Origin of the sequence: Microbacterium algeriense (assembly GCF_008868005.1) — a bacterium.
Classification (GTDB): Bacteria; Actinomycetota; Actinomycetes; order Actinomycetales; family Microbacteriaceae; genus Microbacterium; species Microbacterium algeriense.
On the sequence record NZ_WAAO01000002.1, the window covers coordinates 394,772 to 451,507 of the forward strand.

Consider the following 56,736-nt stretch of genomic DNA (forward strand, 5'->3'; position numbering starts at 1 on the left):
GTAGTGCTTGTCGATCGCGGCGCTCAGCCAGCCGAAGTCGCCGCTCACCGCCGCGCGGTAGGGCTGCCGTTCGGTCAGTTCCGGGGAACGCTGCGCTGCTGCGCGCCACTGCTCGACCACGTAGTGCAGCTGTGTGGGCATCGGCTTCTCGGTCCACAGTGTGCCGTCGTTGTCGAACACCGCGACGCGCTCCGCCACCGGCACCGCATCGGGTCCCTCGCTCACGGCGGCCACGAAGGCCTCGATGTCTCGGCGCGTGCGGGTGTCGCGCCATGAGGGCAGGGCCGTCTGATCCGTCATCTCGAAACCTCGACTCCCGTGGAGTGATGAGCGACTCCAGCGTGGCACGCCACGGCGGGGGGCGACGCGGCAGGTCGCCCGGGAAGGGTGAGGACGCCCCCGATATCCGGCGTCTTCGTGTTGCCGGGAATACCCGCCATGGGTATAGGGTTGGGAAAGACAAGTACCCCATTGGGGTATCCCGAATCGAGAAGAGGAGAGGTCATGCGCACGAGCGAGTACCAGGTCACCGGAATGAGCTGCGGTCACTGCGAGGTCGCGATCCGGGGCGAGGTCGGCCAGGTGCCCGGCGTCGATTCGATCGAGGTGAGTGCTCGGACGGGCCGCCTCGTCGTCACGAGCGCCGGGCCGATCGACGACGACGCGATCCTCGCCGCCGTCGACGAGGCCGGCTACCAGGCGACGCGTTCCCGATGAACACCGCAGGCCGTCTCGGCATCTACGGCGCAGGTCTCGTCGTCGTGTTCGGAGCGGCTTTCGCGACCGCCGGCGCGCTGGTGCCCGATGCCGCCGTCTCCGCATGGACGGATCAAGCGCGGCACGACCAGACCCCGACCGAGCAGGAACGACACACCGCGGGCCCCGCGGCCGCACAGGAGGAAGACATGAGCGGAGTGACGATCGCCGCATCCGGGTACGTCCTCGGACCGATCTCCGCGCCGGCCGACCCCGGCGCACCGGGGGAGCTGTCGTTCCGCATCACCGATGCGCTCGGCGATCCGGTCACCGGCTACGAGACCGCGCACGACAAGCAGCTCCACCTCATCGTGGTGCGCAGTGACGGCACCGCATACCGGCACGTCCACCCCGAGCTGGACACCGCCACCGGGACGTGGTCGCTGCCGTGGACGTGGGATGCCGCCGGCACGTACCGGGTGTACGCGGACTTCACCGGGCAAGGAGGCGTCAGCGCGACGCTGTCGCGGACGGTCGACGTCGCAGGCCCCCTCGCCCCGGCCGCGCCGGCCGACACGAGGACGACCGCGAGTGTCGACGGGTTCGACGTGCGAGTCCGGGGCGACGTGGTCGCCGGCACCGGAAGCGAGCTGACGGTGGAGGTCACCCGAGACGGCGAGGCGGTCACCACGCTCGAGCCGTATCTGGGCGCCTTCGGGCACCTCGTCGCCCTGCGCCAGGGGGACCTCGCGTATCTGCACGTCCACGCCCATGGGGAGGAGCCGCAGGCGGAGGAGCTCTCCGGTCCTGAGGTGCGCTTCACCGTGCAGGCCCCGACCGCTGGACGATATCTGCTCTACCTCGACTTCCAGGTCGACGGGACGGTGCACACCGCGCCGTTCGTGATCGAGGCCGCCGCTCCTATGGCTGAGACGCCAGCCGGGACCGGCGACGACCACGAGGGGCATTGAGACCCGTGCTGTACCGACGCCCGCCACGAGGAGCCGCGCTCCCGGGCGGGGAACGCGAAGGATCGAGGAGATCATCATGACCGACACGCAGCACGCAGCCGCAGCCAGCGTGGAGCTGGAGATCGGCGGAATGACCTGCGCCTCGTGCGCGATGCGGATCGAGAAGAAGCTCAACCGCATCGACGGCGTGACGGCGACCGTGAACTACGCCACAGAGAAGGCGAAGATCACGGCGCCGGCGGGAATCGACCCGTCTGTGCTCATCGCCGAGGTCGAGAAGACCGGGTACACCGCAGCGCTTCCCGCGCCTGTGGCGACGACTCCGGCGCCCGATGCCGAGTCTGCATCGGACAGGGAGCTGACGGATCTCCGGCACCGCCTGATCGCCTCGATCGTGCTGACCGTCCCCGTCGTCGCGATGGCGATGATCCCCGCCCTCCAGTTCACCTCCTGGCAGTGGCTCTCGCTCGCGCTCGCCGCCCCCGTCATCGTCTGGGCGGCCTGGCCCTTCCACAGGGCCGCCTGGACGAACCTCCGCCACGGCGCGGCCACCATGGACACCCTCATCTCCCTGGGTACCGTCGCCGCGCTGCTGTGGTCCCTCTACGCCCTGTTCCTCGGCACCGCCGGGGTGCCGGGGATGACCCACCCGTTCGAACTCACGGTGGCGCCGAGCGACGGCGCCGCCAACATCTACCTCGAGGTCGGCGCCGGGGTCACGACCTTCATCCTCGCCGGCCGCTATTTCGAGAAGCGCTCGAGGCGACAGGCCGGGGCGGCGCTGCGTGCGCTCCTGGAACTCGGGGCGAAGGACGTCGCCGTGCTGCGCGACGGCATCGAGATGCGGATCCCCACGACGGACCTGAAGCCCGACGACGAGTTCGTGGTGCGGCCGGGGGAGAAGATCGCCACCGACGGGGTGATCGTCTCGGGAACCTCCGCCGTCGACGCATCGATGCTGACGGGGGAGTCGGTGCCGGTCGAGGTGGGAGAGGGAGACGCCGTCACCGGCGCCACCGTGAACGCCGGAGGTCGACTGGTCGTCCGGGCCACGCGCGTCGGCTCCGACACGCAGCTGGCGCAGATGGCGAAGCTCGTCGAGGAGGCGCAGACCGGGAAGGCCGAGGTGCAGCGGCTGGCCGACCGCGTCTCGGGGATCTTCGTCCCGATCGTGATCGCCGTCGCCCTCGGCACGCTCGGCGCCTGGCTCGGAGCGGGCTTCCCCCCGTCCGCCGCCTTCACGGCCGCCGTGGCCGTCCTCATCATCGCCTGCCCGTGCGCGCTCGGTCTCGCCACCCCGACGGCGCTGCTGGTCGGCACCGGACGCGGCGCTCAGATGGGCATCCTGATCAAGGGGCCGGAAGTTCTCGAATCCACACGGACGGTCGACACGGTCGTCCTCGACAAGACCGGCACCGTCACCAGCGGGAGGATGACGCTCACCGGCGTCCACACCGCGGAGGGCGTGGGGCGGGACGAGCTGCTGCGCCTCGCCGGAGCCGTCGAGGACGCGTCCGAGCATCCGATCGCCCAGGCGATCGCGAAGGCGGCGACGCAGGAGACCGGAGCGCTCCCGGCGCCGGAGGACTTCGCCAACATCGAGGGCAAGGGGGTGCAGGGGATGGTCGACGGGCACGCGGTGCTGGTCGGCCGGGAGTCGCTGCTCGCCGAATGGTCGCAGCACCTGCCCGCCGCGCTCGCCGCAGCCAAGGCCGAGGCCGAGAGCCAGGGCAAGACGGCCGTCGCCGTGGGGTGGGACGGAGAGGCGCGCGGCGTCCTCGTCGTGGCGGACGCGGTGAAGCCCACCAGTGCGCAGGCGATCGTGCAGCTGAAGCGTCTGGGACTGACGCCCATCCTCCTCACAGGTGACAACCGGACCGTCGCAGAGCGGATCGCGGCCGAGGTCGGCATCACCGAGGTCATCGCCGAGGTGCTGCCGCAGGACAAAGTCGACGTCGTCACGCGCCTCCAGCGCGAGGGCAGGGTGGTGGCGATGGTGGGGGACGGCGTGAACGACGCGGCCGCCCTCGCTCAGGCCGACCTCGGGCTGGCGATGGGCACCGGCACCGACGTCGCCATCGAGGCCAGCGACATCACCCTGGTGCGCGGAGATCTGCGCAGTGCGGCGGACGCCATCCGGCTCTCCCGGAAGACGCTCGGCACGATCAAGGGGAACCTGTTCTGGGCCTTCGCGTACAACGTCGCCGCGATCCCGCTCGCGGCGCTCGGGCTGCTCAACCCCATGCTCGCCGGTGCGGCGATGGCGTTCTCCAGCGTCTTCGTCGTCGGCAACAGCCTCCGCCTCCGCTCCTTCCGGAGCCAGGCGGTGGACCCCTCCCCGTCGGAGACCCCGGCACGGCGCGAGCGCTCGGTGCCGGCAGCCTCCGCGGACACCCACTGAGATCGAAAGAGGAGCATCACATGTCCGATTCCCCCGCAGCGTCCTGCTGCAGCATCGACGGCGGCAGTCGCGTGTCCGCCGAAGGACGCAGAGACCTGCTCGCCACGCCCGCCGACGGCACGGCGGAGTGCCCGGTGATGGTCGGCAGCCCCGTCGTGATCGCCGACGCGGAAGCCGCAGGGCTCTTCCGCGATCATGACGGCACGCGCTACTACTTCTGCTGCGCAGGGTGCGGCCCGGCCTTCGACGCCGACCCCGCGAAGTACGCCGTCGCAGCAGCCTGATCACACTCCGTCCCGTTCGGGGCCGGCGACACTCCGGCCCCGAACGGGTACCGTCTTCCGCAGAGGAGAGGTCCATGAGCACCCCGAACCACGAGCACAGCGACAGCACCGGAACCCATCCAGGCGCCGGACACGCCGGCGGATCCCACTCCGCCGCGCCCGAAGCAGAGCACGACGCGCACGCCGGTCACGCGGGTCCGGCCGGTCACGCCGGTCACGCGGGTCACGACGCGCACGCCGGTCACGACGCGCACGCCGGTCACGAGGGTCACGGCGACCACGCGGGTCATGGCGGGCACGGCGACCACGTCGCCCAGTTCCGGCGACTCTTCTGGATCATGCTCCTGCTGGCCGTGCCGACCGTCGCGCTGTCCGGCATGTTCGCGATGATCCTCGGCTACACGCTCCCCGACGTGCCCGGTCTCTCCTGGGTCTCGCCGGTCCTCGGCACGGTGATGTACGTCTGGGGAGGCAGGCCCTTCCTCGTCGGCGCGGTGAGCGAGCTCCGGGCGCGCAAGCCCGGGATGATGCTGCTCATCGGCCTCGCCATCACGGTGGCCTTCTTGGCGTCGTGGGGTGCGAGCCTCGGCATCCTCCATCACGAGCTCGACTTCTGGTGGGAGCTCGCGCTCCTGATCGTGATCATGCTGCTCGGCCACTGGATCGAGATGCGTTCCCTCGCTCAGACCACGTCGGCGCTCGACTCGCTCGCCGCCCTCCTCCCCGATGAGGCGGAGCGCGTCGAGGGCGGACAGGTCGTCGTGGTCTCGCCCACCGAGCTCGCCGTCGGCGACATCGTGATCGTCCGGCCGGGAGGAAGCGTCCCCGCCGACGGCCGGATCATCGACGGTCGGGCCTCGATGGACGAGTCGATGGTCACGGGGGAGTCCCGCACGGTCGCCCGCGACATCGGCGACCTCGTCACGGCGGGTACCGTCGCGACGGACTCCGGGCTCCGCGTCGAGATCACCGCGACCGGCGACGACACGACCCTGGCCGGGATCCAGCGCCTCGTCACGGAGGCGCAGAACTCGTCGTCGCGAGCGCAGCGTCTCGCCGACACGGCAGCCGGATGGCTGTTCTGGTTCGCCCTCGGAGCGGCGGCCATCACCGCGGTCGTCTGGACTCTCGTCGGATTCCCCGACGCGGCCGTGATCCGCACCATCACCGTGCTCGTGATCGCCTGCCCGCATGCGCTGGGTCTGGCGATCCCGCTCGTCGTCTCCATCGCGACGGAGCGGGCGGCGCGAGGCGGCGTGCTGGTCAAGGACCGTCTGGCACTGGAGAGCATGCGCACCGTCGACACGGTGCTGTTCGACAAGACCGGCACGCTGACCAAGGGAGAGCCGATCGTGTCGGCGGTGGCGGCCGTCGAGGGGCAGGAGGAGACGGAGGTGCTCGCGCTCGCCGCTGCGGCGGAGGCCGACAGCGAGCATCCGCTCGCGAGGGCGATCGTGCGCGCCGCTGCGGACCGCGGACTCTCCGTGCCCGAGAGCCGCGACTTCCGCTCGTCGCCCGCGGTGGGCGTCACGGCCACTGTCGGCGGGGCGACGGTGCGCGTCGGCGGTCCTCATCTGCTCTCCGAGGAGAGCGCGGACGAACTCCCGGTGACCGATGGCTGGCGCGCGGACGGCGCCATCATCCTGCACGTGCTCCGCGACGGTCGGGTCATCGGTGCGCTGAAGCTCGCCGACGAGGTGCGCCCGGAGTCGCGGGAGGCGGTCGACGCGCTGCACGCGCTCGGTGTGCAGGTGGTGATGATCACGGGTGACGCGGAGGCGGTCGCCCACACCGTGGCCGCCGACCTCGGGATCGACCGGGTCTTCGCCGGGGTGCGTCCGGAGGACAAGGCCGCGAAGGTGCAGGAGCTGCAGCGTGAAGGGCGCAAGGTCGCGATGGTCGGAGACGGCGTGAACGACGCCCCTGCCCTGGCGCAGGCCGACGTGGGACTGGCGATCGGCGCCGGAACCGATGTGGCGATCGCATCCGCCGGGGTGATCCTCGCCGGCGACGACCCGCGCGCCGTGCTGTCCGTGATCGAGCTCTCGAGGGCCGCCTACCGGAAGATGAAGCAGAACCTGTGGTGGGCGGCCGGCTACAACCTGATCTCGGTTCCGCTCGCGGCGGGCGTGCTCGCTCCGATCGGGTTCGTCCTGCCGATGTCGGTCGGAGCGATCCTCATGTCGCTGTCGACCATCGTCGTGGCGCTGAACGCCCAGCTGCTGCGTCGCCTCGACCTTCGACCGGAGGTGACGACGCGCGCGATCCTCGATCGATGATCGGCGCGTCGTCACCCCGGAGTCAGCGCGGGGTGATGTCCCCGAGCTTCCAGCTGCGGTCGAAGTACGGCTCCAGCGGTCCGTAGAAGCGGAAGTAGGAGAACCAGTGCTTACCCGGGATGGTCTGCACCCAGTTCCGTTCGCCCTCCGCGGGCTCGGCGGGTCCGAAGTGCAGGTCGACCGATCCATCGGCGTTGCGGACGAGCTCGTCGCGGGATCCGCGATCGCCGCGCTGCTGAGGGTTGTCGATCAGGCAGCGCGTGGTCGCGTCGTACACGGTCGCAGACCAGAACAGCCTCGCCGGCACGTCGGCGGGCACATGCAGCGTGTAGTCCCGCCCTCCGTCGAGCCACTCGCCGGCTCCGTCCGTATACGACCCCAGGTATGCCTGGCCGACGCCCGGCGTCGTGCTCTTCATCGCCTCCGAGAACGACACGGCCTCGTAGAACCACGACGCCCGCTCCAGCAGCTCGTCGTAGCCGTCTCCCCGCTGGGCGGAGTTGTCGAGCACGATCGCGAGCTCCCACGCCCGGTCGGGCCAGTACGTCCCCTGCGGGAAGCGCTTGGCGAACGTGTTCGCCTGCGCCATGAGTTCTCCGGCCGCGGCGCCCTGCTCGAGGATCCGCGTGAGACGCTCGTCCGGAGCGAACGGCTTGCCCTTCTCGATGCCCAGCTGCCGGAGCATGGCGAGGTGGAAGCGATCCCGTTCGTCGACGACCTCCGACTGGTAGATGTCGTGCAGGCGACGCCAGTACTCGATTCCCCGGGGCTGGTCCCCGCTCCACGGTCTGCCCTCCGGCGACACGATCCGCGTCGGCGCGGGGTGGGCGCGATCCGCGTACGGATAGATCCGCACGGCACGCACGAGCGCGTCCGAGCGCTCGGGGTCGGGATCGAGGGTCCGGAACCCGAACATGATGTTCACGCCCGAGGAGCGCAGCGCCCGATAGTCCTCACCCAGCCCGTCCGGAGCATCGACCCCCGGGGCCAGCACGAGGTACTTGCCGCCCTCCCCGCGGTCCGGTCCCATCTCGCCCATCGCGCCGATCTCCCGCTGCCAGAAGTCCGAGACTCCGCCGGCGGTCGGACCAGGCGGCAGCTCGATGACGAGCGGACCGGTCTGCGACAGATCGAAGAAGTTCAGGATGTACGGGGTCGTCGCGTTGGCCGTGATGAGGCCGAGCCGATCGCGATAGCTGAGGTAGCGCACGAGGTCGCTGCTGGTGGCGCCGAACACGTCGTAGTGCTGTGTCTTCCACTGGGCATAGGAGACCAGCGGCAGCGCCCACAGGTACGCCTGGCACGCGAACTGGTGGTCGAGCTCGTCGAAGATCAGCGGGATGTCGGTGCGCGCGGGGAGTTCGCCGTCCATGCGTACGTCGGCGAGACGGCCAGGAAGATCTGCCGCCATCAGATCACTTCGCTCCACCGAGGTCGTGGATGAGCTCCGCCTCTTCCTCGGCGGAGAGCGAGGTCTGCACGACGGTGCCCTGATACGGCGCGAGGGCGGCGGCGAACTTGTCCTCGGTGATCTTCGTCGCGTACACGACGACGGCGGACTTGCCGGCGGACACCGTGCTCTTCACCCGGTCGCGGAACTCCGCGTCGATCCCCGTCTTGTCCAGGCCGGCGAACAGCGCACCGAAGAGCCCGCCGAAGAGGAGCCCCGCCACCGGGACGAAGAACAGCAGGCCGATGAGCATGCCGAACAGCGCGCCTCCGACCGCTCCGACACCGACGTTGCCCGCGGCCCCCGGATACTCGACCTTGGTCTTGCCGTTCTGATCGACCTTCACGAGCGCGAGGCCCGCAAGCTCGACGACCAGGTCGTTCTGCAGCGCCTGGATCTGTTCGTAGGCGCCTTCGGCCTGCGTCTCGGAATCGTAGGAGATGACGATCAGTTCAGCCATGAGCTCTTCCCTTCTCTGAGCCGGGGCGCGATGCCCCGACCGCCGGATGCGGGAGCCGTCAGCCCCCTCGAGCCAGGCTAGGCACGGGCGTGCCCGGAAGTGGCGGGAAGAGCGGGAAATCACCCGGGGGAGCTTGGCGCTCCCGCGAGGGGGAAGCACGGTGACGGCGCAAAGGCGCGTACGCAGAAAGGCCGCTCCGAAGAGCGGCCTTTCTGCGTCATGTGTGTGCCCCCGACAGGAGTCGAACCTGCGACCTACGGTACCGGAAACCGGCGCTCTATCCACTGAGCTACGGAGGCGTACCGATCGACAATATCACTCGTCGGGGGTGGTCTCCGACCCGCCTGCCTCTGTGACCGGGGCGGCGCGCAGTTCGTCGAGCGCTGCCGCGACCTTCTCGGCGAGGTAACGGTGGCCTTCGGTCGAGGGATGGCGGCGTCCCGGGTCGACGTCGATCACATCCAGGTAGTTCTCCGGCGTGATCCAGTTCTGGGCGATGGGAGAGATGTACCACCATCCGCGTGCGGCGGCGAGCTCCGAGAGGTCGACGTCGATGCGGGCCGTGCCTGCTCCGACCGGCAGGACGTGTGGAGCGGGGCCCAGGACGACGATCGCGCTCTCTGGGTATTTCGCGGCGAGAGCATCCCACGCGGCCGTCACGGCTTCGCGGTAGCCGGCAGCACCCTGCTCGCGGTCGTTGATCGATCCCTGGATGAGCACGAGGTCGGGAGCCAGGGCGGGGTCGAGCGCCGCGATGCGCTCTCCGAAGGTCGGACCGTCGATTCCCGGTTTCAGATACCCGCTGCCGCGGACGCCGTCCACGATCGTCTCGCCGTCGAGCAGATCGGCCAGCACGTAGGCGTAGCCGAGCGTGGGTTCGTCGGCCGCGGACCCGTACGTCCAGGAGTCGCCGAACACGAGCACTCTGGGGTGTTCGGGAAGCACCAGCGGGGCCGGGGCGATCACGGATGCGACGCCGTTCCCGCCCTCGACACCGACGCCGACCGGGGCCGACGACGGCGGGGATGCCCACGGCCGCCACACCCCGAGAACGCCCGCGGCGGCGGCGAGCACGAGCGCGATGCCGACGCCTGCGGTGCGCAGTCGGCGGCGGGAGACGGAGGCGGGCATGGCATGAGAGTAGATCACCGCGGGCCGAATGCGAATTCTGTCGCTCATCGCGCCGTCGGGAAGCGCCCCGGCGCCCCGTAAACTGGGGAGGCTATGAACCCCGAAACCCTCGCCGCCGCCCTTCTCGCCGTCCTCGCTCCGATCGCCGAGGAACGACGCCCCGGCGAGCCGCTGGAGCTCAGCGCAGCCGACATCGTGCTCGAGCGCCCGCGCAACCGCGACCACGGGGACTGGGCGTCGAACATCGCGATGCGCCTTGCCAAGCCCTTCGGGACGAACCCGCGCGAGCTCGCGCAGCAGATCGCCGCAGGTCTCGCGGATGTCGACGGCATCGCGAGCGCCGAGGTCGCCGGCCCCGGGTTCATCAACATCCGCCTCGACGCGGCGGCCGCCGGTGCGCTCGCGCAGGTGATCGTCGATGCCGGCTCCGCCTACGGCACGAACTCGTCGCAGGCGGGCGTCAGCGTCAACGTCGAATTCGTCTCGGCGAATCCGACCGGTCCTCTCCACATCGCGCACACGCGGTGGGCCGCGCTCGGCGACTCCATCGTGCGTCTGCTCCTCGCCAGCGGCGCCCACGCCGTGCGTGAGTACTACATCAACGACGCGGGTGCGCAGATGGAGCGGTTCGCGCTGTCCGTGCTCGCCGCAGCGAAGGGGGAGCCGACCCCCGAGGGCGGCTATCCGGGGGAGTACATCGCCACCCTCGCCGGCCGCGTGCGTGAAGCGCGCCCCGACCTGCTCGACCTCGCAGCGGATGAGCAGCTGGTCGTGGCACGCGAACTCGCCTACCAGTTCCAGCTCGCCGAGATCCGCGCCTCGCTGGACCGCTTCAACGTGCCGTTCGACGTGTGGTTCTCGGAGCGCACGCTGCACGCGAAGGACGCATCGGGCTCGAGTCTGATCGATCAGGCCGTCGACCGTCTGCGCGAGCAGGGCCACGTGTTCGACCAGGACGGTGCCGTCTGGGTGCGCACCACCGACTTCGGGGACGACAAGGACCGCGTCATCCGCCGCTCGAACGGCGAGTACACCTACTTCGCCGCCGATGCCGCGTACTACCTGAACAAGGGCGACCGCGGTTTCCAGAACAAGATCTACCTGCTCGGCGCCGACCACCACGGTTACGTCCACCGTCTGAAGGCCATCGCCGGTGCCGCGGGAGAGGACCCGGAGAAGAACGTCCAGGTGCTGATCGGCCAGATGGTGTCGATCAACGGCGCGCGCCTCAGCAAGCGCGCAGGCAACATCATCGAGATGGACGACCTGCTCGACTGGCTCGGTACGGACGCGCTCCGCTACTCGCTGGAGCGCTCGCCCGCCGACTCCCCGCTCGACCTCGACCCCGAGCTGCTGCAGAAGCGCACCAACGACAACCCGGTGTTCTACGTGCAGTACGCGCACGCGCGCACCCACAACGTGGCTCGGAACGCGGCCGACTCGGGCGTGGACCGCTCGGAGTTCGCCCCCGAGACGCTCACGCACGAGACCGAGGCGGCCCTGCTCGGTGCCCTGCAGGAGTTCCCGCGGATCGTGGCCTTCGCTGCAGAGGTCCGCGAACCGCACCGGGTCGCGCGCTATCTGGAGGAGCTGGCGGGTCTGTATCACCGCTGGTACGACAACTGCCGCGTGATCCCGCTGAGCGACGACCCGATCGAGAGCGTGCACCGCACCCGCCTGTGGCTCAACGACGCCGCGGGGCAGGTCTTCCGCAACGGCCTCGATCTGCTCGGAGTCTCCGCACCGGAGCGCATGTAGTGCAGGCGTGCGGGTTCGCCCGTGAGGCAGGATGGCAGGCATGAGCGACGACAACCACACCCTGCCGTACCCGGACGCCGCGGCGGAGCATCCGACGCTCGTCATCCCCGGTTCCTCCGCCGCAGGCGAGCAGCCGACGCGGCGGCGCCGTCGCCGCTGGCCCTGGGTCGTGCTGATCGTCGTCGTCGTGCTCGCCCTGCTCGTGGTCGCAGCGGAGCTCGTCGCGCGTGCGGTGCTTCCGGGCGTCGTCCGCTCCGTCGTGATCGAGAAGCTCGATCTGCCCGCAGACCAGCAGCTCGACGTCGAGACCGAGGGCATCCTGCTTCCCCAGCTCCTCTCCGGCACGCTAGACACGCTGCACCTGTCGACGGACTCCGTCACGCTGGAGGGGATCACGGGGGCGGCAGACGTCACGGCCACGAGCGTGCCGCTGCGCGGTGGTGACCTCGGCGGGGCATCCGGAACGGTCACCGTCGATCAGACGCAGTTCACCTCCCTGCTCGCCGGGAGCGACCTCCCCGTCGAGACGGTGGAGTTCGCCGCACCGAACGCGACCGTCGGCGGTTCGATCAGCCTGCTCGGGGCGGCCGTCCCGCTCTCCCTGACCGTCACGCCGAGCGCGGTGGACGGCGACATCGAGCTCACGCCCGTCTCCGCCAGCATCGGGGGGCTGGACATCGACCTGGACCAGCTCGGCTCGAACCTCGGGTCGCTCGGGGAGGGGCTCACACAGCCGCAGCGGGTGTGCATCGCGGACCGGCTGCCGGCCGGACTCACTCTCTCCGGGCTCGAGATCGTGGACGACACGGCCGTGATCGACCTGGACGTGGACGGGGCGATCGTCTCCGACGAGTCACTGCAGGCGAAGGGCGTCTGCCCGAACTGACCGGTGCGGCTAGCGCACCGACGGACGCGGATCGACCGAGCCGTCGATGTGACCGGCGAGCCAGTCCGGCCGCTGGAGCGGGATGCCGTGCCCGCAGCCGTCGACGACGATGATCGTGCTGGCGGGGCGTTCGGCGCGCAGGGCCGCGGCCGAGCGGTGCAGCAGGCCCCGCTCGGCGGCGCCGACGACGAGCGTGACGGGGCCGGGGAAGTGCGCCCACCCGTCGGGAGGCGTGAAACGCAGGTTCGCCGACACCGCGGCGATCAGGGTCTGCCGGGAGATCGCGGCCGATGTGCGCAGGTACTCGTCGAGAAGCGGCTCGGGGATGAACAGCTGTCGTGCCTGCGCGCGCGCGAAGCGCTCGTTGCGCGCCAGGCCGGCGGTGGCGGACAGCAGTGCGAGGGTCAGGCGGGTGCCCCGCATCCGGACGGCCTGGGCGCTGACGGCCGTCACCCGCGCCACCAGGTCGGGGCGCTCCGCCGCGAGCAGCACGGCCAGCTGCGCACCGAGGGAGAAGCCGACGACCGTTGCGGGCTCTCGCTCCCGTTCGAGGATGCGGATGAGCTCCCGCACCGTCTCCGCGTGCGACACGTAGGGCTCGTCGGCGCTGCGACCGTGCCCGGGGAGATCGGGGACGAGGATGCGGTGGTCGCCGCGCAGGTGTGCGCGCACCGGATCCCACATCCAGCCGGCGACGCCGCCGCCGTGCAGGAGCAGCAGCGGGCGCAGACCGCTCGGTGCGGGGCTGTCGAGATGCATCGGCTCACTCCTTCTCGAGGGACGCGGCCATCCGGCCGATCGCATCGATCGCGGACTCCAGCTGAGCCGCATCCAGCGGCCCGAGCAGCCGTGCTGCGGACAGGAGGCCGATCGTCGCGCTGGACAGCGCGAGGGCGAGTGCGTCCGCGGTCACGTCCTCGACGATCCGGCCCTGCGCCTGCAGATGCCGCACCCAGGCGATGACGGCCGTGTGACGCTCACGGTATCTGTCGTCCGTCGTCTCCAGGGCGTGCACGCCGAGCACGCCCCGGTCGTCGAGGAAGGCCGCGGACATCAGCGGGTCGTCCAGCAGCGCGCGCGCCGAAGACCGGTAGGCCGCGCTGAGGGAGGGATGATCACCCAACTCTCTGCGGACGCGGTCCGCCATGCGCGCGTTGCCGCGCTGCAGGAGCGCATCGAGGATCGCGTGCTTGCTCGCGAACTCCAGGTACACGGCGCCCTTGCCCACCCCGGCCTCCGCGGCGATCGCCGCCACGTTCACCGCATCGAACCCTCGGGCGAGCACCAGCCCCTCCGCCGCATCGAGGAGGCGTTCGCGGCGGTCGGGGATCCGCGGCCTAGGCACGGCCGGCTCGCCCGAGGTGATCGAGCATGGCGGCGAGGACCACGTCTTCGCGATCGCGTTGCACCCAGTGCCCCGCACCGGCGGCGATGACCAGCTGTGCGCCGGGGAGCAGCCGGGCGGCAATCTCGATCCGCGCGAGCGGCACGCCGGTGTCTCTGTCGCCGTGCAGGAAGAGCGTGGGAGTGCGGATCGACGGCAGTCGCTCGGTGTACACGGTCCGCAGCCGGTTCCAGCGCACCTGCTCTCGCTGCCACTCGCCGAACACCTCGAGGCCGGTGCCCTCCGACGCTTCGGCGAGCACCGCGGCCACGAGCTCGGGAGTGCGCGCGTCCGGATCGCGCACGACGTCGCGCAGCCCGCGCTCCATCAGGCGGGGGTCGCGGGCGTATCGGCGGGTCATCGCGGAGAGGGCGCCGGTGCGCAGCAGGACGTAGGTCGCGAAGTGGACGGCAGCGCCTCGGATCCCCTCGGCGAGGCGGGGCATCAGCCCGTAGCAGCCCAGGAGCATGGCGGCACGGGCCCTGCCGGGGCGGTCGAGCAGATGCCCGAGCGTCATGCCGCCGCCGAGGGAGAGGCCGCCGACGGCGTAGGTCTCGAGGTCGAGCGCGTCGACGAGCTCGCCGACATAGCGGACGAGGCCTTCCTGTGTGAGAGGCCGGGCGGCACGCGGACTGCGACCGAAGCCCGGGTGGTCGGGGGCGATGACGCGGTGGCCGGCGTCCGCGAGCCGAGGGCCGATGCCGCCCCAGGAGAGTTCGGCGCTGTCGGCTCCGCCTCCATGCAACAGCACGACCGGAACGCCCGTCTCCTGTCGGGGGACCCATTCCACGACCGAGACGGTGGCGCAGGGGAGCACCTGTTCCGAGCGACGTGCGGTCATGGACTCCTCCTCGTTGTGACCAACCTAGCAGCATGGGTCACAACGAGGGAGCCGGGGCGTCAGTCGGCGTCGTCGCCGGACGCAGCGCGCTGCGCCGCACGCAGCTCGGCCGTCGCGATGCGGACGTCCACCTCCGCGCGCTGGAGGCGGCGCTGGACGAAGGTCGAAGCGCCGAACCGCTCGTGCAGCCGGTCCTTGCGCTCCTCCTCGGCGGTCACGATGTACGCGCACGCGACGAGGATCACCTGCGATGACAGGTTGAGCCAGATCAGCAGGGCCAGCAGCGAGGCGAAAGAGGCAAGCAGAGGGTTGCTCGTCGCGCCGCCGACGAAGAGTCCGGAGAGCTCCTGCAGCACGATCAGACCGAATGCGCCGAGCAGAGCTCCGGCCCACAGCGATCGTGCCGCGGGCCGCACACCGGACAGCAGCAGGAAGATCGCGATGATGAGACCGGCGTCGAGCGCGAACACCACGAGCAGGGAGAGCAGCCGGACCGTCCAGGCGACAGCCGCGGAGTCGGCGGGGAGTCCCAGCAGGTCGGCGATCCAGGAGACGCCGAGCTGGCCGGCGAACGTCACCGCGGCCGCCAGCACGAAGGAGACGCCGATGCCGATGCCGAGGGCGAGGTTGCGGAGGATCACCCAGATCCAGAGGATGTCGTCCTGCACGGTCCCGGCCACCACGCGCACGGCGGTGCGGAGCGACCCGATGGCTCCGAGCGCCGCGCCGATGAGGGCGACCAGCGACACGATCCCGGCGATCGAGAACGAGGCGGGCGTGCGCAGGTCGGAGGCGTCGATCACGCCGTCCTTGCCGATCAGCCCTGGCACCGCAGCCTGCACCGCGTCGATGATCGCGCGCCAGGCGTCGGGGTTCCCCGCGAGCCAGAGTGCCGCGATCGAGAAGCCGAGCAGCACGCCGGCGAACACGCTGAACAGCGCCCGGTAGGTGACGCTGTCGGCGAGCATCGGTCCGCGTCGCTCGCTGTAGAGCAGCGCCGCCCGCACCGGCCGCCTGGCCAGCGCCCAGGCGATGACGGGCGCGCTGACGCGTTCGATGAGTCCGGGCTTCTTCGCCGTGTCCGTGCGCGACCCGCTGTCTCGTGTATCCGTGTCCACCACGCCTCCACCCTACGAGGGCGTCGGCGGCCCTCCGCAAGGGGCTGACGCGGGCCGTCACCGTGAGCAGGAGCTTCCGGCCGTTGCCCTAGAATCGGGGGCAACCTCGATGCGCGCGCTCCGCCCGAGATCCGTCCCACGATTGGTGCTCAGTGCTTCTCCCTGCCGATTCGCTTGCTCCGGAATGGCTCGTCGTCCCCGACGACGCGAACGACCTCGCGACCGGCGTGTGGCCGGCGTCCGCGGTCCGCGACGGTGACGGCGCTCTCGCGATCGCCGGGGTGAGCGCTCCGGAACTCGTGCGCACGTACGGCACGCCGCTGCTGGTCCTGGACGAGGACGAGGTGCGCGGTCGGGCCCGGCGGTTCCGTGTCGCCTTCGATCGGGCGGCCGCCGACAACGGCACGACGGCTCAGGTCTACTACGCGGGCAAGGCTTTCCTGTGCACGACGGTCGCGCGCTGGGTGATCGACGAGGGGCTGCGCATCGACGTCTGCACCGGGGGAGAGCTGGCCGTCGCCCTCGCGGCCGGGGTCGCCCCGCGCTCGCTCGGATTCCACGGCAACAACAAGTCGGTGGCGGAGCTCGAACGCGCCGTCGAGGTCGGCGTCGGCACGATCGTCGTCGACAGCGCGATCGAGATCGAACGGCTCGCGGCGATCACCGCGCGCACCGGCGCGACCCAGCGGGTGATGGTCCGCGTGATCAGCGGCGTCCACGCCGAGACGCACGACTTCCTCGCCACGGCCCACGAAGACCAGAAGTTCGGGTTCCCTCTTCCGGAGGCCGAGGCTGCCGTGGCCCGCATCCGCGAGATCGAGGGTCTCGACTTCGCCGGGCTGCATTGCCACATCGGCTCGCAGATCTTCGGTGTCGCCGGCTTCCGCGAATCCGCGTCGCGCGTGCTCGACCTGCACGCGGCGCTGCTCGAGGACGGTCCGGTTCCCCAGCTCAACCTGGGCGGCGGATTCGGCATCGCCTACACGCGCGTCGACGACCCGACCCCGATCGAGGAACTCGCCGGAGCCATCGTCTCCGCCGTCGCCGACGACTGCGCGGCGCGCGGCATCCCCGTTCCGGCGCTGTCGTTCGAGCCCGGCCGGGCCATCGTCGGCACCGCCGGGGTCACGCTCTATGAAGTCGGCACCACCAAGGACGTCACGGTCGCGTCCGGAGCCGTGCGCCGGTACGTGAGCGTCGACGGCGGCATGAGCGACAACGCCAGGCCGGCGCTGTACGGCGCGCAGTACTCGGCCCGCCTCGCCTCGCGCGTCGGCACGGGGGAGCCCCGCCTGAGCCGCGTGGTGGGCAAGCACTGCGAGTCGGGCGACATCGTGGTCGACCACGAGTACCTGCCGGACGACCTCGTTCCCGGCGACCTGCTGGCGGTCCCGGCGACCGGCGCGTACTGCGCCCCGCTGTCGAGCAACTACAACCACGTGCCGCGCCCGCCCATCGTCGCCGTGCGCGACGGGCGCGCGACGGTGATCGTCCGCGGCGAGACCATGGACGACGTGCTGGCCCGCGATGCGGGCATCGAAGGGGCGGACGCCCCCGAGGGAGAACAATGACCCACCTCCGAAGGAGCAACCATGACTGACTACCGACGACTTCGCGTGGCGCTGCTGGGCGCAGGAGCGGTCGGCTCGCAGGTCGCGGCGCTCCTGCTGCGCCACGGCGACGAGCTCGCAGACCGTGCGGGCGCCGAACTCGAACTCGCCGGGATCGCCGTGCGCGACGTGGACGCCCCGCGCGACGTCGATCTGCCCAGGGAGCTGTTCACCACGGACGCCGAGTCGCTCCTGCTGGGAGCGGACATCGTGATCGAGCTGATCGGCGGCATCGAGCCGGCGCGGTCGAACATCCTGCAGGCGATCGGCGCGGGCGCCGACGTCGTCACGGCGAACAAGGCGCTGCTCGCGACCCACGGTCCTGAGCTGTTCGAAGCCGCCGACCGCGTCGGCGCCTCCGTCTACTACGAGGCCGCCGCCGCGGGAGCGATCCCCATCATCCGCCCGCTGCGCGATTCGCTCGCCGGCGACCGTGTCGTGCGCATCATGGGCATCGTCAACGGCACCACCAACTACATCCTCGACCGCATGGAGACGGAGGGCGCCGACTTCGCCGACGTGCTGGCCGACGCGCAGCGCCTCGGCTACGCGGAAGCCGACCCCACCGCCGACATCGAGGGCTACGACGCGGCGCAGAAGGCGGCCATCCTCGCCAGCCTCGCCTTCCACACCGCCGTGCCGCTGGACGCCGTGTACCGGGAAGGCATCACGTCGATCACCGCCGCCATGATCGAGGAGGCCCGCGCCGCCGGGTTCGTGATCAAGCTGCTCGCCGTGTGCGAGCGCATCGAGGCGAACGGCGCGGAGTCGATCTCCGTGCGCGTGTACCCGGCGCTCGTGCCGACCTCGCACCCGCTCGCGTCCGTGCACGGCGCCAACAACGCGGTGTTCGTCGAGGCGGAGGCGGCCGGATCCCTGATGTTCTACGGCGCGGGTGCCGGAGGCGTGCAGACCGCGTCCGCTGTCCTCGGCGACGTGGTCTCCGCAGCTCGCCGGCACATCGCCGGAGGAGTCGGCGTGGGCGAGTCGACCCGTGCGAACCTTCCGGTCGTCCCGATCGGCCACGTCACGACCCGGTACCAGATCACCCTCGAGGTCTCCGATGCGCCCGGTGTCCTGGCCACGGTCGCCGGGATCCTCAGCGACGGCGGAGTGTCGGTGGCGACCGTGGTGCAGACCGTCGAGGGCGAGGACGAGCCCACCGCTCGTCTCATCATCGGCACGCACCGCGCGACCGAGCAGGCGCTCAGCGCCACCGTCGAAGCCCTCGCCGACAGCGCCGTCGTCGCGCGCGTGGTCTCGGTGCTGCGGGTGGAAGGCGAGTGACGATGACCGCACCCCTCGCCCCTGTCGAGGGTGCCGCAGAAGGCCGCACCGTCGAGGTGCGGGTGCCCGCGACGAGCGCGAACCTCGGCCCGGGGTTCGACACGCTGGGACTCGCGCTGAGCGTCTACGACACGCTCCAGGTCACGGCGCTGCCGGAAGGCGAGCTCGAGATCGAGGTCAGCGGTTCCGGCGCGGACGACATCCCGCGCGACGAGTCGAACCTGATCGTCCGGACGATCGCGCACGTCTTCGCGGACGCCGGGCGACCCGTCCCCGGGCTGCGCATCGTCGCCGAGAACGCCGTCCCGCACGGGCGCGGACTCGGGTCTTCCGGAGCCGCCGTCGCCGCCGGGGTGCTCGCGGCGAAGGGGCTGCTCGAGGGCGACGTGGAGATCGGAGACGCGGACCTGCTCCGCCTCGCCACCGAACTCGAAGGCCACCCCGACAACGTCGCCCCGGCGCTGTTCGGGGGACTCACGATCGCCTGGATGTCGGAGCGCGGACCGCAGCACAAGAAGCTCCTGGTGCATCGCGGCGTCTCGCCTCTTGTGCTCGTGCCCGCGTACACGATGTCCACCTCGCAGGCCCGCTCGCTGCAGCCACCGCAGGTGTCGACCGCGGACGCCGTGTTCAACGTCTCGCGCTCCGCCCTCCTGATCGCCGCCCTGATGCAGAGTCCCGAGCTGCTGCTGGACGCGACGGCCGACCGCCTCCACCAGGACTACCGCGCAGGGGCGATGCCCGAGACGCAGCGCCTGGTGCAGGCGCTGCGCGCCGCGGGCTTCGCCGCCGTCGTCTCCGGCGCCGGCCCCAGCGTCCTCGTGCTTGCGGACGGGCCCGGGAGCCGTCTGGAGGCCGTGGAACTGGCTGCCGAGGTCACCGACACCCCGTGGGAGGCGCTCCTGCTCGCCGTCGACGTCCGTGGTGGTACAGTGGGGACTCGAGCGGAGGGCTCCACGTAACGTCGTGAATCTGGCCCCATTGCAACTCTTGCAAGACCCGCACGCAAACCCTTGAGGCACAAGTGCCGAGGCTGGCTGGCGCCGAGCGTCAGCCCGTGCGATCGTGCGCAGCACCCGTTGTGCGCGTTCAACGCTCATTCCCCATGACATATAAGGGAGTACTCGTGGAGAACCTCTCCGAGACCCAGAACGACCAGTCGGCTCCTGCCGCCGAAGCCCCGGCGGCAGCGGAGACCGCCCCGCCGCGCAAGCGGGCACCCCGCCGCGCGAGCACCGCGACCGCGGCCGCGAAGGCGGAGAAGGCGGAGGCCGCCAAGGCGGAGAAGGCCGACAGCGCCAAGGCGGAGACGGCCGAGAAGCCCGAGAAGCCGGCGCCGAAGAACGACAGCGCGGCCGCCGAGGCCGCTTCCGGCAGCGGCGAAGCGGCAGAGGCCGCACCGAAGGCGAAGGCCCCGCGTCGCAGCCGTGCGAAGAAGGCGGATGCCGACGCTCCCGCCGAGCCGGCAGCGGAGGCCCCCGCCGAGGCAGCGGCCGAGTCGGCTCCCAAGACCAGCGGCCGCGGCCGTCGTGGTGCGCAGAAGAGCGCGCCGGAGGCGGAGAGCTCGGCTTCTGAGCCCGCCGCAGAGCAGGCCGCTCCCGCCGCCTCGGCCGAGGCGTCGAACAACGGCGACAGCGCAGCAGACTCCGGCGACGGCGGCGAAGAGCAGGGTGGCCGTGGCCGCAACCGCAGCCGCAGCCGCAACCGTGGGCGCGGCCAGAACGGCGCCGCCCAGGAGCCGCAGGCCCAGGCGTCGTCCGACGACGACCAGGCGGGCGGCAACGGCCGCAACCGCCAGCGCAACAAGCGCCGCAACGGTGCTCCGGCCGATGAGTTCGACACCGAGATCGGCGAGGACGACGTCCTGATCCCGATCGCCGGCATCCTCGACGTGCTCGACAACTACGCCTTCGTGCGGACGACCGGCTACCTCGCCGGCCCGAGCGACGTGTACGTCTCCCTCGGCCAGGTCAAGAAGTACAACCTCCGCAAGGGCGATGCGGTGGTCGGCTCCATCAAGCAGCCGCGCGAGGGCGAGCAGCAGGGACGCCAGAAGTACAACGCGCTGGTCAAGGTCGACTCGATCAACGGTCTGTCCGTCGACGACGCCGCCACCCGCGTGGAGTTCGGCAAGCTCACCCCGCTCTACCCGCAGGAGCGTCTGCGCCTGGAGACCGCGCCGGAGAAGCTGACCCAGCGCATCATCGACCTCGTCGCCCCGATCGGCAAGGGCCAGCGCGGCCTCATCGTCGCGCCCCCGAAGGCGGGCAAGACGATCGTCCTGCAGCAGATCGCCAACGCGATCGCGCAGAACAACCCCGAGGTCCACCTCATGGTCGTGCTCGTCGACGAGCGCCCCGAAGAGGTCACCGACATGGAGCGTACGGTCAAGGGCGAGGTCATCGCCTCGACCTTCGACCGCCCTGCGGAGGACCACACCACGGTCGCGGAGCTCGCGATCGAGCGCGCCAAGCGTCTCGTGGAGCTCGGTCGCGACGTGGTCGTGCTGCTCGACTCGATCACCCGCCTCGGCCGCGCGTACAACCTGGCCGCCCCGGCATCCGGTCGCGTGCTCACCGGCGGCGTCGACGCGTCGGCGCTGTACCCGCCGAAGCGCTTCTTCGGTGCCGCCCGCAACATCGAGAACGGCGGATCGCTCACGATCCTCGCCACGGCTCTCGTCGAGACCGGCTCCAAGATGGACGAGGTCATCTTCGAGGAGTTCAAGGGCACCGGCAACAGCGAACTGCGTCTGTCGCGTCAGCTGGCCGACAAGCGCATCTTCCCTGCCGTCGACGTGAACGCGTCCAGCACCCGCCGCGAGGAGATGCTGCTCTCCGCCGACGAGGTCAAGATCACCTGGAAGCTGCGTCGCGCCCTCGCGGGCCTGGACCAGCAGCAGGCGCTGGAGGTGGTTCTCGGCAAGCTCAAGGAGACCCACTCGAACGTCGAGTTCCTCGTGCAGATGCAGAAGTCGATCCCGACGCTTCCCTCGGGCGCGCACGGGCACGACAACAACATCCGCTGATCGGCTGAGCCGTGTTCGAGTCCGTGCAGACTCTGATCGACGAGCATCGCCGGGTGCAGGAGGAACTCTCCGACCCGGCGGTGCACGCCGATGCGGCGCGCGCCAAGCGCGTCAACCGTCGCTACGCCGAGCTGTCCCGGATCGTCGCCGCGCACGAGGCGTGGATCGCCGCCGCCGATGACCTGGAGGCCGCGCGCGAGCTCGCCCGTGAGGACGAGGCGTTCGCGGCAGAGGTCCCCGTGCTGGAAGAGGGTCTGCAGGCGGCGCAGGAGCGACTGCGGCGGCTGCTGATCCCGCGCGACCCGGACGACGCCCGCGACGTGATCATGGAGATCAAGGCGGGGGAGGGCGGCGCGGAGTCTGCTCTGTTCGCCGCCGACCTGCTGCGCATGTACATCCAGTACGCCGCGTCGAAGGGATGGAAGACGGAGCTCCTCGAGCGCAACGAGTCCGACCTCGGCGGTTACAAGGATGTGCAGGTCGCCATCAAGGGGTCGTCGTCGGACCCCGCTCAGGGCGTCTGGGCGCACCTGAAGTACGAGGGCGGAGTGCACCGTGTCCAGCGTGTTCCGGCGACGGAGTCCCAGGGACGCATCCACACCTCGACCACCGGCGTGCTGGTGTTCCCCGAGGTCGACGAACCCGAAGAGATCCAGATCGACCAGAACGACCTGAAGATCGACGTCTTCCGCTCCTCCGGCCCCGGCGGTCAGTCCGTGAACACGACGGACTCGGCCGTGCGCATCACGCACGTCCCGACCGGCATCGTCGTGTCGATGCAGAACGAGAAGTCCCAGTTGCAGAACCGCGAGGCGGCGATGCGCGTCCTCCGTGCGCGCCTGCTCGCGCGGCAGCAGGAGGAGCTCGACGCGGCGGCATCCGACGCTCGGAAGTCGCAGATCCGGGGCATGGACAGATCCGAGCGCATCCGCACCTACAACTTCCCGGAGAACCGGATCGCGGACCACCGCACCGGGTACAAGGCCTACAACCTCGACCAGGTCATGGATGGAGCCCTCGATCCGCTGATCGAGAGCGCGATCACCGCCGACGAGGAAGCGCGGCTCGCCGCGGTCGGATCCGAGTCCTGAGCCGCGGCGCGGGCGCGCATCAGGTGCGCGCCGCGTACCGGTGCTCCGGACGGCCCGTGGTGCCGTAGCGCAGGCGCACCTCGACGACGGCCCTGCCCGCCAGTGCGGCGAGATGTCGCTGGGCGGTGGCGCGCGAGATGCCGATGCGTTCGCCGATCTCGGCGGCGGAGGCCTCGCCGTCACCGAGGGCGGCGAGCACGAGCTGCTCCGTCGCGGAACGCGACAGGGACACGGGCTCGCCGGCGCCGTGCAGGATGGCGAGAGCCCTGTCGATGTCCTCCTGGCCCAGGACCCGGTCCCCGGCGAGCAGATTGCGGGAGCGCACATAACGGTCGAGGAGGCCGGTGAGGGCACGCGTCTCGAACGGCTTGATCAGGTACCCGACGGCTCCCGACCTCAGCGCACGCCGTACGGTCTGCGCGTCGTCGGCCGCGGAGATGAGGATCGTGTCCACACCGGAATCGCGGGCGAAGGCGATCCCGTCGCCGTCGGGGAGGAAGACGTCGGCGACGAGCAGGTCCGGGCGCGAGGAGCGCAGGCTGTCGCGCGCCTCGACGCAGGAGCGCACCGTGTCCACCACCGTGAACCCGGAGTGGTCGTCCACGATCGCCCTGTGCAGCTGGCCGACCCGGAAGTCGTCGTCGAGGATGAGCACGCGCAGCGGCTCGGTCATGGGTTCTCCTTCTGCTCGTGTGGTGCAGCGTCGACGACTCCGCCGAGGCGAGCCGCGAACACGGCGCCGTGCTCGTCGCCGCCCGGATCGATGACCCAGAGGTCGCCGCCGCTCCGGCGCGCGATCTCGGTGCACAGCGGCAGACCGATCCCGTGGCCGTGCAGACGATCGTCCGCGTCGTCGGCGTGGCGTGCCGTCGACGCATCGGGGGCCCCGAGCCCCGGTCCCGAATCGGCGACGGTGCACACGAGGGCGTCGCCGTCGCTGAGGACGGACACCTCGACCCACCGCGGGTCCCGCGGGCCGGAGACCGCGGCCGTGACGGCGTTGTCGATGAGGTTGCCGAGGACGGTCGCGACGTCCTCCGCCGCGCGCACGTTCCCGATCAGCTGGGTCTCCTCCGCGACCCGCAGCTCGACGCCGCGTTCGGCGGCCTCGACGCCCTTGGCGCCGAGGAACGAGTGGAGGAAGGGATCGCCGAGCAGGGCGAGGCCGGCGACGGGGAAGGCCACGGAGCCCCGGGCGACGAGTTCTCCGAGGAAGGTGCGCGCCTCGTCCACCCGCCCCGCATCGATCAGGCCGGCGGCGACATGCAGACGGTTCGCGAACTCGTGCCGCTGCACCCGGAGCGCCGATGTCATGGTCCGCACGGTCTCCAGTCGCTCCGTGAGAGCGATCAGGTCGGTCCGGTCGCGCACGATCAGCACGTCGCCGAGCGAGCGGCCCTCTCGGCGGACAGGGCGCGCGTCGAGGTACAGCAGCCGATCGCCGACCACGGCGCTCGTGCTGTCGACCCCGCCGGTGAACGCGTCGCGCACCGCGGCAGGGACCTCCAGCTCGTCCAGCGTGCGGCCGACAGGGGCGTCGAGGCCGAGCAGGCGGTCGGCTGCCGCGTTGCTCACCTGCACCGTGCCGTGCGGATCCACGGCGATCACTCCGTCGTCCACGCCGTCGAGCACAGCGGTCTGATTCTGCACGAGCGCCACGAGCTCCTCGGGTTGCACGCCGAGGGTCAGCCGCTCCCATCGGCGGCGGAGGAGCAGGAATGCGAGGAAGGCGAGACCCAGCGCTCCCGCTGCGGTGAGACCGATCACCAGGAGCAGCGGGGGAAGGTCGTCGAACACGCCGTTGCGCTCGAAGCCCACGCTGATCTCGCCGACGGGGGTGCCGGCGTCGTCGCGGACGGGCACCTTCGCCCGCGCGGATTCACCCAGCGTTCCGGTCTGCCAGTCGACGACCTCCCGTCCGGCGAGCACTTCCTCGAACGGCGTGCTCACCACCTCGCCGATGCGCGACGGGATCGGATGCGCCAGACGGATCCCCTCGTCGTCGGTGATGACGACGAACAGGGCGCCGGTGCGCGCCATGACCTCCGAGGAGATCCGCTGTAGCTCTCCGTGGCGCAGGGCGACGGCGTCGGGCTCCTCGGGAGAGGCGGAGACGGCGGCCACTTCGGCGCGGACCTGCGGATCCTCCGCGAGCGTCCGCGCGATGCCGAGGGCGGTGGATTCGGCCTCGGCACGCAGCTGCTGGACCGCGAGGGCGAGATACACACCGGTGCAGAGCGCGACCACGAGGGCCACGGCGGCGAGATGCATCAGCAGCGCGCGCGTCGCGAAACGAGGCCTGGTCCTCGGCATCCTCGACATCGGACTCCTTTCGCGCAATATGCGCAGAACTCACGCTACGCGCACAATGCGCGGGAATGCGGCATACCGCGCCTCGGGCCGGCCGATTGCCTAGTCTCATCGAGATCCGTCGGAGAGGACGGAGCGACGACGAAGGAGTCACCGCATGCCTGACGCACTGACCGTACTGATCGCTGCCGCCGAAGAGGAGGCGCCGACGTACGACGTGGCGTTCGTGCCGCCGGAGTGGATCCTGGTGCTCCTCGGGTTCACGATGGTGCTCACGTTCATGACGCTCATCATGACGAAGCGCCTCACCCCGATGGTGGCACTGATCCTCGTGCCGACCGCTTTCGGTCTCTTCGCCGGAGCAGGGCTGGGACTCGGAGACATGATCCTCGATTCCATCGGCACGATGGCGCCGACGGCGGCCCTGCTGATGTTCGCGATCATGTTCTTCGGCATCATGATCGACGTCGGGCTCTTCGATCCCCTCATCCGGATGATCACGCGCCTGCTCGGAGACGACCCGGCGAAGGTCGTGCTGGGCACGGCGATCCTCGCGGGTGCGGTCTCCCTGGACGGAGACGGCTCGACGACATTCATCATCACGACGTCCGCGATGCTGCCCATCTACCTGCGGCTCGGGATGAGTCCTGTCGTGCTCACGTGCGTCGCGGGGCTCATGAACGGCACCTTGAACATCGTGCCGTGGGGCGGCCCCACCGTGCGGGCGGCGACCGCGCTCGGGCTCCAGCCGACCGACATCTTCGTGCCGATGCTGCCCGCGCTCGGTGCCGGCCTCCTCGTGGCACTCGGGTTCGCCTGGCTCCTCGGGCTGGGGGAGCGCCGCCGACTCGGGGCCCTCGACCCGGATGCGCGGCTCACGGGTGCGGACGGAGGCGCGCTGACGAACGTCCCGCGGATCTTCCGTGGCGCCGAGCTGAAGCCGGGCGCGCGCGCCTCGCTGCGCACGGGCAACCTCGTCGTCGTCGCGGGCGGCCGCGCCCCCGTCGCCGCGGGAAGCGTCGACCCTGCGGACACGGCGATGGCCGACACGATGCTGGATCCGGCTCGGCCGACGCTCCGCCCACGACTGATCTGGTTCAACCTCCTGCTCACCGTCGCGGTGATGGTCCTGCTGGTGATCGACATCCTGCCGCTGCCGTACGTGTTCATGGTAGGGGCCGGGATCGCTCTGCTCGTGAACTTCCGCGGAGTCAAGGAGCAGGCGTCGGAGATCGTCGCCCATGCACCGAGCATCGTCGGCGTCGTCTCGATGGTGATCGCCGCCGGCGTGCTCGTCGGAGTGCTCTCCGGCACCGGGATGGTGGATGCCATGGCGACGTGGATCACCACCGTGCTGCCGCCGGCGCTCGGGCCGTTCCTGGCCCCGATCACCGGGCTCCTCTCCATCCCGTTCACGTTCTTCATGTCCAACGACGCCTTCTACTTCGGCATCCTCCCGGTGCTCGCCCAGAGCGCGGCGAACTTCGGCATCGACCCGGTCGAGATGGCGCGAGCCTCGATCACCGGGCAGCCGGTGCATCTGCAGAGCCCGCTCGTCCCGGCGATCCTGCTGCTCGTCTCGCTCGCGGGCGTGAACCTCGGAGACCACCACCGCAAGGTGCTGTGGCGCGCGGCGATCGTCTCGCTGGTCATGCTCGGCATCGGCATCGTGAGCGGGGCCGTCCCGTTCTTCGTGGCGCAGTGACCGTCGGGCACGCGGGGCGATAGGCTCTGCGCGTGATCACCTTTCTCTTCCGCGGTCTGATGTACGTCGTGTCCGCCGGGCTCGGTCTGATCGCAGCCGATCTGCTGCTCGACGGGTTCCAGATCCAGTGGGACAAGTGGTGGGGCTTCGTCGTCTGCGTGCTGATCTTCGCGATCCTGCAGACCGTGCTCTCGCCGTGGGTCAGCAAGGTCGCCGACAGATACGCCCCCGTGCTGATGGGCGGGATCGGGATCGTGTCGACGCTGATCTCGCTCGTCGTCGTGGTGCTGCTGCCGATCGGCGGTCTGCGCATCACCGATCTCACCGGCTGGCTGCTGGGCGCCGTGATCGTCTGGCTGATCACCGCGCTCGGCAGCGTCCTGCTGCCGCTCCTCTTCCTCCGGAAGAAGGTCGACGCCGCCAAGGGACGCCGCGGCTCCGAACGCTGAGGTCTCAGATGGCGTAGTCGGGCGCGGTGAGCAGCGCCCTCGTGTCCTCGCCGACCGTGCGCTGACGAGGCTTCGCCGGCACGCCGACGAGGATGCTGTCCGCCGGGGCATCGCGCGTCACGACGGCGTTCGCCCCGACGACCGAGTGTGCGCCGATCGTGATGGGGCCGAGGATCTTCGCGCCGGCGCCGACGGCGACCCCGTCCTGAAGGGTGGGATGCCGCTTGCCGGCGGTGCGGGTGCGACCGCCGAGGGTGACGCCGTGATACATCAGCACGTCGTCACCCACCTCGGCGGTCTCGCCGATGACGACGCCCATGCCGTGATCGATGAAGAAGCGTCGACCGATCCGCGCTCCCGGATGGATCTCGATGCCCGTCAGCCAGCGCGAGATCTGCGAGCAGGCGCGGGCGAGCAGCCGGAGGCGGCGACGCCACAGCGCATGCGAGACGCGGTGCGCCCACACCGCGTGCAGTCCCGGGTAGAGCAGCGCGACCTCGAGAGAGCTGCGTGCCGCGGGGTCGCGCAGACGGGCCGCGGCGATGTCCTCGCGCATCCGCGCGATCATTCCCATGTGCGGCTCAGACTTCGCGCAGATCCTCGAACAGCGCGGTGGAGAGGTAGCGCTCACCGGTGTCCGGGATCACGACGACGATGGTCTTGCCGGCGTTCTCGGGGCGCGCGGCGACCTTCAGCGCGGCGGCGACGGCCGCCCCGGACGACATGCCGACCAGTAGCCCCTCCTTCGCCGCGAGGTCCCGCGCGACGCGCAGCGACTCGTCGAACTCGGCCGTGATGATCTCGTCCAGCACCTCGCGGTCGAGCACCTCCGGGACGAAGTTCGGGCCGATGCCCTGGATCTTGTGCGGGCCGGGGTGGCCCTCGGTCAGCACGGGGGAGTCCTTGGGCTCGACCGCGATCACCTGGACGCCGGGCTTGGCCGCCTTGAGAGCCTGCCCGGTGCCGGTGACCGTTCCGCCGGTGCCCACGCCGGCGATGAAGACGTCCACCGCGCCGTCGGTGTCGCGGAGGATCTCCTGCGCCGTGGTCTCCCGGTGGATCTGCGGGTTCGCCGGATTCTCGAACTGGCGGATCCAGATGGCACCGGGGGTCTCGGCGACGATGCGCTCGACCTCCGCGATGGCCCCCTTCATCCCCAGGGTGGGATCGGTGAGCACGATCTCCGCACCGAACGCCTTGAGCAGCACGCGGCGCTCCTTCGACATCGACGCCGGCATCGTCAGGATGACGCGGTAGCCCCGCGCCGCACCCACCATCGCGAGCGCGATGCCGGTGTTGCCGCTTGTGGACTCCACGATGGTGCCGCCCGGCTTCAGCTCGCCGGATGCCTCTGCGGCGTTGATCATGGCGATGCCGATGCGATCCTTCACGCTCGACGCCGGGTTGTAGTACTCGAGCTTGGCGAGGACGGTCGCTCCGAGTCCCTCGGTCACGCGGTTCAGACGGACGAGCGGGGTGTTGCCGAAAGCGGTGGTGATGTCGGCGTGGATACCGGGCATGAGGAGCCTTCCTGTGCGGGGTCGCTGCCGCACCAGCCTAGGCGAGCGCCCTGTGAGCGAGGGCATTGTGACGACCGTCGGCACTCTACGCTGGAACGCATGCCCGACTCCTCCCTCTCCGCCGTCGTCCGCGCCGCCGCACAGCGCCTGGCCGATGTCGGCGTGCCTGATCCTCTGGTGGACGCCGAGCTGCTCGCCGGTCACGTCACCGGCCGGCGCAGGGGAGAGGTGCAGGCGGCGATCGTCCGGGGCGATCGGATCGACGAGGAGGATGCGGCGGCGCTGGAGGCGCTCGTGGTGCGCCGTTGCGCACGCGAGCCGCTGCAGCACATCACCGGCACGGCCCCGTTCCGCCATCTCGAGCTGGCGGTCGGCCCCGGAGTGTTCGTCCCGCGGCCGGAGACCGAGACGGTCGTGCAGTACGCGATCGACGCACTGCTGAATGCCGCGGAGCCGGCGCCGATCGGTGTCGATCTCGGCACGGGAAGCGGCGCGATCGCCCTCGCCATGGCCACCGAGGTGCCCCACGCCCGGATCTTCGCCGCGGAGCTGTCCGCCGACGCGCACGCCTGGGCCAGCCGCAACGTCGCCGGCGTCGAGAACCTGACGCTCGTGCTGGCGGACCTCGACGAGGCCTTCCCGGAACTCGACGGTGAGGCGACCGTCGTCATCTCCAATCCGCCCTACGTCCCGGACGCCGCCATCCCGCGCGACCCGGAGGTGCGGCTCTTCGATCCCGCGATGGCCCTCTACGGAGGCGAGGACGGTCTGGACGTCGTCCGAAGGCTCAGCACGCGCGCGCTGCGGCTGCTGCACCCGGGTGGGCTGCTGGTCATCGAGCACGGCGAGCTGCAGGGAGAGGCGATCAGGGCGATCCTCACGGCGGACGGCTGGAGGGCGGCGGCGACGCACCGTGATCTCACGTTGCGAGACCGCACCACCACGGCGCTGCGACCCTGATCAGGCGGCTCCGAGCATGCGCGACACCCCGGACGCATAGAATCGAACCGTCATGTCCCCCATCTTCGACTGCCGCGACGAGTCGCAGCTGCTCGCCGGCATGCGCCATGCGCGCCAGGCGATCGGCCGCGGCGACCTCATCGTCATGCCCACAGACACGGTGTACGGCGTCGCCGCCGACGCCTTCTCCCCGGCCGCCGTGCAGCGGCTCCTCGATGCGAAGGGGCGGGGCCGCGACCAGCCGCCGCCCGTCCTGATCGGCACCAAGGAGACGCTGAGCGCGCTGGCGGAGTCCGTCCCCGAGCCGGTGGAGCGCCTCGTCGAGGCCTTCTGGCCGGGCGGACTCACGATCGTGCTCCCTGCGCAGCCGTCGCTGGTGTGGGACCTGGGCGAGACGCTCGGGACCGTCGCCGTGCGGATGCCCGAAGGACGCGTCGCCCTCGAGCTGCTGGCGGAGACGGGGCCGCTCGCGGTCTCCAGCGCGAATCTCACGGGCCGTGCAGCGGCCATCTCCGCCCTGGACGCCGAGAAGATGCTCGGCGAGAGCGTCGCGGTGTACCTCGACGACGGCCTCAGTCGCGACGGCATCGCCTCGACCATCGTCGATGCGACCTCCCTCGTGCGCCGCGATGCGGAGGACGCCACCGCAGTCGTGCGGATCCTGCGCGACGGCGCCGTCAGCCGCGAGCAGCTGAGAGAGGTGCTCGGCGACCTGCTCGAGCCGGAGGAGCAGGACGGGGATTCGTGAAGCAGTATCTCTTCACGATCATCCTCACCGCCGCGATCACGTTCGCACTGACCTGGGCGGTGTGGCGGCTGAGCCTCCGTTACAAGCTCTACCCCGGCATCCGGGAGCGCGACGTCCATACGACGCCGACGCCGCGGCTCGGCGGCGTCGCGATCTTCCTCGGCATCGCTGCGGCATTCGGGTTCTCCGCGGTGAACCCCTTCTTCCAGAGCATCTGGATCCCGCCGCAGACGATGTGGTCGATCCTCGGCGCCTCGCTGCTCATCGCGGTCATCGGCGTCGTCGACGACCTGTGGGACATCGACTGGATGATCAAGCTCGGCGCGCAGTTCCTCGCGGCGGGACTCATCACGGTGGGCGGGGGACTGCAGATCCTGTCGTTGCCGTTCGGGGACCTGATCGTCGTATCGAGCTGGCTGAGCATCACGATCACGATGTTCGCGATCGTGATCGTGATGAACGCCGTCAACTTCATCGACGGTCTCGACGGACTCGTCGCCGGGGTGTGCCTCATCTCGAACGGCGTCTTCTTCGCCTACTCCTACATCTTCACCCGCGACTCCGGCGCCTCCAGCTACTTCAACCTGTCGACGTTCCTCGCTGCTGTGCTGATCGGCGCCTGCCTCGGCTTCCTGCCGTTGAACTGGAGTCCGGCGAAGCTGTTCATGGGCGACTCGGGCGCGCTCGTGATCGGGCTGCTCATGGCGACGTCGGCGATCGCGATCACGGGCCAGATGGATCCCTCGGCCCTCGACCCCGAGCGACTCGGGCGGTCTCAGCTGGTCGGCGCCTTCCTGCCCGTCCTGCTTCCGCTGCTGGTCGTCCTGCTCCCGCTGCTCGATTTCGGCCTCGCGGTGCTGCGCCGGATGAGCGCGGGGCGCTCACCGTTCTCGCCCGACCGCAAGCACCTGCATCACCGCATGCTCGACCTCGGCCACCGCGATCGCGACGCCGTGCTGATCTTCTACGCCTGGACCGCCGTGATCTCGCTCGCCGTGCTGCTGATGTACGTCGGCGCGCGGGAGGACTGGCCCGGCCAGTACCTGCCCGGCGTCGGCTTCGGCGTCCTCGGCATCGCCGCCTGCCTCTTCATCACCCTGAGCCCCAGCCGCAGCGGTCGCCGCGCAGCGGACGCCGAACCCGACCCGACACCCGTGGAGCCCTCATGAGCCCGAGTCCTGTTTCCAGCACGCCGATCCTGCGCCGCACCCTGATCTGGTCGGCGGTGGCGACCGGCGTCCTGGCCGTCGTCGCCGGCGGCGTGGGATTCCTCGTGGCACAGGGGGAGGGGCTCGTCAGCGGGCTGCTCGGCGTCCTGCTCGCCGCGCTCTTCCTCGCGATCACCGGCATCAGCATCCTGATCGCCAACCGCTGGTACGGCGACCCGCTCTACGTGCAGCTCTTCTTCGCGATCGTCCTCGGTGGCTGGCTGCTGAAGCTGGGCGTGTTCGTCCTGGTGATGATCCTGCTCGCGGGGCAGCCGTGGCTCGACCCGATGGTGTTCTTCCTGTCGATCGTGGCCGGAGTGCTGATGTCTCTCGCGATCGATGTCGTCGTCCTCACGCAGATGCGGCTGCCGAGCGTCAGCGACACCACGCTGCCGACGGAGGTTCCGGAGGATCGCGCTCCCGGCACGGCGAATCACATCGATGAGGGACCCGTCGAAGAGGGCCCGCGGTCTTAGGGCACCCTCAGATTCTGATACTGTTGAAACGTGCCCGCCGCTCGCCCGCGAGCGCTTGCGCTGATTGCACACCGACCATCGTCGCCCCGGTTTAGACCGGTGCCCCGAAGCTGGAGCCCGCGCTGTTTAATCTTGCTGCGACCCTGACCCCCCGACTTGCCTCCGACGGCGAGTTCCACGGCCCTTCGATCGACGAGTTCTTCCCGCCGATCCTCTTCCACGTCGGGCCGCTCCCGGTGACCCGGATCCAGCTGATCCAGTTCCTCTCGGTGATCGCTGTCGTCCTTCTTCTGTGGCTCGGCACGCGGCGCATGAAGGTCGTCCCCGGCCGGTTCCAGAGCGTCGTGGAGATGGGCCTGGGCTTCGTCCGCGGCGGCATCGCGCACGACCTGCTCGGCCGCAAGGACGGCGACCGCTTCCTGCCGATCCTCACCACGATCTTCTTCATGGTGCTGTTCATGAACGTGACGGGCATCATCCCCGGCCTGAACATGCCGGGAACGGCCATCATCGCGGTGCCGCTCACGCTCGCCGTGGTCAGCTACGTCACCTTCATCTACGCCGGTATCAAGAAGAGCCCGAAGAACTTCTTCAAGAACGCCCTGTTCCCCTCGGGCGTCCCGTGGCCGGTCTACTTCATCGTCACGCCGATCGAGCTCATCTCGACGTTCATCATCCGCCCGGTGACCCTCACCCTGCGACTGCTGATGAACCTCGTCGTCGGTCACATGATCCTGGTGCTGTGCTTCGCAGCGACCCAGTTCTTCTTCTTCACCGCAGGCGGCGGCTGGGCCGTTCTCGGTGTCGGAACCCTCGCCTTCGGCGGTGCCTTCACTCTCTTCGAGATTCTGGTGACCGTCCTGCAGGCCTACGTCTTCACCGTCCTCACCGCGGTCTACATCCAGCTCGCGGTCGCAGAAGAGCACTGAGCGGGCGGGCAACAGCCCTCCCACCCAACGAAAGGAAAAACCCGTGGACGCAACTACGGTTCTCGCTGAAATCAACGGCCACCTCGCTTCGGTCGGCTACGGCCTCGCCGCGATCGGTCCGGCCATCGGTGTGGGCATCGTCGTCGGCAAGACGATCGAGGGTGTCGCCCGTCAGCCCGAGCTGGCCGGTCGCCTGCAGGTCCTCATGTGGATCGGTATCGCCTTCACCGAGGCGCTTGCATTCGTCGGCATCGCCGTCGGATTCATCCCCTTCCCGTAATCCCCACCGACTTCTGAAGGAGACAGGATGCTGAACGCTCTTGTCACGAACCTCGCGGCAGCGGAGGGGGAATCCCCCAACCCGTTGCTCCCCGCGGGGTACGACATCATCTGGTCGGGCCTGTGGTTCCTCATCATTCTCGTCGTGGTGTGGAAGGTCGCCCTTCCTCGCCTGACGAAGATGCTCGACGAGCGCTCAGCCGCGATCGAGGGGAACATCGCCAAGGCCGACGAGGCGCAGAAGCAGGCGGAGGCGGCACTCGAGGAGTACACGCGTCAGCTCGCTGAGGCGCGTACCGAGGCCGGCGAGATCCGCGAGGCCGCCCGCGAGGACGGCAAGAAGATCGTCGCCGAGGCGAAGGAGACCGCCGCTGCCGAGGCAGCGCGTCTGACCGCCACCGCGCACACGCAGATCGAGGCCGAGCGCCAGACGGCTCTCGTCTCCCTGCGCAGCGAGGTCGGCTCGCTCGCTCTCGACCTCGCCGGTGGCGTGGTCGGCGAGACGCTCTCCGACGACGCTCGCGCGGCCGCCGTGGTCGACCGCTTCCTCGCCGATCTCGAAGCATCCGACCTTCGACAGGCTCAGGTACCGGGCGGGCAGTCGTAATGGGCAGCGCGACCGCTCAGGCACTCGCGGCATCCACTCAGACGCTTGCCGCAGCGAAGGACGTCACCCTCGAGACCGCGCGCGAGCTGTTCGCGGCCGCGCGGGCCGTGGGCGAATCGTCTCAGCTGAGCGGCGCGCTGGCTGACCCCTCGGCTCCGGCCTCGGCCCGGCAGAACGTCGTGTCCGCGGTGTTCGGGCAGTACGGCTCCGCGGCGCAGGACGTCCTGCGCACCGCGGTCGCCGAACGCTGGTCGAACGCGTCCGAGCTGATCGACGGTCTCGAGGAGCTCGCGATCCGGGCGGCGACCATCGCCGAGTCCGGCGCGGACATCGAGGGAGAGCTCTTCGGCTTCTCGCGGGTGATCGCGGCGAACCCGGAGCTCGAGCTCGCTCTCGGCAGCCGGCTCGGGGGAGAGGACGCGAAGGCCGCCCTGGTCGAGCGCCTCCTCGTCGATGCCTCTGCCACCGCTCCGACGGCCCTCATCGTCACGTCCCTCGTGCGTCAGCCGCGCGAGCGCCGGGTGCGGCAGCTGCTGAGCCGGGCGATGCGTATCGTCTCGAGCCAGCGCGGCCGCCTCGTGGCCACGGTGCACACGGCGACCGAGCTCAGCGACGCGCAGCGCACGCGACTCGGCCAGACGCTCTCGCAGCGGTACGGCGGCCAGGTGTCCCTCAACGTCGTCATCGACCCCAGCGTCGTCGGAGGCCTGCGCGTGCAGATCGCCGATGACGTCATCGACGGCAGCATCTCCGCACGACTCGCCGACCTTCGCCAGAAGCTCGCGGGCTAACACGACTTCGCGCGGGGAACCGCGCACCCAGATACAAAGGGAAGACAATGGCAGAACTATCGATCAGCCCCGACGTCATCCGTGACGCGCTGAAGGATTTCGCCGCCGCGTACGAGCCCACCGGGGCCGCGGCGACCGAGGTCGGCACCGTCATCGACGCCGCCGACGGCATCGCTCACGTCGAGGGACTTCCCGGCGTCATGGCGAACGAGCTCGTGACCTTCGCCGACGGCACCAAGGGCCTCGCGCTGAACCTCGACGAGCACGAGATCGGCGTCGTCGTCCTCGGCGACTTCACCGGCATCGAGGCCGGTCAGGAGGTCACCCGCACGGGTGAGGTCCTCTCCGTCCCGGTCGGCGACGGCTACCTGGGTCGCGTCGTCGACCCGCTCGGCAACCCGATCGACGGCCTCGGCTCGATCGCCACCGAGGGCGTCCGCGAGCTCGAACTGCAGGCGCCCGGCGTCATGCAGCGCAAGTCCGTGCACGAGCCGATGCAGACCGGCATCAAGGCCATCGACGCGATGATCCCGGTCGGCCGCGGCCAGCGTCAGCTGATCATCGGCGACCGCCAGACCGGCAAGACGGCCATCGCGATCGACACGATCATCAACCAGAAGGCCAACTGGGAGTCGGGCGACGTCAACAAGCAGGTGCGCTGCATCTACGTCGCCATCGGCCAGAAGGGCTCGACCATCGCCTCGGTGAAGGGCGCGCTCGAAGAGGCCGGTGCCCTGGAGTACACCACGATCGTGGCCGCTCCGGCATCCGACCCCGCCGGCTTCAAGTACCTCGCCCCCTACACGGGTTCGGCTATCGGCCAGCACTGGATGTACGGCGGCAAGCACGTCCTCATCATCTTCGACGACCTGTCGAAGCAGGCCGAGGCCTACCGTGCCGTCTCCCTCCTCCTGCGCCGCCCGCCGGGCCGCGAAGCCTACCCGGGTGACGTCTTCTACCTGCACTCGCGTCTGCTGGAGCGTTGCGCGAAGCTGTCCGACGAGCTCGGCGCCGGCTCCATGACGGGTCTCCCGATCATCGAGACCAAGGCGAACGACGTCTCGGCGTACATCCCGACCAACGTGATCTCGATCACCGACGGCCAGATCTTCCTGCAGTCCGACCTCTTCAACGCCAACCAGCGTCCGGCGGTCGACGTGGGTATCTCGGTCTCGCGTGTCGGTGGTGACGCTCAGGTCAAGTCCATCAAGAAGGTCTCCGGAACGTTGAAGCTGGAGCTGGCGCAGTACCGCTCGCTCGAGGCGTTCGCGATGTTCGCGTCGGACCTCGACGCCGCCTCGCGCCGCCAGCTGTCGCGCGGTGCCCGTCTGACCGAGCTGCTCAAGCAGCCGCAGTACTCGCCGTACCCCGTCGAGGAGCAGGTCGTGTCGATCTGGGCCGGAACGAACGGCAAGCTCGACTCGATCGAGGTCGAGGACGTGCTGCGCTTCGAGCGCGAGCTGCTCGACTACCTGCGTCGCAACACCAAGGTGCTCGACACGCTGCGCGAGACCAACGTGCTGGATGACGACACGGTCGCAGAGCTCGACAAGCAGACGGACAACTTCCTCCTGGAGTTCCAGGGCGGCAAGGGTCACGCCATCGGCGCCCCCGGCCACGAGGAGCACGCTGCAGCTGAGGCTGAGGACGTCAACCAGGAGAAGATCGTCAAGGGTCGTCGCGCGTAACTGCGCGGGGTACTGACATATGGGCGCTCAACTCAGGGTCTACAAGCAGAAGATCTCTTCTGCTCAGACGACCAAGAAGATCACGAAGGCGATGGAACTCATCGCGGCTTCGCGCATCCAGAAGGCGATGGCACGCGTCAAGGCGTCCACTCCCTTCGCGCGGGCCGTGACGAGGGCCGTGTCGGCCGTCGCGACGCACTCGAACGTCGATCACCCGCTCACCCGTGAGCCCGAGACGATCCACCGCTCCGCGGTCGTGATCTTCTCCTCGGACCGCGGTCTGGCCGGAGCCTTCAACTCGCAGATCCTCCGTGAGGGTCTCGAGGTGGCCGAGCTCCTGCGCGAGCAGGGCAAGGAGCCGGTGTTCTACCTCGTCGGTCGCAAGGCCGTCGGCTACTTCCAGTTCCGCCGCATCGCGGCGGCTGCGGAGTGGACGGGCGACACCGACACCCCGTCGTTCCACACGGCGGAGGAGATCTCGGCGACACTGCTCGAGGCCTTCTCCCGCGGTGGGCAGGACGGCGGGGTCGACGAGATCCACCTCGTTTACAACCGTTTCGTCAGCATGATGACGCAGTCGCCGGAGTCCGTGCGCCTGCTTCCGCTGGAGATCACGGAAGCCGATGAGTCGGAGGCCGGTAACACCGTTTACCCGCTGTACGAGTTCGAGCCGGACGCCGAGACCGTTCTCGACGCGATCCTGCCGGTGTACATCCAGAGCCGCGTCTTCAACGCACTCCTGCAGTCCTCTGCCGCGAAGCAGGCGGCGACGCAGAAGGCGATGAAGTCGGCCAGCGACAACGCCGACAAGCTCATCACCGACTACACCCGTCTGCGCAACAACGCGCGCCAGGCGGAGATCACGCAGCAGATCGCGGAGATCGTCGGCGGCGCCGACGCCCTCTCGTCGAGCAAATAGACCATCAGGAAAGAGACGAAAATGACCACCACCGCCACGGCTGACCAGCCGGCGACCGCGGTCGTCGGGCGCGTCGCACGCGTCAACGGTCCGGTTGTCGACATCGAGTTCCCCCATGACTCGATCCCCGACATCTACAACGCACTGAAGACCACGATCGTCATCGGCGAGGAGTCCACCGAGATCACCCTCGAGGTCGCTCAGCACCTCGGCGACGACCTCGTCCGCGCGATCGCCCTGAAGCCGACGGACGGCATCGTCCGCGGCCAGGAGGTCCGCGACACGGGCGAGGCCATCTCGGTCCCGGTCGGCGACATCACCAAGGGCAAGGTCTTCAACGTCATCGGCGAGGTCCTCAACGGCGAGCCCGGTGAGACCATCGAGGTGACCGAGCGCTGGCCCATCCACCGCAAGGCTCCGAACTTCGACCAGCTCGAGTCGAAGACCACCATGTTCGAGACCGGTATCAAGTCGATCGACCTCCTGACCCCCTACGTGCAGGGTGGAAAGATCGGTCTGTTCGGTGGCGCCGGCGTCGGCAAGACCGTCCTCATCCAGGAGATGATCCAGCGCGTCGCACAGGACCACGGTGGTGTCTCCGTGTTCGCCGGTGTCGGTGAGCGCACCCGTGAGGGCAACGACCTGATCCACGAGATGGAGGAGGCGGGCGTCTTCGACAAGACCGCCCTCGTCTTCGGTCAGATGGACGAGCCGCCGGGAACGCGTCTGCGCGTCGCCCTGTCGGCTCTGACGATGGCGGAGTACTTCCGCGACGTGCAGAAGCAGGACGTGCTGCTCTTCATCGACAACATCTTCCGCTTCACGCAGGCCGGCTCCGAGGTCTCCACGCTGCTGGGCCGCATGCCTTCGGCCGTGGGCTACCAGCCGAACCTGGCCGACGAGATGGGTCTCCTCCAGGAGCGCATCACTTCGACGCGCGGCCACTCGATCACCTCGCTGCAGGCGATCTACGTGCCCGCCGACGACTACACCGACCCGGCTCCGGCGACCACCTTCGCCCACCTCGATGCGACGACCGAGCTCTCTCGTGAGATCGCCTCGAAGGGTCTGTACCCGGCCATCGACCCGCTGACCTCGACGTCGCGCATCATGGACCCCCGCTACTTGGGCGAGGACCACTACCGCGTCGCGACGACGGTCAAGCAGATCCTCCAGAAGAACAAGGAGCTGCAGGAGATCATCGCCATCCTCGGTGTCGACGAGCTCTCCGAGGAAGACAAGATCGTCGTGTCGCGTGCACGTCGCATCCAGCAGTTCCTCTCGCAGAACACCTACATGGCGAAGAAGTTCACCGGTGTCGAGGGTTCGACCGTCCCGCTCAAGGAGACCATCGAGTCGTTCGACGCGATCACCCGCGGAGACTTCGACCACGTGGCCGAGCAGGCCTTCTTCAACGTCGGCGGCATCTCCGACGTCGAAGAGCAGTGGGCGAAGATCCAGAAGGAGAACGGCTGACCATGGCGCTGCACGTCAGCCTCGTCTCCGCTGATGCGGAGGTCTGGACGGGAGAGGCGAGCCTCGTGGTCGCCAAGACCGTCGAGGGTGAGATCGGCTTCATGAGCGGGCACGAGCCGGTTCTGGCGATCCTCGCCGAGGGCCAGGTCCGCATCACCCAGTCGGATGGCACCAAGGTGCTGGCGAACGCACAGGACGGCTTCCTCTCCATGGAGGGCGACAGCCTGACGATCGTCGCCGGCAACGCGGCGCTCATCGCCTAGCAGCTCGTCTCATCGCGTCCGCCTCGGATGCTCCTCGCTCGGTTCACGAGCAGAGGAAGCACCCGGGGCGGACGCGTCTGCATGTACCGAGGTTCCATGAAGATCCTGCTCCCACCGTCCGAGACGAAGCGCGAGGGCGGTGACGGCGTCCCGCTCGACCTCGACCGGCTCGCCCTTCCCTCCCTGCGGCCGCAACGCGCGGCGGTGCTCGCGGCCCTGAGCGAGCTCGCCGCCGACGAAGGCGCGAGCCGTCGCGTCCTCAAGCTGAGCGACCGCCAGCTCGGCGACATCGCGCACAATCGCACGCTGCTCGGCGCTCCCACCATGCCGGCGGTCGATCGCTACACCGGCGTGCTCTTCGACGCCCTCGACGCCGGCTCGCTGCCGGCCGCGTCACGTCGCTGGTTGGGTGCGCACGTGTGGATCCACAGCGCTCCGCTGGGTCCGATCGGCGCTCTCGACCCGATCCCGCCGTACCGGCTGGCGGCCGGCACCTCGCTGCCCGGCGTTCCCGCGCTCCGCCGCCTCTGGGCCGAAGCGACCTCTGCGGCGATCGCCGCCGAAGCCCCGCCGTTCATCCTCGATCTGCGCAGCGAAGCCTATGTGGCGCTCGGTCCGGTGCCGGCGACCGTGCCCTCCGCATACGTCCGTGTCGTGACCGACCAGGGGAGGGCGCTGAATCACTTCAACAAGAAGTCGAAGGGCCTGCTCGTGCGGGCCCTCGCAGAGGACCGGCCACGGATCGGATCGCTCCGCGCGCTGCGCGGCTGGGCCGAGGTGAACGGGCTCGAGCTCCGCCAGGCCGACCCGTCCGGCGTGCTGGAACTCGTCGTCTCGGAGTGAGCATCCGCGGTCGGACCGCGTGCCACGACTGCGCGCGGCGCCCGCGCGGGCCCAACGGCGCATGCGTGCGACCCCCGGACGCGCTAGTGTGATCAGCGCATAACGCCCGCATCACGATTTCCTTGGAGGGAACATGGACGACTACTACGGCTATGACGGCCTGTCGGGGGGTGCGATCGTCGCCTTGGCGCTGCTGTACACGGTCCTGCCGCTGCTGATCTACGCGCTCTACTCGTGGTTCTACATGCGGATCTTCGACAAGGCGGGGGTCCAGGGCAAGTGGCGTGCGTGGGTGCCCGTCTACAACACCATGATCTTCTACAAGCTGGGCGATCTGAGCCCGTGGCTGGTGCTCTACCTGATCGGTGCCGGCATCATCGGCGCGATCATCCCCTTCCTGGGCTGGTTCCTGATCCTCCCGCTCGTGGGCATCGCCGCGCGCGTGCTCGACCTGATCGCAGCATGGCGCGTCGGACTGAAGCTCCAGAAGGACGCCGTCTGGGTCATCCTGTACTTCTTCCTCCCGCCCGTGTGGCTCGGCATCAACGCCTTCGACGGTTCCCGCTGGAACCCGAACATCCAGCCGGCCTCGTGGGCCGCCAACTCGCTGCTCGGGGACCGCACCGTCTGGGACGGCATCCCGACCCAGCCGACCGCAGCCCCGCAGCAGCCCGGCTACGGCGCTGCCCCCGGCTACGGCACCCCGCCCGCGCAGCCCGGATACGGTGCGCCGGCCCAGCCGGGCTACGCCCCGCCCGCGCAGCCCGGTTACGCTCCGCCGGCAGCTCCCGCGGCTCCCGCCACCGGCGCCCCGGTCCCTCCGGTGCCCCCGACGACGCCGCCGGCTCCTCCGCAGGCTCCGCCCGCCGCTCCGCCTGCTCCGCCGACCGCGCCCCCGGCTGCTCCGCCGGCTCCTCCGGCCGCACCGCCGGCATCGCCGAACGATCCCGCGCAGCCTCCCGCGTGACGTCCTGACTCAGGGCCCTCGACTCCGGTCGGGGGCCCTGAGCCGTTCGCGGTGGTCCGCCGTCCGCCGCGACGGCTAACGTGGATCCCATGGTCTTGTCCCAGCGTCGCGTCGGCGCGTCCGGTCTGCTCGTCACATCCACAGGTCTCGGCTGCAACAACTTCGGGCGAGCGGGAACCGCGACCGAATCCCTTCGCGGCACGCGCGAGGTGATCGATGCGGCCATCGCCAACGGGATCACGTTCTTCGACACCGCGGACATGTACGGTGCCGAACCCGGAGCGAGCGAGACGCTGATGGGGGAGGCCCTCGAAGGCCGCCGCGACCGCATCGTGCTCGCGACGAAGTTCGGTCAGGAACGGGACATGGGATACGCGTTCCCCGCCGCCCGCGGCTCGCGTCGGTACGTCCGCCGAGCGGTGGAGGAGTCGCTGCGGCGCCTCCGCACGGACTGGATCGATCTCTACCAGCTGCATCTGCCGGATCCGGAGACGCCGATCGCCGAGACGACCGACGCCCTCGACGAGCTCGTGCGCGAGGGGAAGGTCCGTTACTACGGGCACTCGAACTTCACGGGGTGGCAGGTCGCGGAAGCGGAGTTCACGACGCGTGCCCGCTCCACCGGGCGGTTCATCTCGGCGCAGAACCACTACTCGCTGCTGGCCCGCGCGGCCGAGCGCGAGGTCCTGCCGGCGGTCGAGCGCTACGACCTCGGCTTCTTCCCCTATTTCCCCCTGCACAACGGACTCCTGACCGGCAAGTTCCATCGCGACGGCGGTCCCGCATCGAGTCGGATCATGTCCGCTCGGCGGCACGTCTGGGAGAACGCGCCCTGGGACGCGCTCGAAGCGTTCCAGACATTCTGCGACGAGCGCGGCATCACCATGCTGCAGGCGTCGTTCGGCTGGCTGCTGGCGCGCCCCTCGGTGTCGAGCGTGATCGCCGGCGCGACGTCCGCAGCGCAGGTCGAGGCCAACGCCGCGGCCGGTGACGCCTGGCGACCGGACGACGAGGACCGCCGGCTCATCGACGAGATGTTCCCGCTGGTGGAGGATCCGGGTGCCCGGGTGTGATCGCGGTGGCGAGGAGTTCTACTACGATGTGTGAGTATCCTGCGACCGCCCGATCCGTCGCAGACCCACCGGAGGCAGCACGTGGCTGAGACGAAGACGCAACGCGTCACGGTTGCGCAGCGTCCCCTGCTGCTGTCCTGGGCGGGCGTCACCGATCAGGGGCGTCGACGGGAGACGAACCAGGACGCCTTCCTCGCGGACTACCCGCTCTTCATCGTCGCCGACGGCATGGGCGGTCATGCCGGAGGCGAGATCGCGAGCCGGAGCACCGTCAGTCGTCTGCAGGCGCTGGTCGCCGCGGGCGAGGTCGGTCGACCCGGGATCGAGAACGCCCTCGAGCTGGCGGTGGGGGACATCGCGGATCACCCGGAGACCACCGACGAAGGCACCGGCACGACCCTCACCGGGGTCTTCCTCGACTCCGAGGGCGACGAAGCCCACTGGGTGGCGCTGAACATCGGCGACTCGCGCGTGTATCTGCTGCGCGACGACCGGCTCGTGCAGGTCACCACGGATCACTCCGTGGTGCAGGAGCTCATCGCCGCCGGCAAGCTCAGCCCCGAGGAGGCGGAGGGGCATCCGTACAGCAACGTGATCACCCGCGCCGTCGGAGCGAGCGAACTCACGGCGCCGGACTACGTGTCGATCGACCTGCGGCCGGGAGACCGGTTCGTCATCTGCTCGGACGGGCTCACGAAGGAGCTCACCGACTACGGCATCCAGCACTTCCTCCGCGAGCACCTCGATCCGGCTGCCGCGGTCGACGCGATGCTCTCGGCGGCGCTCGAGAACGGCGGGCGAGACAACGTGACGCTGATCGTTCTGCAGGTGGCTGACGAAGCCGACTCCTCCTCCCCATCCGAGGACACGGCCGAGTAGCAGCCAGGGCTTGTGGACAGCCCGTTCTCCGCGCCGGCCATGAGGTGCACTGGGGGTCATGGATTCCCTTCCCCTCGCTCTCCCGACGACTCCCGCGCCTTCGCGTCGCGCACCGCTGCCCTTTCTCGCCGCCGTCGTTCCGGTGGCCGGCGGCGTGGTGCTGTGGCTCGTGACCGGCTCACTGTACGCCCTGTGCTTCGCGGCACTGGGGCCGCTCATGATCGGCGCCTCCGCTGTCGACGCCGCACGTCATCGGCGACGCGACCGTCGGGAAGGGGAAGCGCGGGCGGAACGGGACTGGGCGGCGGTCGAGGCGGAGCTCGTCAGAAGGCACCAGGAGGAGAGGGATGCTCTGTGGCTGCATGCTCCCGATGTCGCGGGGTGCCTGGCGCAGCCTCCTCTGCGGGGCACGCGGCCGCCCGACGCGGACACGTCGATCGTCGTGGGCGCGGGGAGCGTCTCGAGCGCTGTTCGCTGCAGCGGTGCCGACGATGAGCGGGGGCGCTCGTTCCGGATGAGAGCCGGTGTCCTCGAAAGGGCGCCGATCGTCGTTCCGCTCGGCGGGGGCATCTCCGTGCGCGGGGCGCGGCCGCTCGTGGAGGCGGTGGCCCGAGCGCTGGCGGTTCAGCTCTGTCTGCGCTTCGGGCCGGCCCAGCTGACGATCGTCGGCGAGCGACTGGAGGAGTACGGGCTCGCGGGGCTGCCCCACGCCGCTCGGGTCCCTGGTTCCGGGCTGAGCGTCGCCATCGGCGCGGTCGACGAAGCGCGGTCGGCAGCGGATGCGGCGATTCTGATGCTGCCGCCCGGAGCCGACGTCCCCGAGGGGACGACGACGGTCATCGACGTCGCGGAGCCGACGCTGTCGTCGGTGCGCACCCCGCACGCGGTGATCGACGTGGCCGTCGAGTGCCTGTCGCGCGAGCAGGCCGTCGTCGTCGCGGGCGAGCTGGCGGGACGACGCGACGACGCGGAGCGCCTCCCCGAGGCCGTGGCTCTCGATCAACTGGAGCAGCCGGATGACGCCGAGGGCCTCGCGGCGGTGATCGGCCGGGACGCGCGGGGGCCGGTCGTCGTCGACATCGTGGGCGACGGACCGCATGCCCTCGTCACCGGGACGACCGGCACCGGAAAGAGCGAGCTCCTCGTCACCTGGGTGGCGGCGATGGCGGCGAAGCACGGCCCGGAACGGGTGGTCTTCGTGCTCGCGGACTTCAAGGGCGGGACGGCCTTCGAACCGCTCCGCGAGCTCCGGCAGGTCGCCGCGGTCATCACCGACCTCGACGACGAGGGAGCGCGGCGGGGCGTCTCGAGCCTGGCGGCGGAACTGCGCCGCCGGGAGAGGCTGCTGGCCGCTGCGGGGGTGCGCGATGTGCGCGATGCGGCGATTCCGCGGCTGGTAGTCGTGGTCGACGAGTTCGCCGCCCTGCTGGCGGAGAATCCTGACCTCGGCGCGGTCTTCACCGACATCGCCGCCCGCGGTCGAGCCCTGGGCATGCACGTCATCCTCGGCACGCAACGAGCAGCCGGCATCGTGCGGGATGCTCTTGCGGCCAACTGCCCGCTCCGCATCAGCCTGCGGGTCGGCGACGCCGCGGACAGCCGGCTCATGATCGGGACGGATGCCGCGGCGTCGCTTCCGGGCGGCACGGCCTCCCGCGGCGTCGCGCTGATGCGTCGTCCGACCGACACCGAGCCCGTGCCCGTCCGCATCGCGCTGACCGGTGCCGCAGACGTGAGTCGCGTCGCGGGGCGCTGGGCGGCGGCGCCACGTCCGCTCAGTCCCTGGCTTCCGGCGCTCCCGACGCGGGTGGGGCTCGCGGAGCTCACCGCGAGATCGGGGGGCGTCGACGAGATCGTGCTCGGACTCGCCGACGAACCCGATCGGCAGGAGCAGCCGCTGGAGCTCCTGCGCTCCGGCGAGGAGAGGGGGCTGGTCGTCGTCGGCGGCGCAGGATCGGGGAAGACGACCGTGCTGCGGGCGATCGCCGATCAGCGTCCTGATGCGCTCTGGTTGCCCGACGACGCGGAGGTGGTCTGGGATCTGGTGATCGCCTGGGCGAGCGGCGAGGAGTCGCCTCCGCCTGTCGTGCTGGCCGACGACGTGGACGCTCTCGTGGCGAGCCTTCCGCCCGACTACGGTCAGCAGCTCGCGCAGGGCTGGGAACAGGTTCTCCGCACGTCTCCCGGCTCGCTGTTCGTGCTGACGGCGGGGCGCAGCGCGGGGCAGCTCGGGCGCGCCCTCGACCTGGTTCCGAAACGCGCCGTCCTGAGGATGCCCAACCGGATCGAGCATCTCGCGGCGGGGGGAGAGGCCTCGGCCTTCCTGCGCCGGCGCACTCCGGGGCGCGCCACGATCGGGGAGAGGGAGGTCCAGCTCGTCTGGTCCGAGCACGACGTACCCCGGGCGCACCGGAGCGTCGCGGAATCGACGTGGACGCCGCGCGCTGCGTCGACGGCGCTCGTGAGCCCCGGGGCGCCGGCGGCGGCAGAGCGTCTGCAGCGCGCGCACCCGCACGGCGAGGTGCTTCTCGTCGGGGCGGAACCGTCAGCGAAGGACAGGCCTCGCATCTTCGTCGCGGACGCCGAGACGTGGCAGCGCAACTGGTCGACCTGGCAGCGCATCCGCGCGGAGGGGGAGGTGCTGGTCCGTGCGGAGCACCCGGTCGATCTGCGTCAGCTCGTCGGCGTCAGGACCCTTCCGCCGTTCGCACGCCTCCACGAGGGTCGCGCCTGGTCCGTGCGGGGCAGCCGCCCGCCGGAACGGGTCGTGCTCCCCGAGCTGTCTCCCCGGACACAGGGGCGTTCCCGACGTCGTCGTGACGGGTGAGTCAGAGACCTGCCCCGGGACGGATCATCCCGACGTCCTTGCCACCGCCGGAGATCGCGAGGGGGAGGGCCTCCGAAAGGGCGGCCACCTCGGCGTCACCGAGCCCTCCGGCGCGCGCGATCAGTGTCGCGGCGACGATGGTGGACGCCCTGGTTGCTCCGTCGAGCATCTTCAGGGCGACGGTCGTCCCGTTCGGAGCCACCATCACCATGACGCCCTCGGCGCCGTGTTTCGTGAACACTCCGAGCTGCTCCGTCGCCACGGTGTCCGGCCGACCGGGACCCTCCAGTGTCCACGGGTGCTCGCGCACCGCCCGAACCAGCGAGCCGGCCACGCGATGCAGGGCGAACGGCGAGCGATCGGAGGCCGTGCCGATCCGGTGGATCGAGCGCGCGAGACCGGTGAGCGTGACCGCGTGCACGGGCGCACCGCAGCCGTCGATCGCGGTGTGGGCGATCTTCTCCCCGGTGAGGCGCTCGACGACGTCGCGGATGTGGGCCTGGAGCGGGTGCGCGGGGTCGAGATACCCCTCCGTCGACCATCCCGTCGCCACACAGGCGCGGAGCATGGCCGCGTGCTTGCCGGAGCAGTTCATGCGCACGCGCGCCGGCTGACCGTGCTCGCGCACGAGCTCATCACGGGTGGACGTATCCCCTGGCCATGACGGCGGGCAGGCGAGGTGGTCCTCGGTCAGCCCGCCTTCCGTGAGGATGTCGCGGACCACGGACGCGTGCCGGTCGGTCCCGGTGTGACTCGCGGTCGAGATCGCGAGCTGCTCGCCTTCCAGGTTCGCGCCCGCGGTGATGCACGCGACGGCCTGGAGCGGCTTCAGGCTGGAGCGCGGGAGGATCAGGGCGTCCGCATTGCCATGACGGGCCAGCACATCCCCATCGGGCGAGAGCACCACGGCGGCGCCGGCATGACGGGATTCGACGAATCCGCTCCGTTCGACGACGGCGAGTTCCACGGAATCCTGAATGGTGAGAGTCTCCAGCACCCGTCAACTCTAACCGCGCCGACACCGCCGTTCGTGCCGCGTCGGCACCTCCTGGCAGACTGAGCGCATGACAGAGTCGACAGCTCGTGCCCTGGGGGAACACCACTACGCGCTCACCTCCACCTGGACGGGCAACACCGGAACCGGCACCAGCGGCTACCGCGACTATCGCCGCGACGTCACCATCGAGGTGGCGGGCAAACCGGAGCTTCTGGCGTCGTCCGATAAGCCGTTCCGCGGGGATCCGTCTCGATGGAATCCGGAGGACCTTCTCCTGGCTTCCCTCTCCGAGTGCCACCTGCTGTCATACCTGCACGCGTGCGTCACGGCGGGTGTCGTCGTCGTCTCGTACCGGGACGCCGCCTCCGGATTCATGCGGGAGGACGGAAAGGGGGGCGGGGCGTTCGTCGAGGTGACGCTGCGTCCCGAGGTGGTCGTGGCGGAGGCATCGATGATCGAAGCGGCCGAACGCGCCCATGCGCAGGCCAACGAGTGGTGCTTCATCGCCAACTCGATGAACTTCCCCGTGCGGCACGAGGCGACGGTGACCGCTCTCGCCTAGGCGGCGGCGCGGTCAGCGGCGCTCGTGGGGGAGCGCCTGCTTGATCTTCTCGATCGTGCTCTGGGCGGGGGCTTCGTTGTAGATTCCGGCGAGTTCCTGGCCCGACAGCGCGTGGATCGCCGCCATGATCTCGTCGGTCGCGAGGCGGCGGGCGCGCCCGCTCGTGGCGGGACCGTGCGGGGACAGATCGAGCGGCTCGCCGAAGCGGACGGTGATGCGCTCCTTGAGCGTCGGCACCTTCGCGCCGACCGGCATCACCTTGTCCGTGCCGATGAGTCCGACGGGGACCACAGGGGCTCCGGTCTGGAGCGCGAGGAAGGCGACACCCGTCCGACCCTTGTACAGTCGTCCGTCCGTGGAGCGGGTGCCCTCCGGGTAGAGCGCGACCGCAAGCCCCTCGTCGAGGAGCTGACGCTGCAGGTCCAGAGCGTCGAGCGCCGCCTGGCCCGCACCGCGCCGGACCGGGATCGCGCCGATCGACTCGAAGAAGGTCTTGCTCATCCAGCCCTGGAAGCCCGTTCCCTCGAAGTAGGACGACTTCGCGAGGAAATGCACGGGGCGGGGAGCCGCCACCGGGATGGCGATGGAGTCGATGAACGACAGATGGTTGCTGGCGAAGATGACGGGACCATCCAGCGGCACGTTCTCGCGCCCCTCGATGCGCGGGCGGTAGACGAGGCGGGCCAGGGGCGTGATGAGGCTCCGGCCGAGCGTGTACGCGAACCCGGCGTGGCGGGGCTTCGCAGTCTCTTCTGACGAGGATTCGGGCTCGACGGACTGCTCGGAGGTCATCAGAGCAGGTTACTCCCGGATCCATGCCGGAGTGGGAATGAAGCCTCGCGCCGCGTCTCCCAGCGCGGGCAAAGGGGTATAGGGCAGGATGGAGGTTCCCGCCCGCGATTCCGAGGTCCCACTGTGCGCAAGCGTCCGCTCATCGTCCTGTCCACCGTCGCCGCCGCGACCCTCCTGCTGGCGGGCTGCTCCGGCAGCGGTGCACCGCAGAGCTCCGGCACGCCGGAGCCGACCGCCGCGAGCCAGTGCGCCCTGGACGCTCAGCCGGGCGCGACGTCCGACGCGGTCGTCGTGGAGGGTGACGGAGCCGACACCAAGGTGACGATCCCGGCCGACGCGGCCTTCGCCGGTGTCGAGCGCACCGTCATCTCGGAAGGGGACGGCGAGGAGATCGGCGTCAACGACCTGGTGTCGGTCGAGTACCAGATCGTCGACGCCACGAACAACCAGGTGCTCGACTCCTCAGCCCGCGGCGACGGTGATGTGCTGCCCGTGCTTCTGGACACCAACCAGTCCTCGCTCTTCGTGGCAGCGCTGGAGTGCAAGCCCCTCGGTTCCCGCATCGCGCTCGCCCTCCCGGGCAATGTCCTCGGTGAGGGCCAGAACAACGTCGTCGTCTACGCCGAGGCGGTGGAGAAGCTGCCGGAGGTCGCGACGGGGACTCCCGTCGACCCCACCCCGGGAATGCCGACCGTCAAGCTCGACGACAAGGGTGCACCGTCCGTGACGATCCCGGACGGCGATGCACCGTCCGAGACGAAGGTGGCCGTCCTCAAGCAGGGCGACGGAGCCACCGTCTCGTCGGGCGATCTCGTCGTCGTGCAGTACCTCGGTGTGAAGTGGTCGGACGGCAAGGAGTTCGACTCCAGCTGGAGCCGTGACGCCGTGCCGGCGCAGTTCCAGACCACCGGCGTGGTCGCCGGCTTCCAGAAGGCGCTCGAGGGCCAGAAGGTCGGCTCGCAGGTGCTCGTCGTGATGCCGCCGGCGGATGGCTACGGGGCGAGCGAGGGGCACGAGCTGCAGAACGAGAGCCTCGTGTTCGTCGTCGACATCCTGGCGACGACTCCGGTCCAGGCACAGCAGTAGCGGACGAGCCGCCGCAGGCGGTGACCTAGGCTGGCGGTATGCGTCGCGTCATCGTCCTCGGCTCCACCGGTTCCATCGGCACCCAGGCCCTGGATGTGATCCGCGCCAATCCTCGTCGGTTCGAGCTGGTGGGTCTCGCCGCCGGCTCGAACGCCGAGCTGCTCGCGGAGCAGGCCTCCCAGTTCCAGGTCGAGCACACGGCGCTCGGCGCGGCGGAGGCGGAGCAGCTGGTCCGCGACGTCGAGGCCGATGTGGTGCTCAACGCCATCACGGGTTCGATCGGTCTCGGCTCGACCCTCGCCGCGCTGCAGGCCGGACGCACGCTCGCCCTCGCGAACAAGGAGTCGCTGATCGTCGGCGGCGAGCTGGTGTTGGCCGCTGCGGCCCCCGGCCAGATCGTCCCGGTCGATTCGGAGCACTCCGCGCTCGCGCAGGCGCTCCTCGCCGGAACGCACGCCGAGGTGCGGCGTCTTGTGGTGACCGCGTCAGGCGGGCCGTTCCGCGGACGCAGCCGGGCGGAGCTGACGGAGGTCACACCGGCCGAGGCGCTCGCGCACCCGACGTGGGACATGGGGCGCATGGTCACGACCAACTCGGCAACGCTCGTGAACAAGGGCCTGGAGGTGATCGAGGCGCATCTGCTCTTCGACGTCGCCTATGACGACATCGAGGTCGTCGTGCACCCGCAGTCGATCGTGCATTCCATGGTCGAGTTCATCGACGGGTCCACGATCGCGCAGGCTTCGCCGCCGGACATGCGCCTTCCGATCTCTCTGGGGCTCGACTGGCCCCACCGTGTCGGAGGGGTGGGGCGGCCGCTGGACTGGTCCTCCGCCACGTCGTGGACGTTCGAGCCCCTCGATGCCGACGCGTTCCCCTCCGTCGCGCTCGCGAAGGCCGTCGGACGCGCGGGAGGGACCTTCCCCGCGGTCTACAACGCCGCCAACGAGCAGGCCGTCGATGCGTTCCACGAAGGTCGACTGTCGTTCCTCGGCATCGTCGACACGATCGCCCGCGTGGTCGATGCCCACGACGCACCGGAGTCTCTCACGGTGGAGACGCTCGCCGCCGCGGAGTCGTGGGCGCGGACGACCGCTGATCGACTGATCGAGAAGGGCTGATCCGGGGGAGCAGCCCCTCCCGATTTCAGTCCTCGTCCGGATAGGGCACGGGCCACTTCGGGTCGGGCACCGGCCAGCCGGCCGCCCGCAGGGCCCGGCGGGCCAGTTCTCGCGCCGAGTACGGGGTGCGGACGCCGCGGATGTCGCGGTAGTCCTGGTGCCCCGGTCCTGCCCAGAGGATCGCGTCGCCCTCGCCCACGAGTCCGACCGCCGTGACGATGGCGTTCTCGGGCGGGGACGCCTCATGGATCTCGGCATCAGGGCGGGCGCGCCGGGCACCCTCGATCAGAGTGGCCCGGATGGAGCCGGGGTCCTCGAAACGGGGGTGGTGGTCGGTCACGACGAGGATGTCGCTTCCTTCGACGGCCGTGCGGGCCATGTCGAACCGCTTGCTCGCGTCGCGGTCTCCGTCAGCGCCGAACAGCATCAGCACCTTGCCCGGGGTCACCCGGCGCACCGCGGCGAGGGTCTTCTCGAAAGCGTCGGGGGAGTGGCCGAAGTCGACGAACACCGCCGGCCCGGCCTCACCGGACACGAGCTGCGTGCGCCCGGGGAGGTAGGCGCGGATCCCGCCGTCGCGCGTGAGAGCCTCGACGATGCGCGACCACGCGTACCCGCCCTCGAGCAGCATCACGATCGCGAGTGCCGCGTTCGCGGCCATGTGCGGTCCGATCACGGGCACCGTGGTCGTCAGCGATCCGGCGGGTCCTGTCATCGTGAACGTCGTGCCGGACGCGCGCTCCTCGTCGATCACGACGACCCAGTCCGCGGCGGCGGCGGCCTCGGGATCGGCGGCGATGGAGGGAGTGCCGACGGTCACGACGGGGATCTCGGCGCGCTCCACGACGACCGCCCCCGAGGGGGAGTCGAGGCAGATGACACCGCGCCGGGCGCGGTCTGGACGGAACAGCGGCAGCTTCGCCTCGAAGTACTCCTCCATGTCGGCGTAGTCGTCGAGATGATCATGGCTCAGGTTGGTGAACCCGGCGACGTCGAAGCGGATGCCGTCGACGCGATGACGAGACAGTGCCTGCGCGCTGACCTCTACCGCGACGGCCTCGACCGACCGCTCGCGCATGAGAGCGAGGAGCGCATGCATCTCGGACGCCTCAGGCGTCGTGAGCCGCGACACGATCACTTCGCCCGCGATGTGACGCTCGGCCGTCGAGGAGAGACCGGTGACCACGCCGAGCTGATCGAGGATCCCCTCGAGCAGGTGGGAGGTGCTGGTCTTCCCGTTCGTCCCGGTGGTCGCGAACAGCAGCGGGAGCGGGTCGTCCGCCCCGGTGCCGTACACCCAGGCGCTCAGGTCGCCGAGCACGGCTCGGGGGTCATCGACGACGATGATCGGCAGGCCCGCAGCCTCAGCGATCGACGCGCCCGCCTCGTCGGTGATGACGGCGACGGCACCCTTCTCGGCGGCAGCGACCGCGAAGTCGGCGCCGTGGCGGTTCACTCCCTGGATGGCCACGAACGCCTCGCCGGGTCGGAGGTCGGCCGTGGCGAGGGTGATGCCGGTGAGGGCGATGCCGTCGACATCGCCGCGGACGGCACGGGCGAAACGGGATGCGAGTTCGGACAGCTCACGCCGGGGCGGGTTCGCGGGGCGGAGCACGGGAGGCAGGCTCGGTTGTTGTTCAATCGACATGTCGTCTCCATGATCTCACGGCCTCAGGGCGAACCCCTCTGCGGCACGACTCCTCGCGCGCTCGGATGCGGCGGGCGAGGAGCCGTGCGGATCGTCAGACGCGTCGACGGTACGCGAGGATCGCCACGACGAGCGCGGAGATCCCGGCGACGAGACCGCCGGCGCCGAGAGCGATGCCCGCGACATCGCTCGTGGTCGCCTCATCGCCGTCCGTCGCCGCCGCGTCGTGGTCGCCGTGAGCGTCGTCCGCAGGGGACTCGGCGACCGTCACGACCGGGGCCGGAGCTTCGAGGCTGTGCGGATCCTCCCCGTCCTCCGCGAGCTGCGTCCACTCGGTCGCGCCCTCGACGCACTCCTGCACGACGGGGAACGCAAGGGACTCGGGCGTGCTCTCGTCCAGGCCGACCGACATGCTGACCGCTCCGCGCAGGTCGGTGGGGACAGGGGTGAGCGCGGTGTAGGTCACGGCGCTCACCAGGCCGTCATCGCCGCGCTCGACCTGGATGTCCCAGTCGCCGTCCATCGTCGGGGCGACCGAGGCGAGGCCGTCAGGGATGGTGATGCGGAGCGCGGTGGTGGGGGAGTTCTCGCACCCGTGCGAGAACGAGAAGGTGAGAACGCCGTGGTCGCCCGCGACGAGTTCGTCGGGGCTGACGCCGACGTGCGCGCCGGCCATCGCGGGGACGGCGAGAACGAGGGCGGCGCCGCCGAGGATGCCGGCGGAGGCGATGGCGGTGCGGCGGGTACGGGTAGAGGTGTTGCGGGACATGCGGGATTCTCCTGATTGCTCGGAATGAGCGGGGCGCGACGAACGGCCCCGCGAAAGGGTGATGCCGCCCATGGGCGACGGGTTCCGGTGCGACGGTCAGTCGCGGGCGAGCGGAGGAGGACCGCGTCTGGACACCGCCGCGGCGACGGCGGCGTCGATCGAGAGAAGCGGGAGCGAACGCAGCGGCCGCGGTCGGGGATGATCCGACGACGCGAACGCGACGGCCTGCAGGAGGAGCGCCTCGACCCAGCGCGCGACGGCGCGCAGGAGCCCTTCGCCGTGCCACACCAGGAGCGTGGTGAGCACCGCCGCGACGGCGTGCGCCAGCAGCATGAGGGCACCGGGTGCGGTCGCGGCCGACGCGGGGCCGAGCAGGCTCAGATCGACGTGGTGGGAATGCCCGAGAGCGGAGGCGGCGCCGGACCCGCTCGGGGAGCCGAGGACCTGGAAGACGACGTGGAACGCGCCTTGAGCGATGAGCACGGCCAGTGCGACACGTCCCCGTGACCGGCGCGCCCCCACGAGCAGAGCGGACAGCGGCGTCAGGAGCGTCGTGACGGCCAGGATCAGCAGCGGTGCGGGCGCGGATCCGCCGCCGAGAGTGTGCGAGACCGCGGCGATCAGCGTGGCGACGGAGGATACGGCCGCAGCGCGGACGAGTCGCAGCTGCCGGGCGTTCACACGGCAAGCCTAGCCGCGCGGACGGCGCCGGGCGGATTCCTAGCTGCGGGCACTAGCGTTGGCACGTGGAAATCGTGCTCTACGTGGCGGGCATCGTGTTCATGCTGATCGGCCTCGGCCTCTCGATCGGTCTGCACGAGGTCGGCCATCTCGTCCCTGCCAAGCTCTTCGGCGTGCGCGTCGGTCAGTACATGATCGGCTTCGGTCCTCGGCTGTGGTCGAAGCGGATCGGCGAGACCGAGTACGGATTCAAGATGCTGCCGCTGGGCGGGTTCATCTCGATGTCGGGCATGTATCCCCCGTCGAAGAGCACGGGGCCGGCGTCCGGGGTGTTCCGATCGCTCATCCAGGACGCGCGGGCCGCGAACGACGAGACCATCGCGGAGGGCGCGGAGGACCGGGTCTTCTACCGTCTCCCCGTCTGGAAGCGCGTGATCGTCATGCTCGGCGGACCGCTGATGAACCTCCTCCTCGCCGTCGTGATCTTCACGGTCCTCGTCTCCGGGATCGGCGTGCAGCAGGGGACCACGACGATCGCCTCGGTGAACGAGTGCGTCGTGCCGGCGTCCTCCACCGCGACCGAGTGCACGTCGGCCGACCCGCCGTCGCCTGCGGCTGAAGCGGGGATCCAGCCGGGTGACGTTCTCGTCTCGATCGACGGGCGACCCGTGTCGACCTTCGCGGAGGCGACCGCGATCGTCCAGGCCGCTCCCGGGGAGACGCTCGACATGGTGGTGCGGCGCGCGGGCGAGGAGAAGACCCTGTCGATCACGCCGATCGCCGCCGAGCGCACCCTCACGGACGCGAGCGGACAGCCCGTGCTCGACGACGCCGGTGATCCCGTCGTCAAGGAGGTCGGCTACGTCGGCATGGGGGCGCAGATGGGGTACGTGCAGCAGCCCTTGACCGCCGGCCCTCAGCTCGCTGCCGAGAACGTCTCCCGGGTGGCCTCCCTGATCGTCACGCTGCCCGTGCGCCTGTGGGACGTCGGGGTGTCGCTCGTGACCGGGAGCGAGCGCGACCCGAACGGCCCCCTCAGTGTGGTGGGTGTGGGGCGCCTCGCCGGAGAGGTCGCCGCGACGGACGCGCCCGTGCTCAACCGCTTCGCGATCCTGCTGAGCCTGCTCGGCTCGCTGAACGTCGCGCTCTTCGTCTTCAACCTCATCCCGTTGCTCCCCCTCGACGGCGGACACGTCGTGGTGGCGCTGTGGGAGGGCGTTCGGCGAGTGTGGGCGAAGCTCTTCCGGCGACCGCCCCCCGCGCCCGTGGATGCGACGAAGCTCGTACCGCTGACGGTGGTCGTCGCGGTGCTGCTGATCGGCATGGGCGCCCTGCTCCTGGTCGCCGATCTGTTCAACCCGGTGAAGCTGCTGGGCTGAGCGCGCGTTCCTGGCGCGCTGCAGTGATCAGGCGACGGCGTGCGCGACGAGACGCTCGAGGGTCCGGATGCCGTCGCGCGACAGGATCGACTCCAGATGCCCCTGCACGGAGGCGAAGTGCGCGCCACGGAGGGCGTACACGTCGCCCGAGCCACTGTCGGCCGACACCTCCGCCCCCGCGACGCGCTCCGTTCCGGGAACGACGCGGGCAGTGAAGGTGTTGTAGAAGCCGATCGAGGCCTTCTCGCCGAAGACCGGCACCGACTTCTGCAGTCCCTGGTGCGGCGAGTCGAGCGGCGTCAACGCGATCCCGAGCCGATCAGCGAGGATCTGGTGGCTGAGGCACACCGCGAGCAGCGGTGCCCGGGCGTCGAGACGGCGGGCGACGATGTCCCGCATGCGGGCGATGCGGGGGCTCGCCGTGTCCCGGGGATCCCCGGGCCCTGGTCCGGCGACGACGAGGTCGGCCGCGTCGACATCGGCATCGGCGACCTCGCTCCATGGTGCGATCGTCACGCCGAGGCCGAGATGGCGCAACTGGTGCGCGAGCATGGTCGTGAACCGATCCTCGGCGTCCACGACGAGGGCGGTGCGGCCCGCGAACGGTCCCGTGAAGTCCTCGCCCTGCGGGTTGAGCCAGAACTCGGCGAGACGGGCGTTGCGGGATGACAGCAGCTCGGCGATCACCGGGTCGTCGGCGAGGGCGCGGGTCTCACCGGGTGCATCGGCGTCGCTGCGCGCCTCGGCGACCCGGTCGCGGTCGATGGCCCCGATCGCCCCCAGCACCCCTGCGGCCTTCCCGTGGGTCTCGGAGACCTCGCCCAGCGGGTCGGAGTGGCGCACGAGCGTGGCGCCGACCGGCACGCTGAGGGTGCCGTCCTGGAGGTAGACCGTGCGGATGAGGATCGGCGCATCCACGTCGTGGCCGCCCTCCGCGTTCGGCGTGAACAGTGCGGCGACCCCCGAGTAGTAGCCGCGCGGTTTCCGCTCGTGTCGCCGGATCACGGCGCACGCGTTCTGCATCGGCGAGCCCGTGACGGTCGGGGCGAACATCGTCTCCCGGAGGATGTCGCGCGGGTCGAGCGCGCTGCGTCCGCGGAGCATGTACTCGGTGTGGGTCAGGCGCGACATCTCCTTGAGGTGCGGACCGGTGATCCGGCCGCCGTCGGAGCAGACGGCGCTCATCATCTTGAGCTCCTCGTCCACCACCATGAACAGCTCCTCCGTCTCCTTCGTCGAGGAGAGGAAATCGGTCAGCGTCTCCCGGGTGGCTCCCCCCGCCGGGTGGCGGAAGGTGCCGGAGATCGGGTTCATGGTGACCACGCCGCCGCGGGCGACCACGTGCGCCTCGGGGCTCGCACCGACGGCGATGTGTCCGGGCGTGAAGACGGCGAACGTCCAGTAGGCCCCGCGCTCGTGTGTCAGCAGCGCGCGGAACCAGGTGAGGGCAGCCGTGCGGTCGTCGACGTCGATGCTCGCGGTGAAGTCGCGACGGATCACGAAGTTCGCACCCTCGCCGCGTCCGATCTCCTCGGCGATGACCTCCTCGACGATCGCGGCGTATTCCTCGTCGGCGATGTCGAAGCCGTCGTCGTGCAGTGGCACCGGTGCACTCGGGAGCGCATCCACGAGCGCAGACGTCTCGATCTCGCCGTGCTCATCGACGATCAGGCAGCGCAGGGGCGCCCCGTCGTCCTGGGCCACGAAGCCCCGCTCGCGCACCTGCCGGTAGGGGACCAGGGCGAAGACCTCGCGCGGTGTGCCGTCGATCGTCAGGGGGATGTCGGCGAGCAGATCGACGTCCGCGACCTCGCCCGAGAGGAGCTCGACCGTGTCCGCCCTGTCGCGCGCGATCAGCACGAAGGATGCCGTGGGATCCGCGGTGAGCTCGGCCAGTCGTGAGAGGGTCATCGATGTCTCCTGTGCAGTGCTCCGGCTCGGCGCAACGAAAAGACCGCCCCGGAGGCGGTCTGGATTCGTGGGAACGCGAACACACCGCCTAGAAGGCGGGCCACCAGGTGAAGTTCGCGAGCATGGGCCGAAACTACCACACGGTCACGGCGCTCCCCGGCGCGATGACGTCACCAGATGGTGCCGCCCGCCTCCCGG

At 70.2% G+C, this 56,736-nt stretch carries 54 protein-coding genes and 1 tRNA gene (2 of these 55 only partly in view); 35 read left to right on the plus strand and 20 right to left on the minus strand.

The genetic code is table 11. The annotated features are described in order from the left end of the window. Positions 1 to 300 carry the 5' portion of an HAD family hydrolase gene (locus tag F6A08_RS09450; protein ID WP_151459326.1) on the minus strand. The gene continues 663 nt to the left of window position 1, outside the view, so 300 of the gene's 963 nt are visible here — the first part of the coding sequence; it begins with the start codon at positions 298 to 300; the stop codon falls past the left edge of the window. 204 nt (positions 301 to 504) lie between these two features. On the opposite strand from F6A08_RS09450, the gene F6A08_RS09455 reads away from it, so the two are divergent. The 5 genes from F6A08_RS09455 to F6A08_RS09475 all read left to right on the plus strand — a co-directional run bounded on the left by F6A08_RS09455 (position 505) and on the right by F6A08_RS09475 (position 6,631). Further along, a complete protein-coding gene (locus F6A08_RS09455) occupies positions 505 to 717 on the plus strand; it encodes a heavy-metal-associated domain-containing protein (RefSeq protein WP_151459327.1) in 213 nt (70 codons plus the stop codon). Further along, entirely contained in the window at positions 714 to 1,667 is a 954-nt protein-coding gene (locus tag F6A08_RS09460; RefSeq protein ID WP_151459328.1) for a heavy-metal-associated domain-containing protein, read from the plus strand. Before F6A08_RS09455 ends, F6A08_RS09460 begins: the two co-directional genes overlap by 4 nt. A gap of 76 nt (positions 1,668 to 1,743) precedes the next feature. After that, positions 1,744 to 4,068 (plus strand): heavy metal translocating P-type ATPase, encoded by a 2,325-nt coding sequence (locus F6A08_RS09465; protein WP_151459329.1) that lies wholly within the window; start codon positions 1,744 to 1,746, stop codon positions 4,066 to 4,068. Between the two features lie 20 nt (positions 4,069 to 4,088). After that, positions 4,089 to 4,352, plus strand: coding sequence for a YHS domain-containing protein (locus F6A08_RS09470; protein WP_151459330.1), 264 nt, complete (start codon positions 4,089 to 4,091; stop codon positions 4,350 to 4,352). A 74-nt stretch (positions 4,353 to 4,426) separates the two neighbouring features. Beyond that, the gene (locus F6A08_RS09475) at positions 4,427 to 6,631 is read left to right on the plus strand and encodes a heavy metal translocating P-type ATPase (RefSeq protein ID WP_151459331.1); all 2,205 of its coding nucleotides are present in this window, start codon (positions 4,427 to 4,429) and stop codon (positions 6,629 to 6,631) included. A gap of 22 nt (positions 6,632 to 6,653) precedes the next feature. On the opposite strand, the gene F6A08_RS09480 is transcribed toward F6A08_RS09475, so the two are convergent. The 4 genes from F6A08_RS09480 to F6A08_RS09495 all read right to left on the minus strand — a co-directional run bounded on the left by F6A08_RS09480 (position 6,654) and on the right by F6A08_RS09495 (position 9,672). Next, entirely contained in the window at positions 6,654 to 8,042 is a 1,389-nt protein-coding gene (locus tag F6A08_RS09480) for a DUF1254 domain-containing protein (RefSeq protein WP_124895320.1), read from the minus strand. A gap of 4 nt (positions 8,043 to 8,046) precedes the next feature. Further along, on the minus strand, positions 8,047 to 8,541 hold the full coding sequence (locus F6A08_RS09485; protein WP_017203158.1) for a DUF1269 domain-containing protein: 495 nt from the start codon (positions 8,539 to 8,541) through the stop codon (positions 8,047 to 8,049). A 226-nt stretch (positions 8,542 to 8,767) separates the two neighbouring features. After that, a tRNA-Arg gene (locus F6A08_RS09490) sits at positions 8,768 to 8,840 on the minus strand. Positions 8,841 to 8,856: 16 nt separating this feature from the next. Then, positions 8,857 to 9,672 carry an SGNH/GDSL hydrolase family protein gene (locus F6A08_RS09495; RefSeq protein ID WP_225855799.1) on the minus strand — a complete coding sequence of 272 codons (816 nt, stop codon included), beginning with the start codon at positions 9,670 to 9,672 and terminating at the stop codon, positions 8,857 to 8,859. A 93-nt stretch (positions 9,673 to 9,765) separates the two neighbouring features. Here F6A08_RS09495 and argS point away from each other — a divergent pair, with 93 nt between their 5' ends. Continuing rightward, positions 9,766 to 11,430 (plus strand): arginine--tRNA ligase, encoded by a 1,665-nt coding sequence (argS, locus tag F6A08_RS09500; RefSeq protein WP_017203155.1) that lies wholly within the window; start codon positions 9,766 to 9,768, stop codon positions 11,428 to 11,430. A 40-nt stretch (positions 11,431 to 11,470) separates the two neighbouring features. Next, positions 11,471 to 12,316, plus strand: a complete 846-nt coding sequence (locus tag F6A08_RS09505; RefSeq protein WP_017203154.1) for an LmeA family phospholipid-binding protein — start codon at positions 11,471 to 11,473, stop codon at positions 12,314 to 12,316. A gap of 9 nt (positions 12,317 to 12,325) precedes the next feature. On the opposite strand, the gene F6A08_RS09510 is transcribed toward F6A08_RS09505, so the two are convergent. Genes F6A08_RS09510 through F6A08_RS09525 form a run of 4 tightly spaced genes read right to left on the minus strand, consistent with a single transcriptional unit; the run spans position 12,326 to position 15,659 of the window. Continuing rightward, positions 12,326 to 13,075: an alpha/beta fold hydrolase gene (locus F6A08_RS09510; protein WP_151459332.1), complete on the minus strand. Its 750-nt coding sequence runs from the start codon at positions 13,073 to 13,075 to the stop codon at positions 12,326 to 12,328. 4 nt (positions 13,076 to 13,079) lie between these two features. Continuing rightward, positions 13,080 to 13,661: a TetR/AcrR family transcriptional regulator gene (locus F6A08_RS09515; RefSeq protein WP_026049853.1), complete on the minus strand. Its 582-nt coding sequence runs from the start codon at positions 13,659 to 13,661 to the stop codon at positions 13,080 to 13,082. Beyond that, positions 13,654 to 14,541, minus strand: coding sequence for an alpha/beta fold hydrolase (locus tag F6A08_RS09520; protein ID WP_151459333.1), 888 nt, complete (start codon positions 14,539 to 14,541; stop codon positions 13,654 to 13,656). Before F6A08_RS09520 ends, F6A08_RS09515 begins: the two co-directional genes overlap by 8 nt. A 59-nt stretch (positions 14,542 to 14,600) precedes the next feature. Continuing rightward, positions 14,601 to 15,659 carry a YihY/virulence factor BrkB family protein gene (locus tag F6A08_RS09525; protein WP_192576770.1) on the minus strand — a complete coding sequence of 353 codons (1,059 nt, stop codon included), beginning with the start codon at positions 15,657 to 15,659 and terminating at the stop codon, positions 14,601 to 14,603. A gap of 152 nt (positions 15,660 to 15,811) precedes the next feature. On the opposite strand from F6A08_RS09525, the gene lysA reads away from it, so the two are divergent. The 5 genes from lysA (at position 15,812) to prfA (ending at position 22,675) form a co-directional block, all read left to right on the plus strand. Further along, a complete protein-coding gene (gene lysA / locus F6A08_RS09530; RefSeq protein WP_151459334.1) occupies positions 15,812 to 17,230 on the plus strand; it encodes a diaminopimelate decarboxylase in 1,419 nt (472 codons plus the stop codon). Between the two features lie 21 nt (positions 17,231 to 17,251). Beyond that, positions 17,252 to 18,556, plus strand: a complete 1,305-nt coding sequence (locus F6A08_RS09535) for a homoserine dehydrogenase (protein WP_017203147.1) — start codon at positions 17,252 to 17,254, stop codon at positions 18,554 to 18,556. Positions 18,557 to 18,558: 2 nt separating this feature from the next. Continuing rightward, positions 18,559 to 19,518 carry a homoserine kinase gene (gene thrB, locus F6A08_RS09540; RefSeq protein ID WP_026049851.1) on the plus strand — a complete coding sequence of 320 codons (960 nt, stop codon included), beginning with the start codon at positions 18,559 to 18,561 and terminating at the stop codon, positions 19,516 to 19,518. 164 nt (positions 19,519 to 19,682) lie between these two features. Further along, a complete protein-coding gene (rho, locus tag F6A08_RS09550; protein ID WP_225855800.1) occupies positions 19,683 to 21,584 on the plus strand; it encodes a transcription termination factor Rho in 1,902 nt (633 codons plus the stop codon). Positions 21,585 to 21,595: 11 nt separating this feature from the next. Then, positions 21,596 to 22,675: a peptide chain release factor 1 gene (gene prfA, locus F6A08_RS09555; protein WP_017203144.1), complete on the plus strand. Its 1,080-nt coding sequence runs from the start codon at positions 21,596 to 21,598 to the stop codon at positions 22,673 to 22,675. A 19-nt stretch (positions 22,676 to 22,694) separates the two neighbouring features. On the opposite strand, the gene F6A08_RS09560 is transcribed toward prfA, so the two are convergent. Together F6A08_RS09560 and F6A08_RS09565 are read right to left on the minus strand one after the other, a co-directional pair. Beyond that, positions 22,695 to 23,348: a response regulator gene (locus tag F6A08_RS09560; protein WP_151459336.1), complete on the minus strand. Its 654-nt coding sequence runs from the start codon at positions 23,346 to 23,348 to the stop codon at positions 22,695 to 22,697. Next, on the minus strand, positions 23,345 to 24,997 hold the full coding sequence (locus F6A08_RS09565) for a sensor histidine kinase (protein ID WP_192576742.1): 1,653 nt from the start codon (positions 24,995 to 24,997) through the stop codon (positions 23,345 to 23,347). Before F6A08_RS09565 ends, F6A08_RS09560 begins: the two co-directional genes overlap by 4 nt. 145 nt (positions 24,998 to 25,142) lie before the next feature. On the opposite strand from F6A08_RS09565, the gene F6A08_RS09570 reads away from it, so the two are divergent. After that, positions 25,143 to 26,690, plus strand: a complete 1,548-nt coding sequence (locus F6A08_RS09570) for a CitMHS family transporter (protein WP_151459337.1) — start codon at positions 25,143 to 25,145, stop codon at positions 26,688 to 26,690. A gap of 32 nt (positions 26,691 to 26,722) precedes the next feature. Next, entirely contained in the window at positions 26,723 to 27,139 is a 417-nt protein-coding gene (locus F6A08_RS09575) for a phage holin family protein (protein WP_124895332.1), read from the plus strand. A 4-nt stretch (positions 27,140 to 27,143) separates the two neighbouring features. Here F6A08_RS09575 and epsC read toward each other — a convergent pair whose 3' ends face one another. Further along, a complete protein-coding gene (gene epsC / locus F6A08_RS09580) occupies positions 27,144 to 27,713 on the minus strand; it encodes a serine O-acetyltransferase EpsC (protein WP_040568609.1) in 570 nt (189 codons plus the stop codon). Positions 27,714 to 27,720: 7 nt separating this feature from the next. Then, the gene (gene cysK, locus F6A08_RS09585) at positions 27,721 to 28,659 is read right to left on the minus strand and encodes a cysteine synthase A (protein WP_151459338.1); all 939 of its coding nucleotides are present in this window, start codon (positions 28,657 to 28,659) and stop codon (positions 27,721 to 27,723) included. A gap of 99 nt (positions 28,660 to 28,758) precedes the next feature. On the opposite strand from cysK, the gene prmC reads away from it, so the two are divergent. The 17 genes from prmC (at position 28,759) to F6A08_RS09670 (ending at position 45,592) form a co-directional block, all read left to right on the plus strand. Next, positions 28,759 to 29,619, plus strand: coding sequence for a peptide chain release factor N(5)-glutamine methyltransferase (prmC, locus tag F6A08_RS09590; protein WP_151459339.1), 861 nt, complete (start codon positions 28,759 to 28,761; stop codon positions 29,617 to 29,619). A 52-nt stretch (positions 29,620 to 29,671) separates the two neighbouring features. Next, entirely contained in the window at positions 29,672 to 30,367 is a 696-nt protein-coding gene (locus F6A08_RS09595; RefSeq protein ID WP_151459340.1) for an L-threonylcarbamoyladenylate synthase, read from the plus strand. Beyond that, positions 30,364 to 31,536, plus strand: coding sequence for an MraY family glycosyltransferase (locus F6A08_RS09600; RefSeq protein WP_151459341.1), 1,173 nt, complete (start codon positions 30,364 to 30,366; stop codon positions 31,534 to 31,536). Before F6A08_RS09595 ends, F6A08_RS09600 begins: the two co-directional genes overlap by 4 nt. Further along, positions 31,533 to 32,051, plus strand: coding sequence for a Cg1360 family ATP-synthase-associated protein (locus F6A08_RS09605; RefSeq protein ID WP_017203134.1), 519 nt, complete (start codon positions 31,533 to 31,535; stop codon positions 32,049 to 32,051). The genes F6A08_RS09600 and F6A08_RS09605 overlap by 4 nt, the downstream gene beginning before the upstream one ends. Positions 32,052 to 32,287: 236 nt before the next feature. Next, positions 32,288 to 32,980 (plus strand): F0F1 ATP synthase subunit A, encoded by a 693-nt coding sequence (gene atpB, locus F6A08_RS09610; RefSeq protein ID WP_017203133.1) that lies wholly within the window; start codon positions 32,288 to 32,290, stop codon positions 32,978 to 32,980. Positions 32,981 to 33,023: 43 nt separating this feature from the next. After that, a complete protein-coding gene (gene atpE / locus F6A08_RS09615) occupies positions 33,024 to 33,260 on the plus strand; it encodes an ATP synthase F0 subunit C (protein ID WP_017203132.1) in 237 nt (78 codons plus the stop codon). Between the two features lie 27 nt (positions 33,261 to 33,287). Then, entirely contained in the window at positions 33,288 to 33,866 is a 579-nt protein-coding gene (locus tag F6A08_RS09620; RefSeq protein WP_017203131.1) for a F0F1 ATP synthase subunit B, read from the plus strand. Then, positions 33,866 to 34,657 carry a F0F1 ATP synthase subunit delta gene (locus F6A08_RS09625; protein WP_151459342.1) on the plus strand — a complete coding sequence of 264 codons (792 nt, stop codon included), beginning with the start codon at positions 33,866 to 33,868 and terminating at the stop codon, positions 34,655 to 34,657. Before F6A08_RS09620 ends, F6A08_RS09625 begins: the two co-directional genes overlap by 1 nt. Positions 34,658 to 34,704: 47 nt before the next feature. Then, on the plus strand, positions 34,705 to 36,345 hold the full coding sequence (atpA, locus tag F6A08_RS09630; protein WP_151459343.1) for a F0F1 ATP synthase subunit alpha: 1,641 nt from the start codon (positions 34,705 to 34,707) through the stop codon (positions 36,343 to 36,345). A gap of 19 nt (positions 36,346 to 36,364) precedes the next feature. Beyond that, complete coding sequence (locus F6A08_RS09635; RefSeq protein WP_017203128.1) at positions 36,365 to 37,264, plus strand: F0F1 ATP synthase subunit gamma; 900 nt, start codon at positions 36,365 to 36,367, stop codon at positions 37,262 to 37,264. A 21-nt stretch (positions 37,265 to 37,285) separates the two neighbouring features. Then, positions 37,286 to 38,740, plus strand: a complete 1,455-nt coding sequence (gene atpD, locus F6A08_RS09640) for a F0F1 ATP synthase subunit beta (protein ID WP_017203127.1) — start codon at positions 37,286 to 37,288, stop codon at positions 38,738 to 38,740. Positions 38,741 to 38,742: 2 nt separating this feature from the next. Beyond that, a complete protein-coding gene (locus F6A08_RS09645; RefSeq protein ID WP_017203126.1) occupies positions 38,743 to 39,003 on the plus strand; it encodes a F0F1 ATP synthase subunit epsilon in 261 nt (86 codons plus the stop codon). A 96-nt stretch (positions 39,004 to 39,099) separates the two neighbouring features. Further along, a complete protein-coding gene (locus tag F6A08_RS09650) occupies positions 39,100 to 39,846 on the plus strand; it encodes a YaaA family protein (RefSeq protein WP_151459344.1) in 747 nt (248 codons plus the stop codon). Between the two features lie 133 nt (positions 39,847 to 39,979). Further along, entirely contained in the window at positions 39,980 to 40,813 is an 834-nt protein-coding gene (locus F6A08_RS09655; protein WP_151459345.1) for a large exoprotein, read from the plus strand. Between the two features lie 89 nt (positions 40,814 to 40,902). Next, a complete protein-coding gene (locus F6A08_RS09660) occupies positions 40,903 to 41,886 on the plus strand; it encodes an aldo/keto reductase (protein ID WP_151459346.1) in 984 nt (327 codons plus the stop codon). Between the two features lie 81 nt (positions 41,887 to 41,967). Beyond that, complete coding sequence (locus F6A08_RS09665; protein WP_017203121.1) at positions 41,968 to 42,765, plus strand: PP2C family protein-serine/threonine phosphatase; 798 nt, start codon at positions 41,968 to 41,970, stop codon at positions 42,763 to 42,765. A gap of 58 nt (positions 42,766 to 42,823) precedes the next feature. After that, positions 42,824 to 45,592, plus strand: coding sequence for an FtsK/SpoIIIE domain-containing protein (locus F6A08_RS09670; protein ID WP_151459347.1), 2,769 nt, complete (start codon positions 42,824 to 42,826; stop codon positions 45,590 to 45,592). Between the two features lies 1 nt (position 45,593). Here F6A08_RS09670 and F6A08_RS09675 read toward each other — a convergent pair whose 3' ends face one another. Continuing rightward, on the minus strand, positions 45,594 to 46,589 hold the full coding sequence (locus tag F6A08_RS09675) for an asparaginase (RefSeq protein ID WP_151459348.1): 996 nt from the start codon (positions 46,587 to 46,589) through the stop codon (positions 45,594 to 45,596). 67 nt (positions 46,590 to 46,656) lie between these two features. On the opposite strand from F6A08_RS09675, the gene F6A08_RS09680 reads away from it, so the two are divergent. Continuing rightward, the gene (locus F6A08_RS09680; protein ID WP_124895342.1) at positions 46,657 to 47,151 is read left to right on the plus strand and encodes an OsmC family protein; all 495 of its coding nucleotides are present in this window, start codon (positions 46,657 to 46,659) and stop codon (positions 47,149 to 47,151) included. Between the two features lie 12 nt (positions 47,152 to 47,163). On the opposite strand, the gene F6A08_RS09685 is transcribed toward F6A08_RS09680, so the two are convergent. Continuing rightward, positions 47,164 to 47,943 (minus strand): lysophospholipid acyltransferase family protein, encoded by a 780-nt coding sequence (locus F6A08_RS09685; RefSeq protein WP_017203117.1) that lies wholly within the window; start codon positions 47,941 to 47,943, stop codon positions 47,164 to 47,166. A 123-nt stretch (positions 47,944 to 48,066) separates the two neighbouring features. On the opposite strand from F6A08_RS09685, the gene F6A08_RS09690 reads away from it, so the two are divergent. Both F6A08_RS09690 and dxr read left to right on the plus strand, forming a co-directional pair. Further along, entirely contained in the window at positions 48,067 to 49,029 is a 963-nt protein-coding gene (locus F6A08_RS09690; protein WP_124895343.1) for an FKBP-type peptidyl-prolyl cis-trans isomerase, read from the plus strand. Positions 49,030 to 49,067: 38 nt separating this feature from the next. Next, the gene (dxr, locus tag F6A08_RS09695) at positions 49,068 to 50,150 is read left to right on the plus strand and encodes a 1-deoxy-D-xylulose-5-phosphate reductoisomerase (protein WP_017203115.1); all 1,083 of its coding nucleotides are present in this window, start codon (positions 49,068 to 49,070) and stop codon (positions 50,148 to 50,150) included. A gap of 25 nt (positions 50,151 to 50,175) precedes the next feature. Here dxr and F6A08_RS09700 read toward each other — a convergent pair whose 3' ends face one another. The 3 genes from F6A08_RS09700 to F6A08_RS09710 form a co-directional block, all read right to left on the minus strand. Beyond that, the gene (locus tag F6A08_RS09700; RefSeq protein ID WP_192576743.1) at positions 50,176 to 51,798 is read right to left on the minus strand and encodes a Mur ligase family protein; all 1,623 of its coding nucleotides are present in this window, start codon (positions 51,796 to 51,798) and stop codon (positions 50,176 to 50,178) included. Positions 51,799 to 51,892: 94 nt separating this feature from the next. Then, entirely contained in the window at positions 51,893 to 52,567 is a 675-nt protein-coding gene (locus F6A08_RS09705; protein ID WP_017203113.1) for a YcnI family copper-binding membrane protein, read from the minus strand. Between the two features lie 96 nt (positions 52,568 to 52,663). Further along, positions 52,664 to 53,248, minus strand: a complete 585-nt coding sequence (locus tag F6A08_RS09710) for a hypothetical protein (protein WP_151459350.1) — start codon at positions 53,246 to 53,248, stop codon at positions 52,664 to 52,666. Between the two features lie 65 nt (positions 53,249 to 53,313). On the opposite strand from F6A08_RS09710, the gene F6A08_RS09715 reads away from it, so the two are divergent. After that, positions 53,314 to 54,627, plus strand: a complete 1,314-nt coding sequence (locus tag F6A08_RS09715; protein ID WP_026049847.1) for a M50 family metallopeptidase — start codon at positions 53,314 to 53,316, stop codon at positions 54,625 to 54,627. A gap of 27 nt (positions 54,628 to 54,654) precedes the next feature. On the opposite strand, the gene F6A08_RS09720 is transcribed toward F6A08_RS09715, so the two are convergent. Both F6A08_RS09720 and F6A08_RS09725 read right to left on the minus strand, forming a co-directional pair. After that, positions 54,655 to 56,538 (minus strand): chorismate-binding protein, encoded by a 1,884-nt coding sequence (locus tag F6A08_RS09720; protein ID WP_151459351.1) that lies wholly within the window; start codon positions 56,536 to 56,538, stop codon positions 54,655 to 54,657. Between the two features lie 170 nt (positions 56,539 to 56,708). Continuing rightward, positions 56,709 to 56,736, minus strand: partial view of a pyroglutamyl-peptidase I gene (locus tag F6A08_RS09725; RefSeq protein WP_151459352.1) — the final stretch only. 599 nt of this gene lie beyond the right edge of the window; only the last 28 of its 627 coding nucleotides appear in the window; its start codon lies off the right edge, out of view — the gene reads right to left on this strand; the stop codon is at positions 56,709 to 56,711.

Coding starts and splice junctions, on each gene's coding strand:
- F6A08_RS09455 (WP_151459327.1), top strand. CDS start 505: ATGCGCACGAGCGAGTACCAGGTCACCGGAATGAGCTGCGGTCACTGC.
- F6A08_RS09460 (WP_151459328.1), top strand. CDS start 714: ATGAACACCGCAGGCCGTCTCGGCATCTACGGCGCAGGTCTCGTCGTC.
- F6A08_RS09465 (WP_151459329.1), top strand. CDS start 1,744: ATGACCGACACGCAGCACGCAGCCGCAGCCAGCGTGGAGCTGGAGATC.
- F6A08_RS09470 (WP_151459330.1), top strand. CDS start 4,089: ATGTCCGATTCCCCCGCAGCGTCCTGCTGCAGCATCGACGGCGGCAGT.
- F6A08_RS09475 (WP_151459331.1), top strand. CDS start 4,427: ATGAGCACCCCGAACCACGAGCACAGCGACAGCACCGGAACCCATCCA.
- F6A08_RS09480 (WP_124895320.1), bottom strand. CDS start 8,042: ATGGCGGCAGATCTTCCTGGCCGTCTCGCCGACGTACGCATGGACGGC.
- F6A08_RS09485 (WP_017203158.1), bottom strand. CDS start 8,541: ATGGCTGAACTGATCGTCATCTCCTACGATTCCGAGACGCAGGCCGAA.
- F6A08_RS09495 (WP_225855799.1), bottom strand. CDS start 9,672: ATGCCCGCCTCCGTCTCCCGCCGCCGACTGCGCACCGCAGGCGTCGGC.
- argS (WP_017203155.1), top strand. CDS start 9,766: ATGAACCCCGAAACCCTCGCCGCCGCCCTTCTCGCCGTCCTCGCTCCG.
- F6A08_RS09505 (WP_017203154.1), top strand. CDS start 11,471: ATGAGCGACGACAACCACACCCTGCCGTACCCGGACGCCGCGGCGGAG.
- F6A08_RS09510 (WP_151459332.1), bottom strand. CDS start 13,075: ATGCATCTCGACAGCCCCGCACCGAGCGGTCTGCGCCCGCTGCTGCTC.
- F6A08_RS09520 (WP_151459333.1), bottom strand. CDS start 14,541: ATGACCGCACGTCGCTCGGAACAGGTGCTCCCCTGCGCCACCGTCTCG.
- F6A08_RS09535 (WP_017203147.1), top strand. CDS start 17,252: ATGACTGACTACCGACGACTTCGCGTGGCGCTGCTGGGCGCAGGAGCG.
- thrB (WP_026049851.1), top strand. CDS start 18,559: ATGACCGCACCCCTCGCCCCTGTCGAGGGTGCCGCAGAAGGCCGCACC.
- F6A08_RS09560 (WP_151459336.1), bottom strand. CDS start 23,348: ATGACCGAGCCGCTGCGCGTGCTCATCCTCGACGACGACTTCCGGGTC.
- F6A08_RS09565 (WP_192576742.1), bottom strand. CDS start 24,997: ATGTCGAGGATGCCGAGGACCAGGCCTCGTTTCGCGACGCGCGCGCTG.
- F6A08_RS09570 (WP_151459337.1), top strand. CDS start 25,143: ATGCCTGACGCACTGACCGTACTGATCGCTGCCGCCGAAGAGGAGGCG.
- epsC (WP_040568609.1), bottom strand. CDS start 27,713: ATGGGAATGATCGCGCGGATGCGCGAGGACATCGCCGCGGCCCGTCTG.
- cysK (WP_151459338.1), bottom strand. CDS start 28,659: ATGCCCGGTATCCACGCCGACATCACCACCGCTTTCGGCAACACCCCG.
- prmC (WP_151459339.1), top strand. CDS start 28,759: ATGCCCGACTCCTCCCTCTCCGCCGTCGTCCGCGCCGCCGCACAGCGC.
- F6A08_RS09595 (WP_151459340.1), top strand. CDS start 29,672: ATGTCCCCCATCTTCGACTGCCGCGACGAGTCGCAGCTGCTCGCCGGC.
- F6A08_RS09605 (WP_017203134.1), top strand. CDS start 31,533: ATGAGCCCGAGTCCTGTTTCCAGCACGCCGATCCTGCGCCGCACCCTG.
- F6A08_RS09620 (WP_017203131.1), top strand. CDS start 33,288: ATGCTGAACGCTCTTGTCACGAACCTCGCGGCAGCGGAGGGGGAATCC.
- F6A08_RS09625 (WP_151459342.1), top strand. CDS start 33,866: ATGGGCAGCGCGACCGCTCAGGCACTCGCGGCATCCACTCAGACGCTT.
- atpA (WP_151459343.1), top strand. CDS start 34,705: ATGGCAGAACTATCGATCAGCCCCGACGTCATCCGTGACGCGCTGAAG.
- F6A08_RS09635 (WP_017203128.1), top strand. CDS start 36,365: ATGGGCGCTCAACTCAGGGTCTACAAGCAGAAGATCTCTTCTGCTCAG.
- atpD (WP_017203127.1), top strand. CDS start 37,286: ATGACCACCACCGCCACGGCTGACCAGCCGGCGACCGCGGTCGTCGGG.
- F6A08_RS09645 (WP_017203126.1), top strand. CDS start 38,743: ATGGCGCTGCACGTCAGCCTCGTCTCCGCTGATGCGGAGGTCTGGACG.
- F6A08_RS09650 (WP_151459344.1), top strand. CDS start 39,100: ATGAAGATCCTGCTCCCACCGTCCGAGACGAAGCGCGAGGGCGGTGAC.
- F6A08_RS09655 (WP_151459345.1), top strand. CDS start 39,980: ATGGACGACTACTACGGCTATGACGGCCTGTCGGGGGGTGCGATCGTC.
- F6A08_RS09660 (WP_151459346.1), top strand. CDS start 40,903: ATGGTCTTGTCCCAGCGTCGCGTCGGCGCGTCCGGTCTGCTCGTCACA.
- F6A08_RS09670 (WP_151459347.1), top strand. CDS start 42,824: ATGGATTCCCTTCCCCTCGCTCTCCCGACGACTCCCGCGCCTTCGCGT.
- F6A08_RS09680 (WP_124895342.1), top strand. CDS start 46,657: ATGACAGAGTCGACAGCTCGTGCCCTGGGGGAACACCACTACGCGCTC.
- F6A08_RS09685 (WP_017203117.1), bottom strand. CDS start 47,943: ATGACCTCCGAGCAGTCCGTCGAGCCCGAATCCTCGTCAGAAGAGACT.
- dxr (WP_017203115.1), top strand. CDS start 49,068: ATGCGTCGCGTCATCGTCCTCGGCTCCACCGGTTCCATCGGCACCCAG.
- F6A08_RS09700 (WP_192576743.1), bottom strand. CDS start 51,798: ATGTCGATTGAACAACAACCGAGCCTGCCTCCCGTGCTCCGCCCCGCG.
- F6A08_RS09705 (WP_017203113.1), bottom strand. CDS start 52,567: ATGTCCCGCAACACCTCTACCCGTACCCGCCGCACCGCCATCGCCTCC.
- F6A08_RS09720 (WP_151459351.1), bottom strand. CDS start 56,538: ATGACCCTCTCACGACTGGCCGAGCTCACCGCGGATCCCACGGCATCC.